Below are 57,671 nucleotides of genomic sequence, written 5' to 3'. Positions count from 1 at the left end.
GAAAGCGAGTCGGGTTGCCGCGTGGCGGCCCGGTCGCCCTGATTACCACAATGGCGGTGTTTATCTTTGATCCCGAGACTGGAGAGGCGCTGTTACAATCCTATCATCCGGGAACGAGCATCGAGCAGATACAGGAACAGACGGACTGGCCGTTGCGCCTTGCTCCTTCTTGCCGTGAAACCAAGCCACCAACGGAAGAGGAACTACGTCTGATTCGTGAATGTGATCCTCACGGCGTCTGGACTGCCTGAGGCTACGACAACGCCCCATAGTAGGTTTTCTGAAGCTTCCGAGCAAAGTTTCTGTCAGGATGGTATCCGCCGCATTGCCCGCGCTCCTCAAGCAGGAGCTTGCCCACCAGTTGCAGGCGCAGGGGCGGCCATGTGTTGTTGCTATCCGCGCCATAGCGCCAGAGATAGCGCTGCTCATATGGCGTGAAACCGGCCTGGATGCTTTTGTCATGGATGAATTGCTCCGCTTCTGGTCGCTGAAATGGTTCAAGCGTAATCTGCTCAAAGATATTGAAAAAGCTGCTGGTATCTTCCTCGCGTTTCAAATAGGTTGAGAGCGGCAGGCAGCTGGCAAGCACCAATACCAGCCCATAGGTTCTGGTGAGCGAGCGAAGGTTGCGAAAGAATGTGGCCGTAAAGTGACGCTGTTTACAGAGGGACTCAAACTCATCGATGCAGAGAACGGGAACGCGGTTAGTCGCTCGAAAGAGTTTGAGTCCCTGTTCAAGTGTAAGCAGGCCTCTTTCGCGTATCTGAGCGGAGAGTCCGAGCGCCTCAGTGGCTTCACGCGCGAAGCCGGTAATGGTGCGACAGCTTGGCGTTGCAGCGTCGAGATAGCCGATACAGAATCTGACTCCCAGTTCTAGAGGTGCACTGAGGCGTAAATAATCGATCAGCCAGGTTTTGCCGATACGACCCGGGCCGACAATGATAGTCGAGGCCTGACGGGAGACACGATGGATGAGGGTCTCTCGTGCCCGATGTCGTCCGTAGAACTCATGGATATCGGTCAAGGGCTCATTGAAGAGAAACGGCGAGGCGTGCCGTTTTCGTTTGGGGGGATGTGCTATGGTGAGCGAGATCGATGGAGCAAGTTGAAGGAGTCCCAGGTCCTGTGGGCTTCTCCCGTACAACGAGCAGAGTTTCTGCCGAAAATGCCGGTTCGGAACGGTAATTCCGCTCTCCCATCGACTGATGGTAACTCCTGTGGTGCCGAGCCGCTCGGCCAGTTCTTCCTGTGTCCAGCCCAGAGATTCGCGGGCGCTGCGGAGTAGCTGATTAGGTATAGCCTCTTCTGGTTTTTTCACCTTTTCCCCTTCCTTCTGTTTGCGTAAAGCAACACTCCTGATACCACGTAGAGAAGGTGTATCTCCTCTGGAATGCAGTTGAGAATACCTGTATTGTAGCACTGGATTTGGGGAGTGGAAATAGCTGTAAGGAGTTTCCGGGAGAATTTAATGTATTTTTTATACTGGACATGAAAAAAGGATGAGCACTGAATGGCTCATCCCTCTTGCATTGTATTGATGCATTTAGTGGGCAACAGTGTACCCTGCATCATCGAGTGCTGCTTCAACGTCTTTCATGGAAACCTGGTCAGGCTGGTAGTCAAGCCGGACGGTCTTTGTGTTGAGGTCAACATCAACCTTCTGCACGCCCGACAGGCCGCCAAGCGCTCCCTTGATTGCATGAACACAGTGATCGCAGCTCATATCGGGGACAGAAAGCACTACTTCCTGAATGTTTGCCATGTGAATGCCCTTTCTCTGTTGCATGAGCGCAAGGCCCACGGAAAAGTCGTTGTGGTTTGTCTCCCAACCCCCCTGGGTATGGGTACGACTTGTAGTATATCACGATTTGAGAAAGCAAGCAAGTGTTACAGCAAATGAAGCCCTCAACGGTTGTGCATATTCCCTCTTCCTGTATGATGAAAACAGAGCTCCGGGACAATGCGAGAAATTGGAGGCATGTTTGTCAACACCTGATCGACTCTTACAGCTTATAATGCAGTTACAGCGTGAACGCAGTATCGCGCGGGGCCGAAAACGCCTGCTGAACTATATGCGTACGTGCAGTCAGGCGAGCTATGTTGCGCTCTTCGCTCTGGAGCCCGAAGAACACCTGCTGATGCTGCTTGCCTTCAATGGTGAGGCCCCAACAGATGCCAGCGCGCGAGTTCCAGCAGGCGGCTCTTTTGAACGGCTGATTCAGCAGAACGCCACTGGTGGGGCTGTGGATCTGACGCAGCTCTTGGATGCCAACGTTGAAGAGCGTAGCTGGTGCTGGCCAGAGGGAGAGATGCGGATACAGCCTGTGCGGCTCAGTCCAACACGGAATGGTCTGATCATTTATGGCTTTCAGACGCGCAGGAAAGTCCCGTTCAGTGATGAGCAGGAGCTGGAAATGCGGCTCTGCAATACACTGCTGCCAATGTATCTGCAACAGACACGTCCAGTTCGCCCGAAAACACGACCCGGCAGTATACCACTTGAGGAGCCCGAAGAGAGGGTTGAACTGACAGAGGAGCAAAAGCAGGCAGTTGAGCGGGAACGCGAGCGCATTGCCCGCGATATTCACGATGGACCCGCCCAGAATATCACGCTGGCTTTGTTGCGCATAGAATATCTTCAACGTACCATCAAAAAAGCGGAGGATCTGCCCGAGCATCCGCTACTCCTTACAGGCGCTGAGGAACTGGAAAAAGTGCATGCGCTCTTACAGGAATGTGTTGAGGAATTACGCCATACCGTCTACTCGCCACAACCCACCTCGCTGGAACAGAAAAACATTGCGGTTGCACTTGAAAACCTGATTGGTGACTTTCGGAGCATGAACCCTGAAGTACAGGTCAGTTTTGTCTGGCAGGTTACCGGCTTACAGGATAAGATGCCTGCCGCGGTACAGGTTCCGGTCTATCGCTTTATTCAAGAGGCGCTCAACAATGTCAGCAAGCACGCGCAGGCCAGCCGGGTAACCGTTAGCATGCGCATTGCTCGGGGCTCACTCATTGTCGAGGTCCGAGATAACGGTAGAGGAATCAGCCCGGAAACGTTGCAGAAGCTGAACGAGGAACAACCGGGTGAGCGTCCCTTTGGGCTACAAACGATGCGCGAGCGGATTGAAAACGCGGGTGGGCACTTTGAGATCCTGTCACAGGTCGGGGAAGGCACCATTGTGCGCGCCCGCTTTCCTGTCCGGGGAATTGCCGCAGGAGTATCGAATCTGACAGAACGGGAGCAGGATGTGTTGCGTCTGGTGGTGGATGGGCTCTCGAACCGGGCAATTGCTGAGCGGCTTTCCATCAGCATCGATACGGTGAAATCGCATATTCACCATATTATTCAAAAGATGCAGGTGCGAGATCGGACCCAGGCGGCAGTTCTGGCGATGCGCTATGGCTGGTTATAGGAACCCTGCACCTCCTCGTCAGTGAGCAGACCATGCCGCAGGGCAAAAATGGCGACCTGGGTCCGATCTCGCAAGTGCAACTTCTGAAAGATAATCGAAAGATAATTTTTCACCGTTTTCTCTGAATACGAAAGCTTTTCCGCAATCTCCTTATTGCTCAAACCCGCGGCGACGTACCGAACAATTTCCAGCTCTTTTTCAGTGAGTAGCTCGGTTGATTGCCCTTCGGATGAGGCCTCGGCCAGTCGGCGGTATTCGTTGACGATGGCCCGGGTCATTTCTGGCTCTATTGCCAGCCCCTCAGCATGCACCTTACGGATCGTTTCGGCCACTTCCGCGGCTGAAGCGCTTTTAGGGAGATAGCCTTTTGCACCATTCTTCAGCGCCTGAAGCATATATTGATTTTGTCGGTACATTGTGAGTATGATTACCGAGATGTCGGGATATTCCTGCGTGATTTGTCGTGTCAGGGTGATTCCATCAACGACCGGCAGGTTGATATCAAGCAAGATCACCTGCGGCTGGATCTGGCGAATTTTCTGCATGGCCTCAAAGCCATCGCTGGCCTCGCCAACAATATCGATATCCTCTTCAAGGGAGAGGAGTTGACGGAGTCCCTCACGCATTAGCGTATGATCGTCTACCAGAAGCACACGAATTACAGCGTTTTGAGTGGCCGTCTCTTGCTCTGTTCTGGTAGGGGGAGCCCCTGCTGATGGTTTGGGAGCGATCTGAGAGAGTGTGGGAGACTGCTTCTGTTCACCGATTTTGGTTTGATGCATAGCGACTCCTTCCGGGTTTTCAGCAGTGAGGTTCTTGTGAGCGAATCTAGCTTTCATCAGTAGTATAGCAAGCAAGGAAAACGGGATACATCACCCGGAAGAGTGATTTTTAAAGAAGCGTACAGGGCAAGAACGATTTTTTGAAGGATGGGACGCATGATGAAAGAGCTATTTGAGGAAGAGCAGACGTTAGCAGCAATCTCAGCTGAGGTCCGCAGGCGCTTTGAGGCTCGCCACGATCTCGCGCATGGCTGGGATCATATTCAGCGTGTCTATGCACTTGCTCTCTATCTTGCGGAGCAGGAGGGAGCGAACCGCTTTGTGGTCGGACTGGCTGCCCTGATGCACGATCTTGGTCATGCGGCTGAAGAGACGGCCCTGCATCACGCAGATCTCTCGGTAGACCTGGCGCGCCAGCTTATGGAGGCGCAGCATGTGCCGACCGGGGTTCAGGAAGCGACCGCTCATGCAATTGTCGCGCATAGTTTTAGCAGGGGAGTGGAGCCCCGGACGCTGGAGGCCCGGGTTGTGCGTGATGCCGATAGACTGGATGGGCTGGGCGCGATTGGCGTTGCACGATGGGCGATCACTGGCGTGACCCGCAAGCATACAGGCTTACAGCTCTATCACCCTGAAGACCCGTTTGCTGAAAGTCACCTGCTCGATGACCATCGCTATATGCTTGACCATTTCTATCAGAAATTGCTGATGCTGCATGAGCACATGCTGACAACCACGGGAAAGGCGCTGGCAGAGCAGCGGACGCGCTTTATGCAATCCTATCTAGAACAGTTACGGCTGGAACTTGCTCTGACTCAGGGTTGAACAAGCCTGAAATTGGTAAACGAGGCATCACCGCTAGTAATTGGGGCAAGCGTTCCGGCTGCCAGGGCTACCTGGCCGCTACTATAGCGTTCATCCTGAACCGTGCCCACAGGCGTCCCATTGATGTACAGTATGAAGGTGGAGCCGGTTGCGATTGCCAGCAGCGTGTTTACGTCACCGGGACGAATCGCCGGGCTGCTGGTCGCTGCAAGCAAGTAGACATAATTCGCCCCGGCACCCGCATCGTGACGCCGGAAGAAGAATTGTCCATCGCTGGTGATTTCAAAATCATAGAATTGCTCCCGCTGCAAGCGCAACAGCAGCCCGGCATTGCTGCCAGAGTGTAACTGCACATCGACCTGTATCGCGCTATCAGTGATCGTGTGGTTGAGTAATGCGCAGGGTTGCAGATAATTAGTTTGCTGCACCACGCTATGATAGCCATTCTCGGTGAAGCGGCAGCGGGTACCATCGTTTGCCCAGTTCTGGTTTGCTACAGTGAGTGGGTCAGCAAACAGCGGAGGACTGGCGGCGATGGTTGCTGGCACATCGGTTGTCGCGGTTGCCTGCGCCTGTGGCGTCCGGTCCTGCTGCGTGGGTTGTGCGCTGACTGTTGGCTGTACGGTGTTCTGAGGCGAGTGAGAGAGGAGATAATACAATGCTGCCATCGGGACGCCGACAATCAGTAAGAAGCCGACCAGTACGATGCTGACAATGATACGATGGCGATGACGTGGTGAGCGTGGTGGAACTGTGCGTCGTACTTCTGTAGGTCTGAAGGTCTCGGTTGAAGGCGTGTTCCGAGTGTGGGTAGTAAGTGGGGGCAACTGAAATGATGAGGTGCTTGGCTTGCGAACAGTCGCCGGTGCCGCTGTTTCGGAAAGGACAAACTGCTGCTGCGTCCGAGGAGTAGGTCCTGTTGTCTGTGATGGAGGTTGTATCTCAGGGTATTCCAGTGCCTGCTGAAAGTCTGCTGCAAGTTCGAGCGCGGTCTGATAGCGTTTCCGGGGATCTTTTGCCAGTGCGCGAAGTAACACGGCATCAATTGCGGGTGAGAGTTCCGAGTTGAAGACCGAGGGTCGGGGCGGCTGCTCTTGCAGTTGTTTCCAGAAGGTGGAGAGCGGTGTTTCGCCCAGAAAGGGCAAGTGACCGGTGATCATCTGATAGAGGGTAATGCCAAGTGCATAGATATCGCTGGCTGGTGTGGCCGCCCCTTCTGCCAGCTCAGGGGCCATATATTCCGGGGTGCCAAGCAAGGTCCCTGTCTGAGTCAGTTCTCGACTTCCTTCAACCGATTTCGCCAGGCCAAAATCTGCCAGATATGCATAATGCTCGTCACGTAAGAGAATATTTGAGGGCTTGATGTCGCGGTGAATGATTCCTTCGCAGTGGGCGTAGTGGAGTGCGTCGGCGACCTGAGCTAAAAGCTGGTTAGCGTGTTCCAGTGAGAGCGGTTTTTCTCTGATCCATTCTTTCAAGGTGCCGCCAGGTGCGTAGAGAATCACAAGATAGTGCCATTCCCCCTCGGTATCGTAATCATAGGCCGGGAGGATATGGGGATGTTGCAGTTTATCAATTGCGGCTATTTCTCGCCAGAAGCGTTCCAGATAATCGGCGTTACTTCTGTGCACTACTTTGACCGCGACCTCACGTTGATGCGCCTCATCATAGGCCAGATACACTTCTGCCATGCCTCCTTTGCCAAGCAGGCGGCGTAGATGATATGGGCCTAACATCGAATGAAGCAACGAGTCAGGCATATGCTTTTGAATCCCTTCGTGACCTTCTCTAACGTCATATCATTTCACTCTCGATACGTATAGGTGCAGTATAAGTTTTTATGTGTTTTCTGTCAACCAGAACGAGTACAATCGGCTTGAAAGGGCTGTACATGCCAGTTTATTTCTTCTTCTCTTTCTCTGGCTTATGCTGCTTATCATGCTCTGGCTGTTGTTTCTGCTGATGCTTCTGTCGGGTGGGCGGCTGCTTTTTTTGTTGCTCGGTTGCAGCAGGAGGCACTGTGAGGCCTGGATAGGGGACGGCGTTCAGTGGATTGCCTGATTTCCCATCGATGCCGCCGTTTGCGGTTCCCATTGGTGTTGGATTGTGACTACCTGCTGTCGGCTGGATGCTCGAAGAATTTGGCTGTTCTTGTAACAGCGCTGGAAGCTGTAACAGAGAGAACAACGAGAGCAGAAGCAGTGGCACCGCCAGCACTCCTGCTGTAATCAGCATAGGCCGAAACTGCTTTGCATCTGGTGCTTGAAGCAAGCTATATTCGTCCGGTTCTGGATGAGGCACGGGCCGTTTGCCCTCAAGGACAGCAGCTTGATAGGCTTGTGCAAATTCACGAACGGACGAGAAACGCTCATGTGGATCTTTTGCCAGCGCACGCAGAATGACTTCATCAACAGCAGGCGGGATCTCCGCGATATGTTTGCTTGGAGGGACAGGGTCTTCTGCAATATGCTTTAAGAAGGTGGTGGATGCGGTATTCCCCTTAAAAGGAAGGCGGCCCGTCAGCATCTGATACAGGAGCACTCCAAGTGCATAGAGATCGCTCTGTGGAGTTGCCTCTTCATCGACTAGCTCTGGAGCCATATAGTCAGGTGTACCGATAAGGTAGCCACTATCGGTCAGGCGTTCCTCTTCATTGGCGGCGAGCTCGCCGATTCGGCGGATCAGGCCAAAGTCTGCCAGATAGAGATAGTGTTTGTCGCGCAGTAAAATATTTGAAGGTTTGATATCACGATGCACAAAACCCTGTGTATGTGCATAATGGAGTGCACTGGCTAACTGTTCAAGCAGCTCTCCGGCTTCAGCTAAGGAGAGCGGGCCTTGTTGTAAATACTCGCGGAGCGTTCCATCCGGAATGAAGGGGGTCACCATATAATACCAGGGACCACTTTTGCCGTGGTCAAGCACCGGGAGGATATGGTCATGATGGAGCTGTTCCATCATCTGGATTTCGCGAAGAAAACGGATGACATAGTTCTCTTGATTACAATGAACCAGTTTAATAGCGACGAGTTCTTCTGTGTATGGATCACGAGCAAGATAAATATCTGACATTCCACCTTTTGCCAGGTGACGCTGGATGTGATAGTGTTTGATTCGCTTGACCTGTTGGACCTCTCGCATAGAACTCTCGCCCTTCCTAATGAAAAATATTACAGCCCTTTTATTTACACAATACAGGGTTACCAGAAATACACGTGTCGCCAGGTTGAAATGTGTCAGGGCATGACCATAAGCATATTCGGGAGGGCGAGAGTATTGGCTATCAGGCCACAGGGAGAGAGCGCGTCAGGAGCCGCTGCCAGTTTCCATGCATGACATTGGCAATATCCTCTTCCTTATAGCCTGCGGCGCGAAGGGCGTCAGCAATCTTGATGATATCGGCAACCGTATCCAGTTCCTCTGGCGTTTCATCACGGCCAAATCCGCCATCAATATCGGTACCGATCGCGACATGTCGGGTATCACCAGCAAGCTGGCAGACATGATCGATATGCCGAACGACCTCATCAAGATGGATGGGGAACCGATTGGCACGGGACCAACCGCCTCGCAGGAACATGTTACCGGGAAGAATACCGATCACTGCATCTCGTTCGATCAGGGCGCGAATCATCTCATCGCTGATTTGCCGATCTGTGGGGGTGAAAACGCGACAGTTGCTGTGGCTGGCGAGAAGCGGTCCAGAGAAAAGGTCGAGCGCCTGCCAGAAGCTTTCCTCTGCCAGGTGCGAGATATCCAGGATCATACCAACACGCTGCATTTCCTTCAAGAGCGCCTTTCCGGCATCAGTCAGGGGGCCGGGCATACCAGTGCCGCCACTGTAACGGGTGCCTCTCCAGGCCAGCCCGAGAATGCGCACGCCGCGCTGGAACCATTCTTCAACCTCATCAGGGGTGCGAATCGGATCTGCTCCCTCCATCAAAGGAATAATGCCGAAGGGGCGCTGTGGATCGTCTGCGCTGCTGGCTTCCCAGGAGGTAAGAAACGATTGAAATTGCTCCTGCGTGAGGATCAAAGAAATACCGGGCTCTTTTGCCAGCTCATGATAATAGGTGAGCTGCTGCTGTCCGATGCGATAGGCCTCTTCAGGTGTTGTATAGACCTGTGTCAGACCGGCGGGAACTCCATCGGGAAAAATAAAGGCTGGCTCAACAAAGATCGTGCCGAAGACGACGCCGAAGCCGCCCCGACGGAGCTCGGGAAGCCCAGACATAGCGATTCCGCCTGCGCCTTCTCCCGAGGACGTGTGCCCTTCACGCTTGCGCACCTCATGCACGGAGAGACGGATGTCACGTTTCCACTCAAGGGCATTGTAAGCAATGTCTTCATGACCATCAATAATCAGCATAGAAGGTGTCTCCTCTGTTGCTTTTCCTGATATGATACAATCTTTTTTACAAATTTGGTGGATTATCAGTTGTCAGCGAAAGCAAATGGGGGAATCATGTCAGATCGAATTGTCTATTCTACCGACAGCGGAAGAGTGACGACCTGTCCACGATGCGGGCAGCCCTATAAAAAATGCCGCTGTGATGAGGGCGGCACGGCAGAGAAGAAGCCGGTTGATTCTGTAGTGCGACTGCGCCGAGAGCGCAAGGGACGCGGCGGGAAGACTGTTTCTATCATCAGCAATGTGCCTGAAAGCGAGCAGGTCAGCCTTGCACAGCAGTTGAAGAAACTCTGCGGCACGGGCGGAACCGTCAAAGAAGGAAATATTGAAATCCAGGGCGATCACCTTGAGAAGATACAGGAGAAGCTTACCGCGCTGGGCTATAAGGTCAAACGTACGGGGGGCTGAGTTGCGCACCCTCGACAGGCCGGAATCCGGGATACGAGCGGGTTCCGGCTTTTCTTTTTCTTGCGGGCTGCCGATCGATTTCCGTTTTTGATTGAGGTGTATGGAAGAACAAATAAAAGGGGTACGACTTTTGTGATCTGCTTCATATGCATCTCAAGTAAGAGAGGGAACCTGTATGAATCTGAACGAGCAGTTTGAAGAGTTTCTGGCAAGATTAGGTGTAGAAATGGAACGTCCAGAGGAGAGCTACTATAGCAGTGGCGATACAACACCGGAAGTCTCAATTTTTCAGGCCTCCCGGGATCATTATGGCGTCTTTTATCGTCTGGATATTGTCGAGCAGAAACCGGAATTGCGGGTGATGGTTCCTGTTGATCGTGGTGATATCAAGGTAGAAATCTATCTTGTGCGTCTCTCCGAGCGTATGCCCTTGAATGCGTACTTCCGGGATCTCACTGTCTATACGGGAAGTGCTGCATATGAGCGGAATCGTGAGGCAGCGCTTCAGCACATGCTCTATGCGGTTGCGGAGATGATGAAGCAATTGTTCTGGCAAGGAGACATGCAAACGTTGAGCTTTCCCGAAGAGATTGACGTATATCCTCTGCTCGTAAATGATGAAGTACAAAAGAAGAGCAGGAAAAAAAGATAGGCACGGGAGAGTACTACTGTAAACAGCGGATATGGTGCACTCCTTTCGGCTATGGTACACTGTATGTGTATTTATAGAATAAACTACAGCCCAGCTTAACTTCAGCGGCGGGCTGAAAGGAAGTTGTACCGCGATGCCTGAACATATCGAAAAGATCGGGAAAGAAGCAATTGAGCACCTGGGGTTGAAGCATGCCGCACGCGAGCAGGCATTGCCTAAGGCGCGCCAGGTGATCCGCTATTGCGCGAATAGTATTCGCGCGACTCATCGCCATGAGTCCGCTACTGCTGAACAATTGATCGCTCAGGCTGCAAGCCTGCTGGCCGAAATGAGAGAAGATCTGCGGGACCACCTTGATATCTTCTTTGCTGGTTTTGTCCAGGATGCGCAAAAGGAATACGCAGAAGCGGTTTGTTTCTCCGCACTGACACGTCATCGCTCCCTGCCAAATGCCTCTGACCTCAACATCGGCTGGGCGGCGTATCTGAACGGGTTGGCGGAGGCTGTGGGCGAACTGCGACGGTACGTGCTGGATCAGCTCCGTCGTGGCAACTTTGAAAGCTGCGAAACCTACCTCGGCTATATGGACGACATCTATTCATTGTTGATTACCGTTGATTTCCCCGACGCGATTACCTCCGGTCTGAGACGAACCACAGACGCAACCCGTGGTATCCTTGAAAAGACTCGTGGTGACCTCACAACTGCGGCCAATCAGGTGCAGTTGCAGCGCTCGATGCAGGCGTTGCAGGAGGAATTGCGTAAACACCAGCAGTCATAGTCGAGCAATTGGCTGCAATGACGTACACTGTTTTTTCATCTCTGTGAGTAGAGATACCTGCTACTTCCGGCATTTTGTTTTCTCTCATGCCGGTTGTACTATAGTAGAAAATATGTATGTATTAATGTTTTAGTTTCTCTGTTTTGTATACTAAGAGCAGTACCGAAACGTGATGCAACGGGATATCAATCTCCGGGTGGTGGCTGAAAACAAACTGGTGGAAGTGAGGGGGGGGAAATGAAGATCTGAGTATAGCCCAATCCATGCTGAGAGGGGAGCTTTTATGGCAAAGGAAAAAGAAAAAGCGAAGGAACCTGAAGTTGTAGAAAAGGCCAGGCAAACTGAAACACACGATACTGAAAGAGAAGAGAAGCAGCAGGCATCAACCCAGGTCGTGACAGCGGAAGCGGTGCGCGCCGAGGAGGTGCCGACGATCGCGATGAGCTCGCTGCAAGCAATTGACACCTTAAAGCCAGAGGTTGTTGTTCACTCGGTCGAGCCGACGAATGAAGTGGAAGCGCCCGTTCCGCTGATCGCTACGACTGGTGAGTATAAGCGCTCAATAGGGGAGTGGGTACGGGTCTGGTGGGATGGCTTACGGCCTGCATATCTGTCGCTGGCGCTCTTGCCGCTACTGGTTGGTAGTGCCCTTGCATGGACGCAGACTATTTCAAAAGATGCCATGTTTGGTCATTTCCGCCTCCTCCACTTTCTGGGAGCGCTTATCGGAGTGCTGCTGCTTCAGCTTGGCGCCAATCTGATCAATGATTACTATGATTATGTGCATGGGGTGGACACCAGTAACACGCTCGGGCCGGGTGGGTTGATTCAACAGGGCTTGATCAAGCCGGTGCGGGTGCTGATTGTCGGTCTGGTGTTGCTTGGCCTGGGAGCGGTTATCGGGGCCGTCGTCGCCTTCGCTGGTGGTCCGCTGGTCTATGGGCTCGGGCTCCTCGGTGTGCTCGGCGCGTACTTCTATAGTGCTACGACAAAATCATTATCAGCGCTCTTTCTGGGAGAGCTTGTCGCTTTCCTGATCTATGGGCCTTTGATTACGCTTGGAGCATACCTGATTCAGGGCGGAAAAGCGCCGCTCAGCGCTATCATTTATAGCCTGCCTGCTGGCTTGCTAGCCGCTGCAATCATTCTTATGAACAACATGCGTGACATCGAGGGGGATCAACAGGCCAGAAAATATACGGTGGCGACCGGTCTCGGCATCAAGCTCAGCCGCTATGTGTATCTGGTGTTGGTGTTGGCGGCCTATACCGTCGTGATTGTGCTCGGCGTGCCGCCCCGCGCGCCTCACTGGATCTTGCTTGCGCTCTGGTCGTTGCCTTCGCTCTTTGTTGCGATCAGTGGCGTGCTGCGCACAGACGTCACCACTGGCTTTCAACTTGTTTTACGCACGACACTCAAGTTAGAACGACAGTTTCTTCTCTTACTGGTGCTTGGCATGGTGATAGCTGCCTTGTTGCCGCTGGTACCGAATATACCGATGCTCCTTTTACCATAACAAACACGAGGAGAGAAAAGGTGGGATGTTGTTTTGCCAGAAACAATGTCCCATCTTTTCTTTTGTCGGTGAAACTGGCTTTTGATGTCATGTCGCTTCAAAAGTCTGCTCAAAGATCCTGAAGAAGACCACACACACTATGACCATTCGGGCCATTTACAAGGATGATACACTGTGTTACACTTCGCTTAGGACGGCAATGCGAAACAATACTGATATATTTCAGAAAAGAACTGAGAACTGACTGGCGAGAACAATGTTCGCCACTGTGTTTGAGAGTATGTTTCACAAGGAGGTGCTTTATGGCTGGCTGGGAAGAAGAACTAGCTGTACTACTGGAAGAACTGGGAGTAGAGCAGGAAGAGCCCAGGGCTCACCTCCGACCGGGGCGCAGGTCTTTACGGAGCGAGGCGAGACGCAGGGACCAGTTAGCTGACGCGTTGGGTTGGGGAGAAGGAAGTATCGCAGGTGATGAGGAATGGACTGATGATCTCTCCGCAATGCGCCGTGAGGTTGACGCTATTGTCAATCAGGTGATTCTGCTGATGCAGCGTGGCACGCTTGATCCTTCGTTGAAAGAAGATGTCATGGTTGTGTTGCGTGCTCTGCGGCGCCGTGCTTCCGGGCTACAACAGTCCATCGGTGATGAAGCCTATCTGGAATCCGCGTCCGCGATGTTGCACTTCTGCCGGCTTGTTCTGCAATTAAGTGAGTTCGCGACCGAAGATCGTCAGTAATATGTAGCCGCGATGCCCGGTTTTTTGCGCTCTCCGTGCGATTTTTCTGCGTATCCCGACTGCGGATAGGCCTGAAATACGCTGTTCCCCTTTGATTGTTTTCCCCGTTTCAAGAGAAGAACCACAGTTTCTTGACATTCTGTGATATGAGCTGACATACTATATTTTGTGCCCGGCAAGGGATGCCGGAACAATCCACTACTTATTCTCAGCATTGTTGTGAGGTGTTTTATGGGACTCAGGACTGAAGCGGAAACCAGGCCTTCTCTCAGTGATACGTTGCTAGAGACAGGGCGACCATATATCCAGAATTTGCGTACACGAGGCGAGGAACTGGCTGGTGAGCTGGCCGAGCGTGGAAACTGGCTGGCCCAGTTAGTCGCGGAGCAGGGTAACCGCCTGGTGCATGATATGGCCGAACGCGGTAAGGAAGCCCGGCGGGATCTCTCGAATCCAAGCGAGGCCTTTCTAAAGGAGCTGGCGAAACGTCGCAAGAAGGCCGCGCTCGATTTTGCCCGCTATAGCGAAAAGGTGGCCCTGGAATTGAACAAGCGCAGCGAGCAAGCCGCCCGTGATCTGCGTCGCAAAAGCGAGGAGATCAACAACGAGCTGAATCGCTACAGCCAGAAGTTGGCCCGCGATGTGCGCACTGGCAAATTCTGGGCAACGGTTGGTTTTAGCGTCGGGCTGGTTGCAGCCGGTGTAGGTGCCTTCGTAATGATCCAGAAGTGGCGGAAGGAGCGCGTCGAAGAGGGCGGGGAGCAGATCCAGCGTGAACAGAGTGGCCTGTTGCAGCAGGAGCAGGCTGAACTGAAAAATGAAGTCCAGCAGGTGCGCGAAGGGATTGAGGAGTCTGCGCAACAGCAAACGTCTGTTGAAGCTGTGCCACAGGATGAGCAGCCGAACGCGCCAGAAGAAGAAGGTCAGAGCTAGCCAATATCATCGGACCATTTGTATACCTCATTAAGGAGCGCTCCTTCTCCTGATGGGAGCGCTCTTTTCGCTAGAATAGCTGTGTTTTCGGGCCGTCAGCCTTATTGAACAGATGAGCGTTTGCGATATTGCCGGGGTTCTTTGCCCTCTTCAAAGCCTTCATTGATGATGCCCCGCTGCATAAGATAACGGAGGAACTCCAGTTGCCGCTGAAAGCCAGAGGCCTCGCCGGTTTCTGAAGAAGAAGGGTACTGTACAGGTTGTATAGAATAAGATAGAGCGTAGGGTGAGGGTGATGGCTCTTGAGTCGGGGGCAGGGATGAAGACTCGGGGGGCTGCTCTTCTGGGTCCTTCTTGCGTTGCGTTTGGGCGAAATCCGGGAAGACCTCCTCTCTACTCTGATCGACAGCGATTGACAACATGCCTGTTTGTGGTGCATGGCCTTCCTCCGCAGCGTACCGTACCGGTTCCTGTGCCAGGCCTGCATTGCCGTATGCCTGGGCGGTTGTGGTCGCTGTGGTACGCCTCCACGGCCACCAGGCAAACAGTTTTTGAAACCACCGTTTGACCTTTTGCGAGATCATGACGCTCAACCCTCTTCAATGGCGTCGAAAAACCATACCGGTTCTCGACAATCACGCACTAACCGTCCCACCGCGCAAACTCTTGCATTTGCTTGTTAGCGATGCTTTTTTCTCTCGCTTCGCTCAATCAAGCGGAATGGAAGAAAGTGAATACCTCTGAGGAATATAGAAACATAGTAGCATATCAAAGAGGCCACGTCAAACGCACTTGCAATTTCACGGGTCCCGTGCCATAATCAATAAGTCAGGCTATGTTAAGATGTGGTGGAGTATGCCATGTCGCTGAAAAGGCGCTGTTCCTGTTGCGTTTGTTCATCTGTACAGCGCAATGGGAAACGAAACAAAGAGTGTGAGAGCGTCATGGAGAGGTGATGTCACCTGTACGATAGCCTGATACGGGAGGAGACGTCATCGCTTTGTAATAACAGAAAGAAGGTGTCGGCATGCAGGAAGACATTCTTGGAACCCGACGGACAGCTGTTCCAGAAACATTTGTTACCTGTGCGAGATGTGGACAGGCAACACTTGTACGGGAAGCTCGGGTGATTGAAAGCGATGTACTGTCAGATGGAACTATATCCGAGTTCGTGTACATCTGCCCGGATTGTCAGAAAGCGATTGATGCGGGCGAAAAGGATCTCCCCATTGAGTGAGGGGGTCTGATCGTCTTGTAGAGAATAGATCTGGCAAAAGGCAAGGCGCTACAAGACAGTAGGGCTTTGGCTTTTGCCTTCTTTAGATTCAAAAGAGCATCCTGAAGCAATGAAACGTTTTACCTGCAATGGCTCTGCCATTGGGACAGGCATGTATGCTTTGCTTCGGGACGAGGCGGCTCTACCGGAAAGCCGGTCTTGACTCAGGAAAAGTGTGGCATATGCTTTCTCCACAGCGTCCTTGCATGGTTGCTGTTTCCCTTTCGGGTGGGCCTTCTGATGCGCTTCTGGTAAGGCCGCCTCTTTGTCTCGTTATGCGTATCACAGGGAACAAGGGGAAGGAATGATACAGGCAGAAATGGCCAGAGTTGTGACGGCTCTCCGGGGTCTCTGAGGTTTGGCAAAGAAAACAAATAACAACCTATCGAACTGAGCATATTGCAAACATACAAACGATAGAGGGAAACGATGCGGATGCGTTATAAACAGGTGACGTATCGTTACATTGAGGGGTCACAACATCGGCTGGAGCAGCATTACCGCCGCCTCTTGCATGATGCCCTCAGACAGGGTCAGTCGTCTTTGGTCCAGGGCTCTACTACCTGGCGACCTCTGGCCGATATTCTCGAATCACCTCAGCGCATGCTGGTAAAAGTCGAACTGGCCGGCGTGCAAGAGGATGAGATTGAGGTTACTCTGTATCAAGATGCACTTGTGGTCAGCGGGGTCAGACGAAACGCGTCTGAATATCAGGAGAGCCTCTGTTATCATGAAGCGCAGATTCGCTATGGCCCTTTCCGCCTTGAAGTCTTTATACCCTATCCTGTAGATCGTGACGCTGTAACGGCCCGCTATGAGTGCGGCTTTCTATGGGTTGATATTCCAAAACAACAGATTGAACAGAAGCCGCTACCGTCCGATATGCCAGATGAATAACGTGTACCCTGCGATAACGGTTTTGGAGTTTTGAGGATGCAAAAGAGCGATCAAGAGCGAGACTTGGAACAAAAAGAACTACAATCTGAAACTATCCCGATTCAGAATCAAGAACATGAGATCAATGCAGATGAGCCGCAGGGTGGCAGTGAACAGGTTGAAGCCTCTTCTTCTGCTGATGAGAAGAAGGAGCCCAAGAAGCGAGTGAGAAAGACTGCGCGAGCGAGCACAAAAGAGACGAAGGATGCTCAAGAGGAGCCGAAGAAAGAACGGACGACGCGCAAAGCTCGCTCGGTTGAAGAGCGTTCTTCAAAGCGTCGGCGTGAGTCTGAGCCCACGGAAGCTGATGAGGAACAGATGGTCTTCCCTGAGGTGCTGCCTGTCTTGCCGCTCAAAGATGTGGTCGTCTATCCCTTCTCTGTCCAGCCCCTGGGGGTGGGACAGGAACGCTCAATCCGTCTGATCGATGATGTGATGCGCAGTGATCGCCTGGTGGTGCTTGTTGCGCAAAAGTCCGCTGATATCGAGCAAGCGGGACCTGACGATATCTTTAGAATCGGTACGGTCTCTCGTGTTGGACGCATGTTCCGGATGCCCGATGGCACTCTGCAAATTGCTGTTCAGGGGTTGGAACGTGTTGAGATCAACGAGTTCACCCAGGAAAAGCCCTACCTGATGGCCCGGATCACGCCGCGACCGGACGTACAGGAAGAGGATACCGAGACCGAGGCGCTGAAACGGAATGTCATTAGCTACTTCCAGCGTCTGGTTGCTCTGGTGCAGAATGTGCCAGAAGGGGTTGCAGCCGCAACGCTCAATCTGGAAGAGCCGCGTCAGGTCGTCTATGTCATTGCGACCTTTGTACAGATGGATCTTGAACTACGCCAGAAGCTGCTGGAAATCGATTCCGTTCATGAGAAGCTGGCGCAGTTGAGCAGCTTCCTGACACATGAGCTGGAAATCCTGGAACTGGGCAAGAAGATTCAGACCAGTGCCCAGGAAGAAATGGGTAAGATGCAGCGCGAATACCTGCTGCGTGAACAGCTCAAGGCGATCCAGCGTGAACTGGGCGAGGAGAGCGAGGAGCAGGCCACTGTCAATGAGCTTCGGCGTAAGATTGACGAAGCCCATATGCCCGAGGAGGCTTTGAAGGAAGCCAACCGCGAACTGTCACGGCTGGAAAAGTTGCCCACGGCATCTCCAGAGTACAGTATTATTCGGACCTACCTTGAACTGCTGGTCAGCCTGCCGTGGAGCAAGGGTTCAGGTGAGAAGATTGATGTGGCCCATGCCCGCCAGGTGCTCGATGAGGATCATTACGATCTGGAGAAGATCAAGGAGCGTATTCTTGAGTATCTCGCGGTGCGTCATCTGAAGGAAGAGCGCCAGAGCGCTGAGGCCGCCCGCGAGCGTGAGCTGCAAGAGGGCGAAGAGGAAGAGCAAAAGGGGACCACGCAGCCCTTGCAGTCACAGGAAGAGAAACGGGTCATCAACCGTGAACCGATCCTGTGCTTTGTTGGCCCTCCGGGTGTTGGTAAAACCTCGCTCGGTCAGTCAATCGCGCGGGCCCTCGGTCGGAAGTTCGCTCGTATCTCGCTTGGCGGCATTCGCGATGAGGCTGAGATTCGCGGTCATCGTCGCACCTATATCGGTGCAATGCCTGGCCGGATTATTCAGACCTTGCGTCGGGTCGAAACCAATGACCCCGTGATTATGCTGGATGAGGTCGACAAGGTTGGCGCGGACTGGCGGGGCGATCCATCCTCCGCGTTGCTTGAGGTGCTTGATCCCGAGCAGAACTACAGCTTCCGTGATAACTACCTGGATCTGCCTTTTGACCTCTCGAAGGTTATGTTTATCGCGACGGCAAATGCCCTTGAGCCGATTCCTGCCCCGTTGCGCGACCGCATGGAAATCCTGGAGCTGTCGGGCTATACTGAGGAGCAGAAGGTCCACATCGCTCGTAGCTATCTGCTACCCAAGCAGTTAGAGGCGAACGGTTTGAAGCAGGGTGAAATGACCGTTGATGACGACGTCATCCGCAGGGTTGTGCGCGAGTATACCCGCGAGGCTGGTGTGCGTAATCTCGAACGCGAGATCGGGACACTGTGCCGCAAAGTAGCAAAACAGATCTCGGAAGGCCAGCCCAGTCCAATTCATGTGACGGCAGATGATGTGCCTGAGTATCTGGGACGTCGCCGCTTCTTTGAAGAGGCTGCGGAGCGCCTTGACCGGCCCGGTATCGCTACAGGGCTGGTCTGGACGCCGGTCGGCGGCGAGATCATCTTTGTTGAGGCTGCAACCATGCCCGGCAGAGAGGAGCGCCTGATTCTGACCGGTCAGCTTGGTGATGTGATGAAAGAGTCGGCGGCTGCGGCCCTGAGCTATGTTCGCTCAAACGCGGTGGAACTTGGTTTACCCCGCCACGTCTTCGAGAATCAGAACATTCATATTCATGTGCCCGCGGGTGCCATTCCGAAGGATGGTCCTTCCGCCGGTGTGACGATGGTCACGGTTCTGGTCTCGCTTGCCAGCGGGCGTCGGGTGCGCTCGGATGTCGCTATGACGGGTGAGATGACGCTGCGAGGGCGGGTGATGCCGATTGGCGGCGTGAAAGAAAAGGTGCTGGCGGCGTTCCGCTCCGGTATCCGCACTGTGATTCTGCCGCAGAAGAATGAGGCCGATCTGATGGAGGATCTGCCGAAAGAGCTGCGCGATCAGATGCACTTCGTCTTCGCTACAGATATTCGTGACGTACTTGAGGCCGCGCTTGAAGATGAGCCGGTCAGCAAGAATGGCAAAGAAGACAGCAACGCACGGCGCAAGCGCAAGAAAGATAAAGAGAAAGAAAAGGCGGGCGCTCACGCCTGATACAAGCTGCTAGCGAGGGGATCGCGTTCTTATCTGAACGTGGTCCCCTTTTTTACCACTGAAAACGGCCTGGATAGGCTTCCTCGCGGATGCTGGCATAGTCCGGGTTGCCGATAATGATATGATCCAGCAGCGTGATATCCAGCAGGTGTCCGGCCTGAATCAGTTGTTCCGTTACCTCATAATCCTCTTCTGAAGGTGTGGGATCACCACTCGGGTGATTATGGCACACAATGATATTCGGGCAATTCCGAATGATGGCATGACGAAAGATCTCCGAAACGCGCAGCATCGCGCCGTTCACCGTCCCTTTATAGCGCTTCACGTGCTCGATGACTTGCTGCTTTGCATCAAGAACCAGAATGTGAATCTCTTCATGGTCCAGATACATCATTTCCATACGGAGCAGGGTGGCGACATCAGCCGCTGAGCGAATCCGATAGCGCTGCGTTGGTTGCAGGGTACTCAGGCGTTTCCCGAGCTCCAGCGCAGCCTTCAATTGCGCTGATTTTGCAGCTCCCATACCATATTCATTGCAAAGCTCCTGAAAGGTTGCCGTGACCAGGCCGCTCAGGCCCCCATATTTCGCAAGGAGCTTCTGCGAAAGCTCAATCACGTTGTCTTGTTTGGTACCTGTGCGCAGAATAATCGCGAGGAGGTCAACGGTTGAGAGCGCCTCGGCTCCGCCTTGCTGTAAGCGTTCGCGTGGGCGGTCATCGACAGGGAGATCATGAACGGTCGCGTGATACTCAACGGGTGGTTGATCTTCAATCAGGTCAAGCATTTTTTGTTCTCCTTCGGGGAATTGTGTAGATAAGATACCATTACTCATTCACGGATTTACATACTTTTCTTTGAAAATAGGAAAAATGGATTATAAAATATTTTCTTGTGTAATAAAGATGAAAAACAGTTTATATTGGTTTGAAAAGCAATCGTCCAGTTGTCCCCGGAAAGCTGTCAACTTTCGAGAGCCAACACGATAGAATAAAAAAACAGGCAACAAGAAGCCAGAGAAAAAATCTATCCTCCTCTCTCTGGTAAAGAGATCCCCTTTCTTCTAGCCCCTTTCTCCTGTCTTGATGGCTCTTTCTTGTTCAATCCCATGAATTTGGATACAGTGATGATATATGGATGTGCTCCCTGGTGCATGTCCACTTCTGAACAGGATGTCAGTTGAGACGAAGAGGGATCAGACAATGTATGCCGAGAAGAAACAGAACGCGGAAGTGCGGACCGGAAATCTGGACCTGGAATGGTCACTTCCTTCAACGGAAGGACTGCGTATCACTCCCCCGGCAACCGGCACACTTGTGGATACTGAAGGGCGCAAACCGGTCGTAATTAAAGGAGGTGGGAAAAAGGCGAACGGGATGTTCCCCCCGCCCAAACGAAGGCGCTATATCGTTCATCTTGCCGTTGTTGCTTTTCTGGTGCTGATTCTTGGCGGCACGCTGGTAGCGGTACAATCAACCGGCTCCGAGGCGAAGAACACACCTCGGGTGTCGAGCAACAAGCCGCCGAGCTACTATTTAACTAAACATAGTGAAACCTTTAAGGTCCTGCCCGAGCAAGAAGCGACCGTTACCGCTGTGGTACAGATGTATTCAGAGCCAACAGTGATCCCTACGGGTCCTGAAACCAGTACCGGAGGAGGCGGAAACCCGGGCGGAACTATCCCACCGGTTGAAGATTCCTCGGGGAACCATTTCTACCCCGGAAACTGTACATGGTGGGCGGCACAATACTATCACAGGGTGAATAATGTCTGGATTCCCTGGTATGGAGATGCCTACGAATGGGTAGAGGGCGCAAGGGCCGCGGGCTGGCATGTCTCGACGACACCCGTTGTTGGCTCGATCATTGTTCTGATGCCGGGCGTGCAGGGAGCTGGCTCGGTCGGGCATGTGGCCTATGTTGAGGGCGTTTCTGGCAATGTCGCTCATACCAGCAATATGAACTGGGCGGCGAACGGTGGCGGCTTTGGCATCGTATCCAGCTATGATTTTACGGCTGGTGATGGCGTCTTCTTTGTCTATCAATAATGAAAAAGGAGAAGAACCAGAAATACGAGTGTATCGGTTCTTCTCCCCTGTTCCTCGCATCAGGTATGTAGTGGCGGTTTACAGGTAAACATCGGAATTTCGCCTGTATCCTGCTCCCTTTGCTGCAATTCCAGTGCCAGATGCGCGGCGGTTTCGGATGGTGTGGTCTGGGTGGCGCTGGGCCACGGCTGGAAGGCATCTGCATAGTCGGTCTGTGACTGTTTATATGTTGGAACGCGGTGAGCCGTTGTACGTTGGTAGGCTTCCGCTTTGTCTGGCTCCATGATTTGCTCTAACCAGAGTGCACCGCAAACTCCACAGATGCCATGACTGGCCTTATAGAGCTTGGGTAGTGGGAGATGAGACACGCGCTCGCCCTCGCTATCTATCAAGCGCAAACACCATGCGCACTGTCGCACCATATCTTTTTTTCCTTTCTTAGAGGATCGGCAGAGGGAACGGCTGGCCTGCTCTGGTAGATCCGAAGCATAGGGGGATCCGTAACGGTCGTTCCATATCTGGTTTTGCTCCCTCACGGTTTATCAGGTTGAAACCCCTCTTCCTCCTACTGTACAGAATACTGCTGAGCTAAAATACTCCTGCCCCGGTTGGTTTTGCGGTCGGTCTTTTGCTGGCATGCTGAAAAGGGAAAGCGGCTCACTGAGCGGTCTGAGAAGAAAACAAGAAGAACCGCTTCCACTTTGCACCCCGAAAAGAAGAACCAGGGAAAGAGCATCATAAACTTTACCCTGTCTTAAAAGCACAGCTTACACTGCATGTCGCTTTGTCGTTTGCGCCGACTGCGACATTTCACGACCCCTTTTTATCATAGCGAAGCAGGCATACAGGCTTTCTCTTCCTGGAAACCTTTGTGCCCGTCCTACTAAGGTAACGAATAAGAAGCGGAAAAGTCTCGTTAAAATTCTGTATATTGTGTAACAAATTGCGCAACTCAGGAAGATAAAGAGAGCAGATGTAGATGTAAGAAGGAATGACGTGAGTATGAGCCTGAGAGTGTTTCGCTCTCAGGCTCGTTTCGGCTTTTTATTGATTGTTTGTGGTCTCGGTTTGGAGGACGGGAACAAAGCCCTCTCCCGGCTTGTAGTCGGGTGATTGGTGTCGGAAGTAGGTGTTATAGAGTTCCGCATAGTGGCCGCCACGATGCATCAAGGCCTCATGGTTGCCCTCCTCCACGATTCGGCCACCGTTCAGCACAATAATGCGGTCGGCGTGCTTGATCGTTGAGAGGCGGTGTGCGATCAGAATCGCGGTCCGGTTCTGCAAGATCACGTCCAGCCCTTCCTGAATCTGGGCTTCGGTCAGCGGGTCGACACTTGCTGTTGCCTCATCCAGAATGATAATGGCGGGGTCTTGTAGGAGAACGCGCGCCAATGCGACAAGCTGGCGCTGGCCCATTGAGAGTGCCTTTCCGGCCTCACCAACCATTGTGTTCAGCCCGTTTGGCAACGCTTCCAGCCAGTCACCCTGGCCAATCTTATTGGCAACCTCGATAACCTCTTTCTCGGTCGCGCCCGGGCGAGCGTAGCGGATATTGTCTGCGACGGTTCCCGAGAAGAGGAAAGGAACCTGTGGCACAATGCCCAGCCGCCGTCGATAATCGCGCAGGTTAAATGTACGAATATCCTGTCCATCAATCAGGAGTTCTCCCCCCTGATACTCATAGAAGCGGGCGACAAGGCGGGCAATACTGGACTTTCCTGCCCCGGTATGCCCGACAAAGGCCACTGTTTCTCCCGCTTTGATCTTAAGCGAGAAGTCAGGAAGTACTGTCTGTCGATCGTCGTAGCTGAAGTGCAGATGCTTGAACTCAATCTCTCCACGCAGGTTATGAACCGGGACATCATCTGTCTGATGTACGCGTGGTTCAGCATCCAGCAAGGCAAAGATACGCTCGCTGGCCGAGAGCCCGAGCTGGAACTGGCTCCAGAACGAAGCAATACTGGTAACTGGTGCCCAGAGCGCTTGAATGCCCTGTGTGAAGAGGAACCAGTCTCCGGCTGAGATCGAGTTATTCAGGACGCCTTTGCCGCCAAAGTAGACGACCAGCACCGTTCCGAGGTTGGCGATCGCAACCAGTACCGGAAACACGCCATTGTAGAGGAACCCGGCCCGAACGTTGACATGATAGGACTGGCCATTGATCTTTTTGAACTCTCCATACATGTTCTGTTCCTGCCGGAAGTTTTTGGCGACGGTAATGCCGCTGATCACTTCCTGCACGGTCGAGTTCACGCGGGCAAGCGAGCGTTGAGTTCGCTGGGTGGCCTTACGGGCGATATAACGGAACCCGAGCGCCACTGCCAGAATCACCGGGATGATTGCCATTGAGATCAGCGCCAGTTGCCAGTTACGGGTGAACAGGATGCAGACGATCAGGATGAACAACAAGACCTGGCTCAGCAGGTTCACTGAGAGTGTGACCACGGTCGCAAAGCTATCCGTATCGGATGTCACGCGGCTGACGATCTTACCCGAGGCAAACTCGTCAAAGAACGACATATCCCGATCCATCACTGCGTTAAAGGCATCTGTGCGCAGTTTCAGCACGACATCCCCGATCGCTTTTGCGGTCAGCCACTGACGCAGCATGTTAAAGACCCAGGAAAGCACGCTTGATAGCAGGATCAGACCGACAATCCCGAGGGCAAGATTCCAGGCATCTTTCAATGCAGTAAGGGCATCCAATCCCTGCGAAACCAGGATCGGAAAGGCGGTATCCAGGAGCGAACGCAGGACCACCAGAACCGCGACAAAGATTACCAGCCCGAGTTTCGGTTTAAAATAGCCAATAATGCGCTTGATAAGTGTACTGTCTGAATATGTACGGTCATACGCTTCGGCGTCGAGGCCGTCCATAATAAAGCCCATAGAACCTTCGCTCCTTTCCTACTCTCCACCAACTGCGGTTGCTTTTTCGACTTGCTCTGTTGCCGGAGCTGAATCATAGTGTGAGAAGATACGGCGATATGTGTCGCAGCGCTCCATTAATTCATCATGGGTTCCCTGATCGATCAACGCGCCGTTTCGCATGACCAGCACTTTATCTGCCCAACGGATCTGTGAGAGTCGATGGGTAATCAGCAAGGTTGTGCGTCCCTGAAGTACCCGCTTGATTGCTTTTTGAATCTGATCTTCGGTGGCGCTGTCGATGGCGCTGGTCGAGTCGTCCAGAATCAGAATGCGCGGATCAGTCAATAGTGCACGCGCGATCGCTATCCGCTGACGCTGACCTCCGGAGAGCATGACACCGCGTTCGCCAACCACCGTGTTATAGCCTTCTTTGAAACTCATAATGAATTCGTGGGCCTGAGCATCTTTGGCCGCATTCTCGATCGCAGCCTGATCTGCTTTACTGCCGAAACCATAGGCGATGTTTTCAGCAATGGAGCGAGAGAACAGGAAGATATCCTGCTCGATGGTTGAGATCTGTGAGCGCAACGAGTCAAGGTTCCACTGGCGTACATCCTTGCCGTCAATCAGGACACGGCCTTGTTGAGCGTCATAAATGCGGTTTACGAGCTTGGTCAGGGTACTCTTGCCCGAACCCGTTTGGCCGACAATGGCGATGGTCTGCCCCGGTTTGGCGTGGAAGGAAACGTTCTTCAGAATAGGGGTTGTGCCATAGCCAAAGGAAACGTTTTCAAAGACGATATCGCCCTGCATCTCGCCCTGATAGCCGCCATCGTTTTCATCAAGCTCGGTTTCTTCTTTCATCAGGTCAATGATTCGCTTTGAGCCTGCCACACCGAGCTGAACCAGGTTGAAGCTCCAGGTGGACATATCGGTAACAAAGCGCAGGTTCCCGGCCAGCGCCATGAAGGAGACGAGCGTACCCAGGGTAATCTGGTGGTTCAATAGCAGGAAGAGACCATGCAGGAAACACAGCGCCAGTGCGATGCCAAACAGCAGGGTTGGCAGGTAGCGTCCCTGAATCTGACCGCTGCGCACAAAGTAATCACGGTATTTGGTGGCATTCTCGGCGAACTTCTGCTTTTCCTGTTCTTCCTGTGAGGTCGATTTGACAACCTCAATGCCCGATATAGCTTCGTTTAATACCGCATTGGTGACGCCGAACTGCTCGCGGAGCTTCCGCGAGACCGGGTTCAGTGTGCGTGAGTAGAAGTACAGCGCGATCAGGAAGCCAATTACGTATAGCACAGGAACCAGTAGTAGCTGAGGATTCAACAGACCAATATAGATGATAACCACAGCCATGCTGGAAAAAGAGTCGAAGATCACATCAAAGCCCGGCACGACCATATCCTGTAGCTGATTCATGTCGTTTGCAGCGCGGGCCATAATGTCGCCGACGCGCTGTCGGTTGTGAAAGGTCTGGCTTTTCCCGAGCAGGCTGATATAGAGCTCCTCGCGTGCGTCTCGGGCGAAGCGGCTGCCAAGCAACTGGACGACGCTGCGCGCACCAAGATCGACGCATGCGCAAAGAAGAATGGATGCAAGCATCGCAACGGCTATGAAGACAAGTTGACCTTCATTGTGCTGTAGCACTGCGTCAAAGGCACTGCCTGTAAAGACCCGCAACTGTGAGTAGAGGGTATTTGTCGCCAGGGCAAGGACAATGAATGTGATGATTAGAAATTTATAGCGAAAAAGGTGTGAAATAATCCAGCGTGTTGGACTGGATGTGTTGTAGTGATATTCGTTCGTGACGGTGAATTCGCGTTTAGCCAAGCATATACCTCCGCCATGTCAAAAACGGCCTACAAATAGACGAATTGTTCCAGGAACTGGCAAGAATCCTGTACTTTCTTCTTTCCGTGGGACGGGTCGAAATACGGAAAGTGGCTTCCCCATTGCCTTCAGGAGGAACAGCAATCGCTGTTATGATGTGTGTGAAAGAAGTGTGTCGTGTTTCCTCTACTTCACCATGCTCTGAAAACTCCCTGCAAGCTCTTCTATCAGAGCTCTTCTACACTCCCGATTCTACTAGCGGTGTTCTTTACTACAATTGAACGAGTGTTCCATATGGGAGGGTTTGAAGTGCTATTGATATACCCCGCTTATTTACTATACACTATATTCCTGACATCTGCTGTCAGGATTTTGTGTTAGTATTAATGACATCTGGAAAAATGAGCGAGGGCTATTTTAGTGACAGATCTGGTGACAGAATGACACCCTGTCCATAAAATCAAGGAGTAAGAAAAGGGGGAGAACACGTATGCGCCTCGGCTTACAATCACTATTTTACAAAAATGCCTGGCATCCGAACGATAGGTACCGGGGGAAAACCGATACCAACAGCAAGGAACGCGTGATCTATAGCGGACGACGGGATAGTAGCGCCCTTCAGGCGATTGTCTGGGATGAAGACGCGTTCCTGCTCACTCTCAGTAAAGAAACGGTGTTCTGGAAGGGAGGAGCACTGCCTATCGGACGGCTTGAGGTGACGCTTGATGCCCCTTTTCCGGTTGAAGTGAAACTGGTAGGCCGTGTGGGCGACAACCTGCATACGCCAACCTCGGATGTGCTGCTTGAACAGAAGACAATCTATGTGACAAAGCAGCGGCTTCAGCAGGTCTGGATCGAGTGCCATGTCCCTGTAGAGGCCATGTCGGGCACCTATACGGGCACAGTGAAGCTCTATACGCATACGATGTTTGAGGATGAGCGGCTTGAGGATGAGGCCCGGTTTACCCTGATTGTGAAGGATGTTGTCTTACCCGAGGCCCGGGACTATCGCTTCTATCTGGATCTCTGGCAACACAGCTCGAATATTGCCCGTCAGTATCAGGTTGATCTCTGGTCGGATGAACACTTCACGCTTCTTGAGCGCTACCTTGCGGTTCTGAGTCAGCTCGGGCAGAAGGTCGCGACGCTGATAGTCTCGGAAATTCCCTGGTCGGGGCAGGGTAGCTTCCATGACTGGGAACCCGCTGATTTTTACGAGTACAGCATGATCGGGGTGACGCGCAAACGGGATGGCTCTTTCCAGTATGATTTCTCGGCGCTTGACCGCTATGTGGCTCTTGCCGAACGCTATGGCATGGCTCAGGAACTTGAGGTCTTTGGCTTGCTGAACATCTGGCAGATGCCCGAAGATGGTTATGGGGCCATTGTCGAGGGCTACCCTGACGGTATCAGGGTGCGCTACTATGATGAGGCAAGCGGCATCTATCGCTTTATTCGAGAGTATGAGGCACTCGCGGCCTATATTCGAGCGATTGAGGCGCATTTTGTGGAACAGGGCTGGACAGAACGCGCTCGTATTCTGGCCGATGAACCGGCGGATGTGGCGGAGTTTATGAAGCGCTGGAAGAGTCTGAAGCAGCTTGCTCCCTCTTTTCGGATGAAGGTTGCAATCAACCATGTCGAGTTCTTGCAACAACAGATCCCGGATATGTATGACGCTGTACCGGCTCTGAATTATGCGGCGCTGGAATATCACCAGTTGATGGAGGCACGCGCCCAGCTTCCCGGCAAGATCCTCTATTATGTTTGTTGTTCACAGCCGCATCCCAATACGTTTATTCACTCGCCTGCCTTTGAAGCGCGGGTGACGCCGTGGCTGGTTGAGCGGCTGAAGCTGGATGGCTTCTTGCGCTGGAGCTTCACCTGCTGGACAGATCGTCCGCTGGAAGATGTCTATACGCGTGGTGGCAACTGGCCTGCCGGTGATACACATCTGGTGTATCCGGGGGCACAGGGGTGGCCAATGCTCTCGTTGCGCTATAAATGGTTGCAGCGGGGGATCAGAGATTATGAGTTGCTGCAAATGGCGAAAGAGGCCGGGCGTGAGGCTTGGGTTGAGGAACTCATCAACGGTGTGTTCCGGTTCACGGACCCGACTGAAATTAAAATGGAAGTATCGGCAACCAAATTCTACAGCGACAATCTGGAAGACTATGAGCGCCTGATACGGGAGTGGTAGTCTACCGGAGAAAGGAACAGCCATGCGAGCTGATCGCTTGCTCTCTCTCCTGATGATCTTACAGATACATGGACGTATGACTGCCCGTGAATTGGCGCAACGACTTGAGGTATCTGAGCGTACGGTCTATCGAGATATAGAGGCGCTGAGCTCGTCTGGTATTCCTGTGTATGCTGAGCGGGGACCCGGTGGAGGCTGCATTTTGCCTGAAGGATATCGAATCAATCTGACCGGCCTGACCGAAGATGAGCTACGCACGCTGTTTATCACGCCTCTGGCAGATCTGGGGATGGAAAAAGCTCGCGATGCCGCGCTGTTAAAGCTGCTGGCAGCGCTGCCCACGACCCAACGCCAGAGCGTCGAGTATACCCGTCAGCGGATGTATTTTGACCCGGTTGGCTGGTTCTACTCCACCGAGGCCTCGCCGTTTATGCCGTTGCTTCGTGAGGCTGTGTGGGGAAATCGGCGCGTGATCTTGCGGTATCGCAAACGTAATACCGATCTGGTTGATCGCCTGGTTGAGCCGCTTGGCCTCGTCTGCAAAGCCGGAATCTGGTATCTGGTCGCGCTATCCAATGGCAACAACCGGGTCTATCGTATCTCTCGGGTGCGAAATGTGGCCCTGACCGATGAACACTTTCAGCGACCTCATGACTTTGATCTTGAACACTACTGGAAAGCGTGGTGCGTGGAGTTTCAGGCGCGGCTGCATCCCTATGAGGTTTGTTTGCGGATCGCGCCGCAGTTCGTCCCGATTTTACCCTATGTCATGGGGGAGTCCATTTATCAGGTACTGGAAGAGGCAGAGCCGCCCGATTGTGAGGGCTGGCTGACGATCAAGTTGCGCTTTGAGTCGCTAGAAGTAGCCTGTGGCTTCGTGCTTGGCTTTGTCTATAATGCCAATGCGGGGACGACGGTCCCTCCCGACTTTGAGACGGTGGTTGAGGTGCTGGAACCGCAGGAGCTTCGGGAGGCGATTATTCAAATCGCTGACCGGCTGTATACCTTTTATCGCAAGCGGGAGTAAGCCGTTTGGGCTATGGGGGAAAAGCTCCGTATCGTTGCGGTTGATGTTCCATTCTGCGTGAGAACGCTTCCTGCCTATTTGACGATTGGGAGTTGAGCGTTTATAATCGGGCCGGACGGATTTTTTTGTGTATTGATGACTTTGAGTTTCTGAACTCCACGATTTGTTGCTACATCGAGGGAAAACTGATGCCAAAACTATATGGATGGGTGCGTGAGGTTGTACCTGAAAGCCCGGCTGATCGTGCCGGCATACAGCCAGGAGATTTGATTAAGACGATTAACGGCCACCTGATACGTGATCTGGTCGACTATCGTTTCTATGTTGCCGATGAAGAGCTTGTGATAGGTTTGGAGCGCCAGCAGGATCAGCACGAGATTCGTCTGACGAAGGCTGCCGACGAGAATTTAGGCGTGCTTTTTGGCGAGGAGCCGACGCCCTACATTCGTCAGTGTGCCAACAAGTGTGTGTTCTGCTTTATTAAAGGGCTGCCGGAGCGCTATGCACCGCAGCGTGGCCTGCCAAACGGAATGCGCTCTTCTCTGTATATCAAAGATGACGATTACCGCTACTCGTTCCTTTTTGGCAACTTTATTACCCTGACCAACCTGAAAGAACTTGACTGGCAGCGCCTCGATGAGCAGAAACTGACCCCGCTCTATGTCTCTGTCCATTGCACCAATCCAGAGCTCCGCCGGAAAATGGTTGATGGTCCGCGAGCTGGAGAGATTCTTGAGCATATTCAGCGACTCGGCTCAATCGGGATTTCCTGTCATACACAGCTTGTATGCTGTCCGGGAATCAATGACGGCGCGGAGCTTGATCGCAGTATCCGCGAGCTGGCAGAGCTGCGCCCGATTGTGGAATCTATCTCGGTTGTGCCTGTTGGTCTGACCAAGTTTAACAATATGATTAAGACCGGCGAGTTGCCTCCCTTGCGCCACTACACACGTGAAGAAGCAATCGCTGTTGTGGAGCAGGTAGAGGCCTATCAGCGCGAGTTCAGCGCCAGCGACCCCGAAGGCTCCCCCTTTGTCTATCTTTCCGATGAATGGTACTACCTGACCGGTCGCGAGTTCCCGCCTGCTCAGCACTATGGGCTTTATTCTCAGATCGAAAACGGTGTCGGGATGACCCGCTTCCTGCTTGAGCAGTGGGGCCGCACAAAGCGTCGTCTCCCTCATGCAATGCCAGAGCCGCGCCCGAAGCGTATTACACTGGTTACAAGCACGATGGCTGCTCCGATTATCGAGCAACTGGCCGAGGATATACGACAGATTGAAGGGGTTGAGGTTAAGGTCCTGCCGGTAATCAATAAGTTCTTTGGCGCTGAGGTCACGGTTGCGGGCCTGCTGTGCGGTCAGGATGTGCTGGATACTCTGCATGCACAGGAAGAGATCGGGGATCTGGTGCTGCTGCCGCGAGTGATGCTCGATAACGAGGGTGTACGTTTCCTTGATGATGTCACCGTTGAGGACTTTAAGGCGCAGCTTCCTGCGAAGGTCGAGTTTGTGCGGAACGCGCAGGAGACCATCGAGGCAATTCGGTTACTTGCTGGACTTCCCGGGGCTACCCGTGGACGGCAACTGGTGCGCTTGCAGTCACGTTTGTAAACGCATCAGAGGAGAAGAACAAAAAGAACAGGGCACATATAGCGGCCCTGTTCTTGCTTTTTTGGCGTTTTACCCGTTGAGATGGCCTTAGAGGCTGTTGCCACGAATGGCGCGAACCAGATGCCATATAGTGGGCATAAGAGCAGCAGCTACGAAGATCTTCAGGATATCGCCGGGAATGAAGGGAACAGTACCGGCCATTGCCGCGCTTTGCAGGCTGAGCCAGAGATTATGGCTTACGTTCAAGCTGAGCAGGGCCAGCCATGCGACGCCGAAGGCGTGAATGATGAGCGAGGCAGGAATCATTGCCAGCACCGAGGTCAGGTAGCTGCGCTCAAGTCGCTTTTCGCAGAGCAGACCGACGACAAACGCGGCGATTGGCCAGGAGATGATATAGCCTGCTGTGGGCCCGAGGAGATACACCAGACCACCGCCACGTGCGAAGACGGGCAGGCCGATAGCCCCTTCTGCCAGATACAGCAGGATTGCCAGCGCACCGCGCTTACTGCCAAGTGCAGCGCCGATTAGCATAACGACCAGCGTTTGCAATGTGAGGGGGACCGGGGTAAACGGCAGGGGGATCTGTGCTTTGGAGGATAGCGCGAGCAGCAGACTGGCCCCGATAATAAGTCCACTATCACGGACGAGTGCGAGCCGCTGTGAAGAGGGCTCTGGAAGCACATAATCTGCAAGGGTGGCTTTGCGATACATTGCCATAGGGAAAAGCTCCTTCTTACCATAGCAAGATGAAATAGCGCTCAATACATTCTCAAGCTGCATTGAGATGTATGAGCATGTGTCAATATATGCACATTATATCGCATAGCCTTTGGGTTGTGGCAACTCGGAGCATGGGGGCCCGGCGCTATTGCACGGTTGCGATCAGCTCCGGGCTATCATAAGCCGGGTTATTGACTTGCCGCGAGACGGGATGCGCCGCCATTTCATCCGAGGCGTAGGGTTTGAGCAGTGAAAGCAATGGCCCGGCCTCGTGAATGGTGGGATCAAGCCAGATATCACGCTCCTCTGGTGTCAGAATGGCGGGCATGCGGTTGTGAATCGGGTTCATAAACTCATTGGCATCGGTGGTGATAATGGTGCAGGTACGAATGATCTCTCCATCGGGGTTTTTCCAGGCATCCCAGAGCCCGGCAAACGCGAAGATATCCTGATCTTTCAACGTGATGTACATGGGGGTCTTGGTTTTGGCCTCTTTTTTCCACTCATAGAAACCATCGGCGACAATCAGGCAGCGCTTATGACCGAGCAAGCGTTTGAAGCTTGGCTTCTCTGCCAGAGTTTCGGCACGTGCATTAATCATTCGTGAGCCAATGCTGAGATCTTTTGCCCAGGAAGGTACCAGACCCCAACGTAACATGTCCAAATGCCGCTCACCATTTTGCATCACTGTCACGATGTTCTGAGTCGGGGCAATATTAAAGCGCGCGCTGTTCTGGAAGGAGGCGGGAACTGTGGCTTGAAACGCTCGCGCAATCGCATTGGCATCTCTGGTTAACGTAAAACGTCCACACATAGGGATGTGCTCCTTTCGCTTGTCTATCTGGTACGACGGTCTCATCAGTATACAGGGAAAAGGACTCTTCTTTCCTGTTCTTTATGAGATACGAAGAAGCGGTAACGAGCGGCTACGCTGCGTTTTTTTGTGGGGGGCAGTCGAAAATTCTTTTTTTTCTTTGGCAACCGACAACGGGAATTCTTTTTTTTGAGGCCCACGCTTTTTTTTATATGAGGCAAGCTGTAGAGCGGGTTCAAAGGGGTAATCGCTACGACGTTTTTTTTCTTTGGTAACCGAAGTTGTGGAACAGTAATGATGCCAGAAGGCCGCCAGATCAAACTGTTCCGGGCGCTGGAATGACTGATCTGTGGGTGCCAGCCGAAGGATAGTATGGAGCGCGATCGCGGTGATCGTCTCGCCCAATTGGCCGACAAGATGCCAGCTCTGCTCTTTCAGTACCAGCCCATAAGGAGCAATGGTTCCAAGCACAAGCGCTCCATCGGGCTCACGATAGAGAAGGCTGAGCCTGTGTTCCTGCCAGAGAGCCTGCTGTATCAGATCGAGATACTGACGCTCCTGTGTCGACTGCTGTGCTGTCGCTGTGTCCAGATGGAAATAGCGGTGTGCCTGTTCTGCCTCGGCGCGTGAGGGATGGGGCAGAGCTGCCGCCAGTTTGAGCATAGCAGAATCTCGTGCCTGTTCCAGTCCGAGGGTATCCAATGGAACCGCTTTTGCTGCCAGGAAGAGGGCTCGTATTTCTGGTGTGGTCAGGCCAGTCAGGCGCGTCTGATAGCCACCAATTAATGAGATGCCGCCACCCGGGCCACGTTCGGTATAGATGGGAACACCGGCAGTGTCGAGGGCTTCAAGGTCCCGATAAATGGTGCGCTCGGATACTTCCAGACGCTGAGCCAGCTCTTGCGCCGTCATACGGCCTTTACTCTGGAGCAGCATGAGGATCGAAAGTAGTCGATCCGCTCGCATAAAGAAGACCTCCCTTGCTGAGTGAGTCACAGGGAAGTGTACCATAGAAAAGTGGAAAATTCCAGAGAAGAGCCGAGAAGAGAGGAGCTCTTCCCGGCAGTTATTTAACGATTGAGGAAAGAAACCGCGGAACGGATCAGGACTTCCGCCGCGATGGGCAGAGCATCCTCATCAAGATTGAAGCGTGGGTGATGATGCGGGAAGGTTGTTTCCTTCTGCTCGTTGCCCATGCCAACCACGAAGTAGCAGCCGGGAACCGCGTCGAGGAAGTAGCCCATATCATCGCTCCCAGTCGTTTGAATGTTCTCGCTGCTGTCAACGTGTTCCTCTCCGACCGTTTCGATGGCTGCGCGATGCACATACTCGGTCATTTCCGGGTTATTGATGCAGGGCGGACAGCCTTCGTGGAAATGCACCTCGCAGGAGCCGCCCATAGCGCTTGCCACCCCATTGATGATCTCGGGAATGCGCTTGAGCAGGTAGGCGCGATGCTCTTTGGTGTAGGCGCGCATCGTGCCGGTCAGCGTGACCTCTTCAGGGATGATATTAAAGGCGGTGCCGCCGTTGATTGTGCCGATGGTGATCACTGCCGGGCTAAATGGAGAGGTCTCGCGGCTAATCAGCGTTTGCAGGGCCTGAATCACATAGGATGAGATCACGATAGGGTCGACGGCTCCATGCGGCATCGCGGCATGTCCACCTTTTCCTTTGATGATAATGTCCATGTGGTCGGCGCTGGCGAAAACGGTTCCTGCTCGCACGCCAACAAGGCCAATCGGGTAGTTGCTGAACAGGTGCAGGCCGATCACGCCATCGACACCCTGCATCACTCCAGCCTCAACCATTGGCTTCGCGCCCCCGATCCGCTCTTCGGCTGGCTGAAAGATAAATTTTACATCTCCCTTCAGTTCGTCCCGGTGCCTGGTCAAAATATCGGCCACAGCCAGCGCAATCGCGGTATGGCCATCATGACCACAGGCATGCATCACTCCATCATTCTGTGAGCGATACTCGACGGTATTTTGCTCGTGGATGGGGAGCGCGTCGATATCGGCACGAATTGCGATGGTGCGCGAGGTATCGCTTCGCTGCCCCCCTTGCAACAGGCCAACAACGCCGGTTTTGGCGATGCCCGTCTGAACCTCCAGCCCAAGCTTTTTGAGGCGCCCGGCAATAATGCCGGATGTTCGCACCTCTTCAAAGGAGAGTTCGGGATGCTCGTGCAGGTCACGACGCATCGCAACCATATCGGGAACGAGCTCATCGATTTCGGCCTTCAGATTCTCGATCATAGCAGCTCCTTCTATAGAGATTATGAAAGCAAGAAGTGGATAGCTGTTTCCCAGCCTGCGTTTTACCATATCCAGTGTGAAGCGCTCGTGTGGTCGAGTGAAAACGCGCACTATCAGTCGGTCACGCGGGAATCCTTTTTCCGTGCTGTAGCAAGGCGTGTTGCGCACGCGCTTTGTTACAGGTAGATGAGCTATCACTTCTTCTGTAACAGACACAATACGGCGAAAAAGCGTACGAGTGTGAACGCAAAATTCGGATAGATATTGTTTGACTGGTGTTCTATCATAGTATCATATTCATTCGGGATGTTGCCTGATCGGGCGTTGAAGGAGGTGCACAGTATGCAAGCGGAAGCATATAGAGCAGATCAGCAAGAGCGATACTGGCAGGCAGTACAGGAAAATGATGTAAGGATGAACGGAGTGTTTGTCTATGCGGTTAAGTCAACTGGCATCTATTGTCTGCCCTCCTGCCCCTCGCGCCTTCCCCGGCGGGAACATGTCGCCTTTTTTGCGGGTCCAGAGGATGCGGAACGGGAGGGATTTCGGCCCTGTCGACGCTGCCAACCAAAGCGTGAGAGCGCAGAGAGCGAGCATATTGCTCTGGTAAAGCGGCTGTGCGCCTATATTCAGGAGCATCTGGAAGAGCCGTTGACGCTTTCTGACCTGAGTGAGCAGGCCCATATGAGCCCCTTCCATTTGCAGCGGGTGTTCAAGCGAGTGATGGGGATAACTCCCTATCAATATGTGGAGGCAAGTCGGATGCGCTATCTGAAGGATCGGTTGAAAGATGGTGAGCAGGTGACGACAGCGCTCTATGAGGCCGGGTTCAGCTCACCAAGTCGCCTCTATGAGCGGAGCGCTGCTCAGATGGGAATGTCGCCCGTAGTGTACAGCAATGGGGGAAAGGGTATGACCATTTCCTATACCCTGGTCTCTTCACCCCTCGGGCGTCTGCTTGTGGCCGCGACAGAGCGTGGCATCTGCGAGGTGCGTATTGGTGAGAACGATGAAGAACTGCTTGCAGGCCTGCGTGCCGATTATGAGGCGGCCCAGATGCAGAAAGATAACGTTGTGCTCACCGAGTGGGTGACGGTACTGCTTCGACATCTGGAAGGCCAGCAGCCTGATCTTCACCTGCCTGTTGATGTGCAGGCAACTGCCTTTCAGTGGAAGGTCTGGAAAGAGCTGCTCAAGATCCCCTATGGAGAGACACGCTCGTACGGAGAGATTGCCCGGGCGCTTGGTGATCCAAAGAAAGCGCGGGCTGTGGCAAATGCCTGTGCCTCAAATCCGGTCGCGCTGGTGATCCCCTGTCATCGAGTGGTGCGCAACAATGGTGCGCCTGGTGGCTATCGTTGGGGGATCAAGCGAAAACAACAGTTGCTTGACCAGGAGCGCCATCACAAAGACGTATAGGCCAATTGGCTCGCATTCTATTCACATTGGCTGTAGGAACCACCTTCAGAATCGGGTACTCTATAGGCATATGTGTTCTAGTTCTGGTACACCGTTCCTGTATGGTATTTACCCGTAGCATTTTTCCCTTTGTCTTTATATTGAAGGTGATCTATGGAGATGCTTTTTGTCCTGTCGTTCTTTCTTCTGCTTGCCCTCGCTGCCCGGATATGGGGTGCTGATAGTCGAGACGGTCTCTGTAGCCCTGAATGGGAGAGAAGGCGCTACTGGCGGGGGTTTGCTGGTAGTTGATAGATCAGGTAGAGTGGAAGTAGATCAATGAGGTAGGTGAAGAAAGTCTGATGAAGAAAGAACCTGGAAATCTGACACTGGCTGGTAATGCGAATAGTACGCTTGAGGTGAGTTCCCGGCTTCAGGAAGCTAGCACGGTGCAAGCAAAACAGGAGCGGCTCCTGATTGGGCTGTCGTTGCTGACGCTCTTTGTGATCTGGGGCTCCACGTATCTTGGAATGCGGATTGCCATCGAGACCTTTCCTCCCTTCTTGATGGCTGGAATTCGCTTTGTGGCTGCGGGCGCGATTCTCTATCTGATCTTGCGGGTACGTGGAGCGCCTGCGCCGACGCTGAAACAATGGGGGGGAGCGGCTATTATTGGTTTCTTCTTGCTTGTTGGAAGTAACGGCCTGGTCTCCTATGCGCAACAATGGGTGGCATCCGGCATATCGGCCATTGCGCTGGCAGCGGTGCCTCTGTACACGGCGCTGATGATGGGCGTATTGGGGCGCTGGCCCACACGCCTGGAGTGGGTGGGGCTCGCGATCGGCTTCTGTGGCGTCGTCCTGCTGAACTTGCAGAAGGGGATCTGGGTGAATCCACAGGGAGCGATTGCCTTGCTGCTAGCTCCTCTTAGTTGGTCACTTGGCTCAGTGCTCTCTACGCGTATCACACTGGCCTCGGGGCTGATGGCAAGCGCGATGCAGATGTTGCTTGGTGGCCTTGAGCAACTGGTGGTGGGCGTTTCGCTTGGCGAGCGCCTGACAAGCTGGCCGACATGGCGTTCGTTGACTGCATTGATCTATTTGATCCTATTCGGGTCACTTGTCGCGTATTGTGCGTATGGCTATCTGTTGCGGAAAGTCCGCCCTGCGCTGGCGACAAGCTATGCATATGTGAACCCCGTTGTCGCCCTGATACTCGGTGTGGGGCTCGCGAACGAGTCGTTTACTCTGATGAGCGCCGGAGCAATGGTCGTGATTCTGCTCGGGGTGGCGCTGGTATCGCTCCGCAAGAAACGAGAAACATAATAAAGTGGCCGGGTGCAAGCTTGCTACCCGGCTTTCTGATCTTATTTGCCCTTGTTGAAGCGGAAGTGGGCAATATCGCCATCTTGAATGACGTAGTCGCGTCCCTCCAGGCGTTGCACGCCTTTTTTGGCGGCAGCGGCAAAGGAGCCACATGCCATAAAGTCGTCAAAGCTGGTAACCTCGGCGCGGATAAAGCCTTTTTCAATATCGGTGTGAATCTTCCCGGCTGCTTCAGGAGCCTTCGCGCCTCTGGTGACGGTCCAGGCGCGCACCTCATCCTCTCCAGCGGTCAGGAAGGTAATCAGGTTCAACAGGCGATAGCCAACCTGAATGACGCGATCAGCACCCAGTTGTGGGAGCCCGAGCGCCTCAAGATACTCGTTGGCCTCCTCCTGCGGCAGCTCATTCAGCTCGGCCTCCAGCTTGGCTGAGACAGCAACAACCTCAGCACCTTCCTCTCTGGCTCGTTGCGCGATCTGGGCAAAGCCTTTGGCCTCGCCCTGGAGTGCATCGATCTGTACATTTTCTCCTGCGCGGATCTTTTCCAACAGCTCGTTCGCGGTTGCCAGCATGTCCTCGCTGGTGTTCAGCACATACATACGGGGCTTCATCGTGAGCAAGAAGAGCTCATTCAGGACAGCCTGATCTTGCTGGCTGAACTCAAGGGTGCGTGCAAGCTGCATGTCTTCCAGGGTCTCCTTGAGGCGCTGCAACAATTCGAGTTCCTGAAGATACTTCTTATCGCCCGATTTGGCGGCTTTTTTCGTGCGCTCAATGCGACGCTCGACGGTGCTCAGATCGGTGAGGGCCAGTTCAGCATTCAGCGAATCGAGGTCGCGGTTCGGATCGATCGTGTTATAGATATGGGGGACGTTCTCATTCGCAAAGGTGCGCAGCACAATTGCAAGTGCATCTGCATTGCGGATATGTCCCAGGAATTCGGGGCTCAGGCCTTCTTGTTTGTCTTTCCCGGCGGCTCCTGCCTGTCCCATACCAGCAACATCGACAAACTCGACGGTCGTATATGTCTTCTTCTTTGGCTGAAAGATTTCTGCCAGAGCGTCAACGCGTGGATCAGGTACCGGGACCACTGCAAGGTTTGCCTGAACTGTTGTTGTGGCGTAGCCGCTGATCGGGGCGTTCGATTTGGTTAACGCATTGAAGAGCGTTGTTTTTCCGCTTTGCGGCAAGCCGATGATACCGATTGTAAGAGCCATAAGTGTCCCTTCTTTAGAATATCTGAAACCATGAAAACGAGTATGCTATATCGGGAGGTTTTTCGTAACGCCCCCTATTGTACTATCTTTGCCCTGATTGTGGTACATCTTCGGGAAAGCGGCTCATGTAGCAAGGGAAGCGGGAGAGGCGCTAGCCTGACCTCTCCTCCTGCACCTTATTCGTTTTCGACCTCGACCCGCGTGCCTGTCTGGGCGGCTTTCAGCGCAGCTTCAATCACAGACTGGACATGGAAGCCCTGAACGAAGTCGGGATCATAGGGCTCATGGTTGACCGTCTTGCGGATAAACTGGGCCATACTATCGATATAAAAGCGCATCTCGCCAACCGGAATATCAGCACCCGGCACAATCGCCCCCGGATAATTCTGGAAGGTGGGAATAGCCAACCAGCCGCGCTCATCAGAGGGCATACGCTTTTCGGCAAGATACAGATAGTTCGGGTTGGTCACGGACCAGCGCAGGCTGCCCTCACTGCCATAGATCTCAATGGAGATATCATTGATGGAGCCGGTGATCAGGCGACCGGACTCGATGGTTCCGATGCCGCCATCTGGCAACTCTGCTTGAATGATAATATGGTCATCGGTGTCAATCGGGGTGCGTTCAGCACTTCCTTTTGCCACCGGACGCTCTTTAATAAAGGTGCGAGCCTGTGCTGTCAGGCGCGCGGGCTTGCCTATCAGCCAGAGAACAAGGTCTGCAATGTGAGGAACCAGATCGTTGCTGACGCCGCCACCGCTGGTCTTCATGCTGCCCTTCCAGCGCAGCGGCTTCTCCGGGTCGATATAGCTCGGGCGATAATAGACCGCGCGGAACGCGTAGATATCGCCAATGCGCCCCGCCTCAATAACCTTCTTCGCATACGCCATTGCGGGGCTGTGGCGCAAGTTGAAGCAGATCTGGCCGTTTCGGTTGCGCTTGCGAGCCTCTGCAACAATCTCACGAGCCTCGGCCAGATTATTGGCTAGTGGCTTATCTGCATAGATGGCTTTATCGGTTTGCAGTGCCGCTAGAAGCATCTCGCGGTGAAGGTGATGGGGCGGTGCGATGATGACAGCGTTAATATCGTCGCTGTTAAGTAGCTCCCGATAATCGGTTGTGTAGCGCTGAAATCCATATTGTTCAACAGCCGCCTTGCCGCTTTTCTCGCTGGTGGTGGCAACGGCGACCAGATCAACCGGAGGGAGCTCAGGATAGTAGAGGCCAGCGCTACGAATGGCTGCCGTGTGCAGTTTGCCAATACCATACCCGATCAGACCGATACGGAAGCGATCGTATTCAGGCATATTCTCTCTTCTTCCTCTCTCTCTAGTGTATCGAGCAGACAGTTTTCTTTCTATTGTATCCTCTTTCCTTTATGAGAGAAAGCAGAACGCAAGATCCCTCAACCCGGGGAGGGAAGAGGGATCTTGCTGAAGGCCCGTGCGGTTCGTGTTAGTCTAGCAGATACTGAAACAGGAGTAACGCAAGCGTACTCAGTGTGACGACAAAAAGAATAAGAATGATGAAGAGAAGCAATCGTACTGTATATCTATGCTTTGTTGAGAGAAATGACATCTCTTCCTCTTTGAGAAGTTCCGTAGAGATTTTCTGCTATTGACTATGCATATTGAGAAAAGGCATCTATCCACAACACTCAACCTCCTACATAGAAAGTATGGAATTTTTTGGCGTGAAATACTGTGAAATACATCACAGGAAATGAGTGAAATTGCTTACATAGTGTAAGATTATGCTTCCTGCCTGCGATGCGCGTGTGTGGACGGAATCATTCACACGTTTTTGCCTTGACGAGAGGTAGGTCAGCAACTACAATATTTTTGTAGCGACGAGTTCCCCATAGTGAATGGAGGTCATACTACTTATGCCACTTTACGAGTATTATTGTTCTGATTGCCGTTCAAAGTTTGAGCTTCTGGTAAGCCATAAGCATGCTGATGATGTGGTCTGCACCAAATGCCATAGCGAAAACGTTCGCCGAATGCTTTCCCTTTTTGCGGCTCGTGCGGGAAACAGCGAGGGTGATTTTGACGATTACGCGCCTTCGATGGGCAGTTGTGCCTGTGGCGATGGAGGCTGTGGCTGCCACTAGTCCCGAAAGAAGGATATTGAAGCGTCTGGCACGTTGATGAACGGGCGCGAGGAGCCTGAATGTGCTGACGCTTGTACAGGGATGGATATCTTCCTATGTTCAATAAGACAAGTTATCGTCGAGGTATTATCGAAGGCGTTATTCTGTATACGCTTGGTCGGCTTGGATCATTAATCAGCCCCGTGGTATTTCCCGGGTGGCTTTTTTTGATCCTGCCGTTGATATTCCTTGTGCTACAATATGTGATTGCTCCTGTCTGGGCAACGCGGCGAATCGCCTCGACAAAGCGTGAGCGCTTGAGTAAGCGTTTCTGGCTGCTTGGTCCACGAATGGCGCTTATCTGTTTTGGAATTGACCTTGTGCTCTCTTTATGCGTGGGCTTGCCGACAGGCCCCTTTGGGGTGCAGCTTGGCCCCGGGATTATGCGGCTGATGAGTCATGGCAAAGAGGCGCTTACATGGCTTGATTTCGCGGGGACTGAAGTGCGCTCGTTGGTCACGCTCCTGGCTTTTTATGTCATGGCGGTGGTCTGCTCACGTCTGGCAATGGGCGGCTTCCTGCGCTTTACGATGCCAGCAGGGGGGAACCGGGTTACGCTCTAGGTCTCCCCTTTTCTCTCTCTTTTTCTCCTGTCAGGACCGTATCGTTTGTAAAAACGGTTAGATGCTCTCCTGTGTCGTTCAAAGGTAGCAGGCAAGTTTTCCCTGTACACCGGGACTTCTTGCTTACAACTGGACCATTTGTTACAATGTCGAACAGAGAGTGTCTTCCTGATTATTTTCCTCTGGCAAGGCGAAACGGAAGGGACGGTAGCAACCCGTGTCAAAAGTATATGCGATTACCAATCAAAAAGGTGGCGTCGGCAAGACGACCACTGCAATCAATCTGGCTGCGTATCTGGCCGCCGCGGGACGCCGCGTTTTGCTAGTTGATATAGATCCACAGGCAAACACTTCGAGTGGAATTGGCGTTTCAAAGAAACGACGGAAACATACTATTTATGACTTGCTGATCCAGCAAGATGAGAAACTGTCTATCTTTGATGTCATCGTGCCCGGTTCGCGTCGTGAATTGGTCGTTGCTCCCTGCACGGTTGATCTGGCGGCTGCTGAGATCGAACTGGTGGGAGCTATTGCGCGTGAAAGCCGCCTTCGCCAGGTCTTAGAGCCCATTCGTGAGCGTTGCGACTATATCATTATCGATTGTCCTCCGTCGCTTGGCCTGTTGACGATTAATGCTCTGGTTGCTGCTGATGGCATTTTGATCCCCATTCAGTGTGAGTATCTCGCGCTTGAGGGGTTGACGCAGTTATTGAATACCGTGAACATTGTCAAAAGTAAGTTGAATCCATCGTTGTATATTGCGGGTGTGGTGCTGACAATGTTTGATCCGCGCACCCGGTTGGCTGGTGAGATTGTGCGCGAGGTTCGTAATTATTTCCCGAAAGAGGCTTTTCAAACGATTATTAACCGCAGTGTGCGCTTGAGCGAAGCCCCAAGCTTCGGTCAGCCCATTCTTGATTATGATCCTACGTCGCCCGGCGCTCTGGCCTATCGCGCACTCGCTGAGGAGGTTATGGCTCGTGGCTAAGCAGAAATTCGGCCTGGGGCGCGGCCTGGATGCGCTCATCTCCGGCGCATCTGAAGTGATATCGGCACAGCAGCAATCTGGACAGGCCGCTTCGGATGCACTCCCTCTTCTCCCCATTGAGAGTATTATTCCCAATCCCCAACAGCCGCGTCGGACATTGCGTGATGATGACCCGCGACTGTTAGAGTTAAGCTCTTCTATTAAAGAGCATGGACTGCTGCAACCCATCGTCGTGAAGCGCCTTGAGCAGGCAGACTCAGAGGCAGCTCCCCCTGCATGGTTCTCGGCCGCTGAGGAGCAGCCGCAGAGTGAGCCAGAGCAACCGGCGCCCCAATATCAGATTATTGCCGGTGAAAGACGCTGGCGAGCGGCTCGTCTGGCTGGATTAAAGCAAGTTCCGGTGGTGATTAAAGAGGTCACGCCACAGCAGATGCTGGAATTAGGGCTGATCGAGAATATTCAGCGGTCCGATCTGAACCCGATTGAGGAGGCTCTGGCCTATCAGACCTTGATTCAGGAGTATGGCCTGACACAGGAGAAGGTCGCGCGCCAGGTGGGAAAGGATCGCTCAACTATCGCGAACTCCCTGCGGCTGTTGCAGTTGCCTGAAAAGATCCGCGAGGCGCTTGTTACGATGCCCGATACCTTCACTGAAGGGCATGCCCGGGCCCTGCTTGGCCTTGCCAACGAAGAAGATCAGCTTGCGGTCATGAATCAGGTGATCTCGCTCCGCATGAGTGTACGCCAGACCGAGGAACTGGTTGCCAGAATGAAGCAGGTACAGGAGGTCGCTTCAGAGGTCAAGCCCGCTTCCCTATCAGAGCAGCGAGCTGCGGAGCTTGAAACCTGGGAAGAGCAGTTTCGCAATGCTCTGATGGTCAAGGTTGAGCTGAAGTGCAATCAAAAAGGCAAGGGGACACTGGTCCTACATTTTAATGATCAGGATGAGCTGGAGCGCCTGTACAATCGGATCCTCAATCGAGGACAGGAGTAAGCGCGAACACGTTGTTCTGTTGAGGGAAGTGTGAGGTGTATGGAGTGGGTGAGAGACCATTTGAACTGGTTCGTGGCAAACTGGTATCCGCGCGCATTGAAGTGCTGGCTCAGTTAGCGAAATTCTCGCGTGAAGAACAAGCGTTGCGTCCTGCAAGGGGGAAGTGGACACCCTTGCAGGTTGCCAACCATCTCTATATCTGTGATGGGCTGATTCTAACCCAGATGCGGCGTGTGCAAAGTGAAGAGAACCCGCTGCTCCCTGCAATAGAGGAAGATGCTTCTACCTTCTACGAACCCCCTGATATTCCTTTAACCCCCGAAGTTGTGTTGAACGGGATGGCGGCCCGTCGTGAGGAACTCTATCATTACCTTTCTACATTGCCTGCGGAGGTCTGGCGGCGCCCATTTCGCCACCCCGAATGGGGGCAATGTGCCTTCTATCAGTTGATCGATTTTCTGATTGACCACGATCAACTGCATGCACACCAATTGGTCGCGATGAAAGCTGCTCGCCAGTAGGAGGGCGGCCTTGCTTCCCTTCTCGAAATCTTTGTAAAAAGTGAATTTGAGATAGAGGTTTATGAAGATTTTGGTAGATTTCCTGTTGTCAAAAGCGATCACTCCACGCTATTATATGTGAGAGAAAGAAAGTTGAGGGTCCAGGAGCGTAATCGGTCAGGCAAACCGGTTTCTCTGCAATGCATGGACCCCGGAAAATGAAGGTTTATCGTATGCAAGAAGGACAGAAAACACCGCATACCGGCGTGGCTCGCTTTATGGCTGCATGCCGTCGTGAACAGCCGGATATGACCCCTGTATGGTTTATGCGTCAGGCCGGGCGCTGTCTGGCTGAATATCGCGAGATGCGACGCAAATATGACATTCTCTATATGGCGAAAAATCCAGAACTGGCCACTGAAGTCACGTTGATGCCAATCAAAACCTTAGGTGTGGATGCGGCTGTGCTCTATGCTGATATCATGTTGCCGCTTGAAGGAATGGGAATCTCCCTGGAAATCCAGCCAGAAGTGGGCCCGATTATTCATAATCCGGTGCGCTCGCTCAAGGATGTGGAGGCGTTGCGGGTTATCAAAGCGGAGGAGAGTGTTCCTTATGTGCTGGATGCACTGCGCCTGGTACGCCGTGAGCTTGATGGTAAACAGGCGGTCATCGGTTTCTCTGGAGCTCCGTTCACCCTGGCCTGTTATATGATCGAGGGAAAGCCCTCTCGCGATTATGGGCTTGCCAAGTCGTTGATGTATGGGCAGCCGGAAATCTGGGACGCCTTGATGAACAAGCTCAGCGATGTGGTTGCCGATTATCTCGTCGCTCAGGTGCGAGCAGGTGCCCAGGTCGTTCAGCTCTTCGATAGCTGGGTAGGAGCGGTCAGCCCGAGTGTGTATCGACGCGCTATCCTGCCGTATACCCGTCGTATCTTTGAGACTGTTAAGGCTCAGACCGATGTGCCCACGATCCATTTCGGCACTGGTACAGCGGCCCTGCTGGAAGCGATGACGGAGGCAGGAGGCGATGTCATCAGCGTTGATTGGCGGGTTGACCTGGATGATGCATGGAAACGCATTGGTTATGATCATGGCATTCAGGGGAACCTTGATCCAACCCTGCTGCTTGCTGATTGGTCTGCTGTTGAGGCAGGCGTCAAAGATATTCTGCGGCGTGCAGAGAACCGCCCTGGCCATATCTTTAACCTCGGTCACGGAGTGCTGGCCCAAACTGAGCCGGACCGCCTGCGCCGCCTGGTTGATACTGTCCATGAAATGAGCAGACGATAAAAGACGCTCTTGTTGAATTGAAGAAGGTTGTATATGAAACAGATAGGCGTTCTGTTGATGACCTATGGCTCGCCCGAGCGCTATGACGATGTTCCGGCATTTATGAAGAATGTGTATGGCGGGCGTGAGCCTTCTCCTGAACTGGTCGCCGAGTTTCGGCGGCGTTATGAACTGATTGGTGGTTCTCCGCTGGTTCGGATTACGCGTGAGCAGGCTGCTGCTTTGCAGGAAGAACTGAACAGCCAGAGTACAGACGGCACCCGCTATCATGTCGGGGTTGGTATGCGCTTCTCTCCGCCGTTTATTACCGATGCTGTCCCTGAGGTAGCGGCGGATGTACAGACTCTGGTCGGGTTGGTGATGTCGCCACAATTCTCGCCAATTATCATGAATGGCTATGTACGGACACTGGAAGACGCAGTAGCCGATCTGGAGCGTTCAGATCTTTCGCTGAAGATTGCTCGTGACTGGCACCTGCAACCATACTTTATTGAGGCGACGGCCCGCCGTGTGAAGCAGGCGCTTGAACAGTTCCCGGCAGAGATTCGCGAGAAAGTACCCGTGCTGCTCTCCGCCCATAGCATGCCGAAGCGCGTTGTTGAGAACGAGCCCGACTATATCAACGCCTTAAAGGAGACTGCCGCAGCGGTGGCGCAAAAAGCTGGTCTGGCTAATGATCGCTGGATGTTCTGCTATCAGAGTGCCGGACACACCCCTGAAGAGTGGCTCAAGCCAGACTTCGCTGACCTGATGCCTGAACTCAAGCAGGCAGGTCACACGCATGTCTTGATCGCCCCGGTACAGTTTCTGGCCGACCATCTGGAAATTCTCTACGATATTGAGGTTGGAGCCCGCGAACAGGCTGAAGAACATGGGCTGGTCTTTGCACGGACCGAATCGCTGAACACAGATCCGCTCTTTATTAAGGCCCTGGCCGCAGTGGTACAGGAGACGCTGACCGCGAACAGCTAGAACAAGATATTTGATGCCGCTCTCATTGCAGAGCGGCTTTTTATTGTGCGGTGATTTCAAAGGTGACGGTGATCGGTTGCTCTCCCGGAATAGCGATGCGGGTATGTAAGAGCCAGGGACCACTCATCGAGAAGCGAAAGTGGGCAAGGTACTGATTGTTGTTCTGGCTTTGAGCTTCAAGCGGCGTTGTGCCCATATCCATTGCTTGCATTGTTGCTTCGAGCGTGATGCGCGCGTTGGTGATTGGCTGCTGCTCGCGTAGCACTTGCAGGGCAAGTGTGGCTTCTCGGGATGGCGTGGGCGGATTTGGATCAACCTGTAAGCGGATCAGGTATGGGCCACTGTGCGCCTCTTGAACTGCCGGTGAGGGAGCAGTGGTATGAGGCGTTTCCATGTTCGAGACCCAGGCCCCAAACCCGCTCATCACGGCGAGAAAGAGCACGCCTGCCAGCAGGATCAGGAGTTTTCGTTTTCGCTGCATATAGTTTTTCTCTTCTGGTTCTGATTGATTTCTGCTTTTCAGAGTATCTCAATGGAAGGGGAGGACGCAAGAGGCCGGCGTTGTACGCCAAAAACGAAAGGTGGGTCACGCTTTCTCACCCTCGCACAAAGAGAACCATTCTTGCCATTTCGCGGTCAAAGCACACAATGAAAGGGCAAGTGTTCTACTATCTTCTGTGGCGAGGGCGAAGCGCGACCCACCCGGTTAATGATTCTGCTATTTCTCTGTAAAAATACGTTCGGCTCTCTCTACAAATCTATTATAGCGTATTTCGACAAATTTTGAAAGGGTGAGGGAGCCAAAAAAGGAGAAAGCAGCGAAATAAGGTGAATACCCGATGACAGGTAATGTGACTATGCTATAGTATGAAAAACTGTCCTATCAACTGTTATTGCCAGGTCAAAGAACGATGCTTGGGATGGCACCAGTTAGCTAGAAAATGTGATAGGAGAAGGCATTATATGCATGACATCGCGCCAGAGGTGGTCTCAATAGCGGAAGCTTGCCTCGGTGGTCTGCAAGGTCGTTCAGCATTACTGATCGGGCCGAAGGAACGTCGCTGTCCGTTTATTGCACTGTTGCAAAGATCTCGCATGAAATCAATCTATCAGGAAGACACGCCGGTTCGTGTCCCTTTGTTGTTGCCTCAGGTTGAGCTTGTGATCAGCACTCCCTCGATGGCTGAGAGAGAAGCGGACAACTGGTTAAGCGCTGCCAGCATTGCAAAAGGTTGTGAGGGTCGGCATTCGCCATTGTTGATTTTCGATTTAGCGGCCTCTTCCTCGGTTGAAGAACTGGTGGGTTTGTTGCCACCGGTGTGCCTGTATACGCCTGATGATCTGCGTCAAATTCTGAGTAGAAGGCGGGAGATGAAAGCGTCTTGAATTTGTGGTACACTCGGGATAATTCTTGCAATCTAAGGTAGACACCTTAAGGTATTGGGATGGCATGACCATCTCTCTATGTTATAGATCGAGATAGAGGACGCAATGGAAGTAATCAAAATCTCTCCTCGTGGCTATTGTTATGGTGTAGTAGATGCCCTGACGATCGCGCGTAAGGCCGCTAAGGATACGACACTTCCCAGACCTATCTATATTATTGGTCAAATTATTCATAATCGCCACGCTATTGAAGAGCTCTCGGAGATGGGAGTGATAACGCTCGATGGTCCAAACCGTCTGGCAATTCTGGAACAGGTGCAGGAAGGCACCGTTATTTTTACCGCTCATGGTGTCTCTCCCCAGGTGAAGCAGCGAGCTCAGGAGCGCGGCTTACATTGTATCGATGCGACCTGCCCGGATGTAACGGTGACGCATAATCTGGTGAAAAAGCTGGTAGCCCGAGGTTTCTATATTTTATATATCGGCAAAAAAGGTCATCCAGAGCCTGAAGGCGTCATGGGAGAGATTCCCGGCCATATCAGTCTGATTGAGACAGAAGCCGATGTTGATGCGCTGCAACTTACACCCGAGCAGGCGCAGAAGATCGCGGTTTCTACCCAGACCACGCTCTCATTATGGGATACACAGCGGGTGATTCGCTATATCAAGGACAAGTATCCACAGGCCGAGGTGCATGTTGATATCTGCAATGCCACGCAGAAGCGACAGGAAGCCGTTGCGGAGCAGGCAAAAGGCGCTGAATTGACGATTGTCGTTGGCGATCCACGCAGCAACAATACCAATCGGCTGGTTCAGGTGTCACAGGAGCTTGCCGGAGTGCCAGCCGTGCGTATTGAGGATCTCTCACAACTGGATGTCAGCCTGTTGAAAGGCAAGAAGCGAGTCGCGGTTACTGCCGGAGCATCAACGCCAAGTCAGTTGACGCGTGAGGTTATCCGTTTTCTGGAACAGTATCCAGCGGAAGAGGCCTGAAAAAAAGCGGAGAGTGTTTCACGTGAAACACTCTCCATTCTTTTGTGCGTTTCTCGGGAAAGCGGTTGGATGACGATAAAATAAGGGCGATCCGCTTTTTGAGTTGCCCTTTCTTGCATAGCCGAAAAATAAACGTTCACTGACAAAGGGCACTGATCGAGAATACTTATTGACGGCACGCCTCGATGATCTGCATGGCCTGTTCACGGGCGCCGAGCTCGGTGAGTGTGACAAGCTGCTGAAAGATGGCGTGGCTGAGCAGGTTGCTGCGCTCTTCATATTCGTCTGCCTGCAACGAGATCTTGTTCTGTTCAAGCTTGCGCTGCTTCAGGGCGAAGAAAGCCAGGCGAAGAAGCTCAAAATTGCGAATCTGCTCCCCTGACTTGAGCTGACTGCTATCCGGTAAATGTGAGATACTGAGCGGAGCCAGATCTTCTTCTGTGATATTGGGTTGAGTTGTCGTTCCGGGCTGTTGGGTCATGCCTGTTCCCCCCTTTTCCTGATAAACTGAGTACGCCACTACCGTCGTTACTCTAGACTCTACCATGAGAAATCCAGCATTACAAGAGTATGCCTGAGTATCAGCAGCAGATAAGAGGAAAGAGACCGTCTGCGCCGGCTTCGAGAATCATTATTCGCGTCGTATCAGTCTGTTTCTAAGGCCATGCGGAGAGAGACCCCGCTTTTTCTCACTCTGGACAACAGCCGGGGTAGTACTTTTGGAATATTTGCTTCGGATCAGGCGGAGATATTATTCCGGGATGCCCGGACCGAGCAAGGTATGGCGTAACAGTGTCAGATGGATGATCGGTCCCAGGCCACCGGGAACCGGAGTCAGGAACGAGGCGACCTCCCGAACGTGCTCCGCATCGACATCGCCAACAATGCGACCCTCAACCGGATTGATGCCTGCATCAAAAACGATAGCGCCCGGCTTGAGCATCTCGGCGGTCAGAAAATGCGGGCGCCCGACGCTCACCACCACGATATCAGCGCTTCTGGTGATGCGGGCAAGGTCTTTGGTCCGCGAGTGGCAGATGGTCACGGTGGCGTCCTGCCCGAGCAGGGCAAGTGCTATCGGTTTTCCCCCAATATTGCTTCGCCCGATAATTACTGCATGCTTTCCTTGAACCGGGATCCGCGCGTCTCGGATGACCTGTAAAAGCGCATCAGCAGTTGAAGGGACAAAGTTTGGAAATCCGAGTAGCAGGTTGCCAGCATTGCGGGGCCCCAGACCATCAACATCTTTTTCAACAGGGAAGACGTCAGTAATGGCTTGCTGGCGGATATGCTCGGGGAGTGGGAGGAGCAGGAGCACACCGTTGATCGTGGGATCGCGCATGAGTGTAATCAGGTATTGACGTAGCTCGGCTTCGGTGGTCGCGAAAGGGAGAGCAAGCGTCAGGCTGTTCATGCCAATGTGGTAACAGGCATGCTCAAGCTGCTGACGGTAGACCTCCGCCGCATCGGCTTGTCCTACAATCACCTGGGCCAGACGAGCGGCACGCCTGTGCTGCTGTTGAAAACGCTGTGCCTCGTGACGCAGTTCAGTGAACAGATGATGGGCTAATGGCCTGCTATCATAGATTGTGGCTTCCATAAGGCAGACCTCCTTTCCTGGTGCAGCTTCTTAATCATTATATAGAGAAGCTCGGAGAGGTATCGAGTCTCCCGATAGCGTTTTTTTATGATAGGAGAGGTGAAATAGGCTTTCTCTATCGTAAGGTGTTCTTCTTGTGAAAATGTGCCAGATATCACCAGAATGTACCCTCTTGGGGGAGGAGAGTGGCAATCATGAGAGAAATGAGTTACAATGCCTCCAAAAGAAGACAGGACAATGAAGCCTCAAGACTGACTCTTTTGTGAATGAACAATTCCTCTCTTTCCAGTTCTTATGACGGGCCTCTTTGTTCTGATGCTGGAAGTAAAAGAAAGGGAACTCATGGCTTCCGAGTGTTCTTTTGATATAGTATCACAGTTTGATGAACAGGAGCTGGTGAATGCTCTGGATCAAGCGCAGCGAGAAATAAAGACGCGCTATGACCTGAAGGATACCGATACCCAGATTGAGCATAACAAGGATACCGTGACAATTGTGACGGCTAATGCACTGGCTCTGAAGAGTGTTCGCGATATTATTGAGTCAAAAGCCGTGCGGCGTGGGCTCTCGCTCAAGATCTTCAAGTTTGGGAAAGAAGAACAGGCCGCCGGTGGTCGCGTGCGCCAGACCGCGCAATTGCAGCAGGGGATCACACAGGATCAGGCGAAGGAACTGAGCAAGTTCATCCGGGAGAAATTCCCGAAGGTCAAGCCGCAGATTCAGGGACAGGCTGTGCGCGTAAGCAGCAAGAGTCGCGATGAGTTGCAGGCGGTGATCACGATGCTCAAAGAGAAGGATTATCCGATCGCGTTGCAGTTTACCAATTATCGCGGGTAACGCTCTACGGGTAAGGTCTGTAGATAGGAAAAGAACGCGAACAGCATAGACGTTCTTTTTGTGGGTGGAAGGGATGGGGTGGGGGGCATCTCTGGTTGTGTTTAAACTACTACAATAGCGTATATTCCGGTTTTTTCTAAGTCGCAGGTACTTTAGTACCAAAACGAGTGTCCAGGAGGGGGAATTGTAGTACCCTGATTTTTGATTAGACCAAGCCTGCTAATACACCTGAGTGTAGAAATCCTTTTGTTTTGTGCGTACAAGCGCTCTTAAATAGAGAAAGAGACTATATGCCTGGGAACCGAGAAGTTTATAGCGCAGCAATAAATGCAGCCGACCGCCATCGTTGGGATAGTCAGTGGATGGAGGCGTTGCGGGAGTACCAACGAGCGCTTGCGGAGTTCCCAGAGGATGCGACCGCACGTAGTGGGCTAGGGTTCTGCTACATGCAGCTAAAGCAGTGGCAGCAGGCGCTCAACGAATATGAATATATCCTCAGGCGCGACCCGAGCAACATCATTGCGTTAAGCAAAACCGCGGAACTATACGGGATTCTAAACAGGCGTGAGGATGCATATCAAGCATATTTACATCTAGCAGATCTTTATTCTCAAGCCGGACAAGGTGCGCGTGCTGAAGCAGCCTGGCTCAAAGCAGTGCAGTTGTCCCCTGGCAATCCTGAGCCTCATGAACGACTCGCCAGCTACTACTTTGAAAAGAAAGATATCGCTGCAATGATGCAGCAGCGTCTGGCAGCGGCACAGGGATATTTATATCGAAATGAGCTAGAACTGGCACGCCAGCAGTGTGAAGAGGTTTTACGCGCTGATAATTCAAACGTCCAGGCTCGCCAGTTGCTCGCACAGATCCAACAGGGATCGGGGCCGCCTTTGGGGACAGCCTGGCCTGACTCCGTATCGAGTGCAGGGCCCCCGGCTCACATGCCTCAAACGACGAACAGCCCTTTCTCTCAAACAACGAATTCAGATCATTCTGTAGCCAATACCGTTTCATCGGGTAATACAAGCGGAGGTAATACTGGCATCATGGGTAACATGGGTAGCGCGGGCAACTATGGCGGAGTGAATAATATGGCCTCTTCCGCCGCTCTTACCGGCTCCGGTGGGATGCCTCGCAGGCGCATTACTGCCAGTCAGGTCACAGAGGCGTTGAAACAGGCCCAGATCTTTCAAGATCAGGGACGATACAATGAGGCCATTGATCTCTGTGAACAAATTTTAGAAAGTGGCTTTGACCGTCCTGATGCCCGCTACTTTCTAGGATGGCTCTATCAGGAGCAGCAGCGCTGGGATGATGCTATTCGGCAGTTCCAGATGTTGCTGAATGATCCTGATTATGCTCTTTCTTGCTATTATGCTTTAGGCCAGTGCTATCGAGCACGTGGCGATCTTCGTACTGCGACGGTTCATTTTGATGAAGCTGTTGACCGGGTTAATCTGGACGCGCTTACCGTTGAAGAGGCTGACCAACTGGTTCAGCTCTGTCAGGAAGCCGCGGAGGCTCATCGCTTGCTCGGTGAACAGGAACAGGCACTGACCGTTTATAACGCTCTTCTTGGTTTCCTGCGTAGCCGTGGTTGGAACGACAAAGTTGCTCAGGTAGAGTTTATGTTGCAACAGGCGCAAAATGCACCTGCGCCTGCTCGCCCTGTTACCCCCCCTGTCACTCAGAATGGCTCACCGATGCAGGGGCCGCCATCACAGATGCCGCCACAACAGCCGATGGCCGACGCGGCAACGATGATGTTTAATGCTCCTCCACAGGCCCCTATGCCGCCGCAGCAGCCACAGCAGCCACAACAGCCAGCGGCAAACCAGGCGAATAATAACGTGGGCGAACTTCCAGATTGGTTGACCGGCATCCTGAATGAAGGCGAACAACCACAGATGGCGGCTCCACAACAGCCACCAATGTCACCGCCGCAGGCTTCAGTGGCCGAACAGCCAACAATGATGCAGCCGAGTATTGGCGATCAAATGGCGCCTCAACAGTCAGTTCCTTCACAGCCGTTGCAGGCTCCACAGCCTGAACAGCAGGCAGCTCCTTCCTGGCTAACAGAGGATATTCCGCCTGCCGCGCCAAACTCAACGCGGGTGCTGCCACAAGATCAGTTTGGTGGCGATATCTTTGGCCAGCCGATGCAGCAGCCGACGCCGCCTCCGGGGCAACAGCCAGCCGTACAGCAGCCGACACCACCTCCGGGGCAGCAACCAACGGTCCAGCCGATGCAGCAACCGGCAGCACCGCAGTCGATGCAGCAGCCGACGCCGCCTCCGGGCCAGCAGCCGGCAATGCAATCAATACCGCAACAACCAACTATGCCGCAGCAGCCGGCACCTGCACAGCCAGCGGCGCAACAGTCGAGCTTCTTGTTTGAGCAGCCGACACCGCCGCCAGGCCAGCAACCGGCAATGCAGCAACCGGTGGCACCGCAGCCGCAGCAACCGACACCGCCTCCAGGTCAGCAGCCGGCTGTCCAGCCGATGCAGCAACCGGTGGCACCGCAGCCGCAACAGCCGACACCGCCGCCGGGCCAACAGCCGGTGATGCCGCAAGGCTTCCCGTTTGAGCAGCAGCCGCAACAGCCGACGCCGGGCCAACAGCCGGTGATGCCGCAAAGCTTCCCGCTTGAGCAGCAGCCGCAACAGCCGACGCCGCCGCCGGGACAACAGCCAGCGGTCCAACCAATGCAGCAGCCAGTGGTAGCACAGCAGCCAGTTATGCCTGCTCCAGCAGAGAAATCACCGGTTGTCTCGCAGCCGTTACAGGCCGCGCCAACTCCTGCCGACCAGGTTAGCTTGTTGCTGCCGAACACGCCGCAGGAGCCACAGCTAAGCACACTGGCGGGCATGATTGCGGGGACTGCGTCACCTCAGCCGGAGACAAAGCCTGCTGAAGATCTGTTGAGTCAGCTCGCTGGCAGCACAAATACGGTTCAGGTTGAGGATGCCATTACGGCAAGTACCTATAATCTGCCGGAGAATGTGCGGGGGCGGGTTGCCCAGTCGATGCGCGACATTCAAAACTATGTCAATCATGGCCTGCTGACACCTGCAATGGAAGAGTGTCTGCGCGTGATCGAGATGGCGCCACAATATCTGGATGTCCATCAGGTACTGTGTGAGATCTATGTGCGACAGGGTAAAATCGAGCAGGCCATTACCAAGTATGCCATTCTTGTTGATACCTATATTGTGAACGGGCGTACCGAGGATGCGATTGCTACCTATCGGCGTATCTTGCAGCTTGAGCCAAATAACCTGACCTATCGCATGCGTCTGATCAATCTTTTGTCGTCGCATGGGAATAAAGAGGATCTCTTGCGTGAGCGAACGCTGGCAGCGGAAGCGTATCTGCGCCTGGGCTATATGGATCGTGCGCTGACCGAACTGGAGCAGGCGCTACAGGAGAGCCCGACCAGTGTTCCTACCCGCCTGAACTATGCACTGGCTTTGCAAAAGCTCGGACGCAGTCAGCAGGCGATGGCTGAGTATCAGCGCGTCTTGCAGGTTGATCCTCGCAACATCACCGCGTTGGTCAGGCTACATATCATGCAGATTACGGCCCTCGGTACTGCACGCTCGAACTCGTTGGAACTGCTTTCTCGCATTCGCTGGCAACTGCGTGGTGAAGGCCAGAAGAACGCGAACGCGGTTGTCCGTGAGTATCTACAGGCAGTTGATATCTATCCGAATAATGCGGATGTTCACTATTCGCTCGGACAGATTTACCAGCAGTGTGGCCTGTTTGATAAAGCGGTCGATTCGTACAGCCTATCGCTGCGTGATAGCTCGGTGGAAGTGCTGGCACGGGTTGCATCCGCGCATTGTCTCTTGCAGCAAGGGAAGCCCGAACCTGCAATTCAGCATCTCGAACAGGCTCTTCAGGCCGCCCGGCGCTCGCCCGTGGCAATTGATCCGGCTACCTGGGCCGCCCGTCCCCGTGAGGAGGGTGAGGAGCATAAAGCGCCAGAGGTCGAGATCTCGAAGTTACTGGCGGATGCCTATGCTCGTACAGGTCGTATGGAGCAGCGCGATGCCCTGTTACGCCAGTTGAAGCAGACTCGTGCCGCTCAGGATGAGGTTGCCTCGACACTGGCGGAAATCTCGGCGCGTCAGAGCGACCCTGAGACAACGCTGCGTGAGTATCTGGAGCTGGTGAACCATTATCGGAGCAGCCGACAGGGAGACAACGCGATCAAGGTGCTGAACGAGATGGTGCGGCTTGCTCCTCAGGATCCTCGTGCTCATGAGGAACTGGCCGAGATCTATATCAACCGTGGTCTACTCGAAGAGGGCATTGCAGAGCTACGCCTGCTGGCCGATATCTACTTACGTCGGAATCGCTCGAGTGATGCCGCGCTGGTGCTTCAGCGTATCGCCAGTATCTATGATGAGATGGGCGACAATGATGAGGCTCTGGCGAACTACTGCCGGGCCGCCGAGCTTGACCCAACCTCAATGGATCTGATGCGCGAGGTGGTTGGTTTCTGTTATCGTGTTGGCCGATCTCATGAGGCCGCCAGATATCAGGAAGCGATTGCGCGCCACTACTACGAAACCCATCAGGTGAAAGAGGCGGTCGCCGCGCTACAGCAGTTAATCACTATCGATCGAACGAACTACGATGCCTATGATATGCTCGGTCAGACCTATCAGTCTGTTGGTGAGTATGAACAGGCAAGCAGGGTATATCGTAACCTGGCAAAGGTGAATCCAGGGAGCACAGTAGCGCGTGAACGCCTGGCGACATTGCAGGAGTTGCGTTCAAGTTCCCGCTAAGGTTTGTTCTTGGAGAGGGGCAATAATTTGCCTCTCTCTTTTTTTATTTTGACCGGGCTCCTCGCGGTTCTGCTTCCAGGAAGGGCTTGACGAATCATGTTAGGGTGTGCTAATATCCGAGTAGATTGGTAAGATTTAAAGGGGAAAATGAAGGCCAGATATATTCCATTTTCCCTCCTTCTCGCTGTTTTTCACGTCAGGGAATGTGTTCGGGAACTCATGGGTACCGAAACACATTCCTTTCTTTTTGGGACCAGGCGTCATCTGGCGAGAATGCTTCTTATATGCAAGCGAGTAAGAAGAAGTATTTGGTCCTATCAGTATAATATCCTCAAATGCGTAATAGTACCCATTCTTTCATGTGCATATGCTTTACCTCCCCTCGCCTCTGCTAAGCCTCCTCTAGCGAGGCGAGGTTTTTTTTGCCGGAGGGAAAAAAAGAGCGCAAGAGGAATCCCTTCAGAGGGGAGGCCTGCTCTTGCGCTTTTACTCTTTTGAGGGTTGAATGACCGAAGAGTTTATTTGCCTGGTTTTTCGCGGGCTTTTTCCGCGTGAGCCACGGTACGGGCGGCAGCGGCTTTACGGTATGCCATCTCATCGCGTTTTGTCTTGATCTCAAGCAGGGCGCGATAGGTCTGATAGACGACCGGACGGTAGGCGAGGTCATGCGTGTCCATAAAGCGGATGGGATAGCCGCCAAACCCGCGCTTGAACTGATAGACGCCCCAGAGCTCCTGACCTTCTTCGAGGATATCAGGAATACCCCGGAAGTTGTAGTACCAGCAACCATGTTGTTTAGCCCACTGGATGCCAGTCCATTGCAACAGGTGGTTTGGCATGCGCTCACGATGCTCGTTGCCCGATGCTCCGTACATATACCAGCTCCAGCGCCCGAAACACAGAACAATGATCGCAGCAATGGGCTTGCCTTCATATTCGGCTATAAAAAGCTGACCCATGTCCTGTGAGCGGAAGGTTTCGAGTACGTTGCGGTAAAACTCTTTGCTATTAATATGGAAGCGATCGCGCTCGCTTGTTACCTGATAGAGACGGAAGAAGGCATCAAAATCAGCGTCGCTGGTTCCGGGACGGACGGTGACGCCTTTCCGGCCTGCCAGCCGAATATTGTAGCGCCACTTCTCTTTCATCTGAGAAAGCAGCGTTTTCTCGTCTGGCTGGATATCCAGCACCCATTCGTGACGGATATGGACATAGTGCGGGTTTGCATGAAAGCCAAAGCGGCGCAAGGCCGAGGACCATTTCAGGTTGCGATCAGCAACGCTTGGCTCCACTTTTAGCATAAAAGCGCCCCGCTTATGCGCCTCTGCCTTCACGAAATTGAGGAGGACGGTCATTGCGGGAGAATGAGGGTCCTCAATAATCGGTCCGCGTGGTGCGTAAAAGTAGGTCTGCTTGATAATTGGTGCCTGAGAGACCAGGATCAGCATTGCGGCGCATAGCTTGCCGTCGTTGTCTACAACGCCGACACGAAGTGTTTCCTGCACGCCGTCAAGCTGAGTGGCGTAGTCTCCCCACTCATAGGATTGTGTAATATTGCAGCAGACTGATGAGGTGACGAAATCGTTCCACTGCTGACGGTCAGTAATAATACGGGCTTCCATTTCCAATCCTTTTATTCTGTGTCCTGTTTTACGCCGATTTTTCCGCCTTCTTTTGCTGTTCTACGGGCGGTTTCTTCTTGCTACCGGTTATCTGTTTCTCGGCGGGATTCTGCGCTGATTTGGCCCCATTCT

At 53.1% G+C, this 57,671-nt stretch carries 51 protein-coding genes (2 of these 51 only partly in view); 29 read left to right on the top strand and 22 right to left on the bottom strand.

What is annotated here, in order from left to right:
- Positions 1-251, top strand: partial view of a CoA-transferase subunit beta gene (locus tag KTH_RS21465; RefSeq protein ID WP_170142898.1) — the final stretch only. It extends 541 nt beyond the left edge of the window; 251 of the gene's 792 nt are visible here — the last part of the coding sequence; its start codon lies off the left edge, out of view; it ends in the stop codon at positions 249-251.
- Positions 252-253: 2 nt separating this feature from the next.
- Here KTH_RS21465 and KTH_RS21460 read toward each other — a convergent pair whose 3' ends face one another.
- Both KTH_RS21460 and KTH_RS21455 read right to left on the bottom strand, forming a co-directional pair.
- Positions 254-1,318 carry a helix-turn-helix domain-containing protein gene (locus KTH_RS21460; protein WP_137686134.1) on the bottom strand — a complete coding sequence of 355 codons (1,065 nt, stop codon included), beginning with the start codon at positions 1,316-1,318 and terminating at the stop codon, positions 254-256.
- A gap of 225 nt (positions 1,319-1,543) precedes the next feature.
- Positions 1,544-1,762, bottom strand: a complete 219-nt coding sequence (locus KTH_RS21455; protein ID WP_246046329.1) for a heavy-metal-associated domain-containing protein — start codon at positions 1,760-1,762, stop codon at positions 1,544-1,546.
- A gap of 220 nt (positions 1,763-1,982) precedes the next feature.
- Here KTH_RS21455 and KTH_RS21450 point away from each other — a divergent pair, with 220 nt between their 5' ends.
- Entirely contained in the window at positions 1,983-3,419 is a 1,437-nt protein-coding gene (locus tag KTH_RS21450; RefSeq protein ID WP_497621022.1) for a helix-turn-helix transcriptional regulator, read from the top strand.
- Here the strand turns inward: KTH_RS21450 and KTH_RS21445 are convergent.
- Positions 3,404-4,201 (bottom strand): response regulator transcription factor, encoded by a 798-nt coding sequence (locus tag KTH_RS21445; RefSeq protein ID WP_170142900.1) that lies wholly within the window; start codon positions 4,199-4,201, stop codon positions 3,404-3,406. The two genes, KTH_RS21450 and KTH_RS21445, sit on opposite strands and share 16 nt — an antisense overlap.
- Before the next feature lie 156 nt (positions 4,202-4,357).
- Here KTH_RS21445 and KTH_RS21440 point away from each other — a divergent pair, with 156 nt between their 5' ends.
- Entirely contained in the window at positions 4,358-5,026 is a 669-nt protein-coding gene (locus KTH_RS21440; RefSeq protein WP_170142901.1) for an HD domain-containing protein, read from the top strand.
- On the opposite strand, the gene KTH_RS21435 is transcribed toward KTH_RS21440, so the two are convergent.
- From KTH_RS21435 to KTH_RS21425, 3 genes are all read right to left on the bottom strand, one after another.
- The gene (locus KTH_RS21435) at positions 5,017-6,786 is read right to left on the bottom strand and encodes a serine/threonine protein kinase (RefSeq protein ID WP_111325408.1); all 1,770 of its coding nucleotides are present in this window, start codon (positions 6,784-6,786) and stop codon (positions 5,017-5,019) included. The two genes, KTH_RS21440 and KTH_RS21435, sit on opposite strands and share 10 nt — an antisense overlap.
- Positions 6,787-6,925: 139 nt before the next feature.
- The gene (locus KTH_RS21430) at positions 6,926-8,167 is read right to left on the bottom strand and encodes a serine/threonine protein kinase (protein ID WP_111325409.1); all 1,242 of its coding nucleotides are present in this window, start codon (positions 8,165-8,167) and stop codon (positions 6,926-6,928) included.
- A gap of 142 nt (positions 8,168-8,309) precedes the next feature.
- Positions 8,310-9,395, bottom strand: coding sequence for a dipeptidase (locus KTH_RS21425; RefSeq protein WP_111325410.1), 1,086 nt, complete (start codon positions 9,393-9,395; stop codon positions 8,310-8,312).
- A gap of 96 nt (positions 9,396-9,491) precedes the next feature.
- On the opposite strand from KTH_RS21425, the gene KTH_RS21420 reads away from it, so the two are divergent.
- The 6 genes from KTH_RS21420 (at position 9,492) to KTH_RS21395 (ending at position 14,464) form a co-directional block, all read left to right on the top strand.
- Entirely contained in the window at positions 9,492-9,845 is a 354-nt protein-coding gene (locus KTH_RS21420) for an SUI1 family translation initiation factor (RefSeq protein WP_111325411.1), read from the top strand.
- A 175-nt stretch (positions 9,846-10,020) separates the two neighbouring features.
- On the top strand, positions 10,021-10,497 hold the full coding sequence (locus tag KTH_RS21415) for a hypothetical protein (protein ID WP_111325412.1): 477 nt from the start codon (positions 10,021-10,023) through the stop codon (positions 10,495-10,497).
- A gap of 133 nt (positions 10,498-10,630) precedes the next feature.
- Complete coding sequence (locus tag KTH_RS21410; RefSeq protein ID WP_111325413.1) at positions 10,631-11,278, top strand: translin family protein; 648 nt, start codon at positions 10,631-10,633, stop codon at positions 11,276-11,278.
- Positions 11,279-11,561: 283 nt separating this feature from the next.
- On the top strand, positions 11,562-12,794 hold the full coding sequence (menA, locus tag KTH_RS21405; RefSeq protein WP_497621018.1) for a 1,4-dihydroxy-2-naphthoate octaprenyltransferase: 1,233 nt from the start codon (positions 11,562-11,564) through the stop codon (positions 12,792-12,794).
- Positions 12,795-13,096: 302 nt separating this feature from the next.
- Entirely contained in the window at positions 13,097-13,531 is a 435-nt protein-coding gene (locus KTH_RS21400; RefSeq protein ID WP_497621016.1) for a hypothetical protein, read from the top strand.
- 231 nt (positions 13,532-13,762) lie between these two features.
- A complete protein-coding gene (locus KTH_RS21395) occupies positions 13,763-14,464 on the top strand; it encodes a hypothetical protein (protein ID WP_497621014.1) in 702 nt (233 codons plus the stop codon).
- 101 nt (positions 14,465-14,565) lie between these two features.
- On the opposite strand, the gene KTH_RS21390 is transcribed toward KTH_RS21395, so the two are convergent.
- Positions 14,566-15,048, bottom strand: a complete 483-nt coding sequence (locus KTH_RS21390) for a hypothetical protein (protein WP_497621012.1) — start codon at positions 15,046-15,048, stop codon at positions 14,566-14,568.
- 443 nt (positions 15,049-15,491) lie between these two features.
- On the opposite strand from KTH_RS21390, the gene KTH_RS21385 reads away from it, so the two are divergent.
- From KTH_RS21385 to lon, 3 genes are all read left to right on the top strand, one after another.
- Positions 15,492-15,701, top strand: coding sequence for a hypothetical protein (locus KTH_RS21385; RefSeq protein WP_497621010.1), 210 nt, complete (start codon positions 15,492-15,494; stop codon positions 15,699-15,701).
- A 474-nt stretch (positions 15,702-16,175) separates the two neighbouring features.
- A complete protein-coding gene (locus KTH_RS21380) occupies positions 16,176-16,637 on the top strand; it encodes an Hsp20/alpha crystallin family protein (protein WP_497621008.1) in 462 nt (153 codons plus the stop codon).
- A 357-nt stretch (positions 16,638-16,994) separates the two neighbouring features.
- Positions 16,995-19,508 (top strand): endopeptidase La, encoded by a 2,514-nt coding sequence (lon, locus tag KTH_RS21375; protein WP_497623268.1) that lies wholly within the window; start codon positions 16,995-16,997, stop codon positions 19,506-19,508.
- Between the two features lie 52 nt (positions 19,509-19,560).
- On the opposite strand, the gene radC is transcribed toward lon, so the two are convergent.
- Complete coding sequence (gene radC / locus KTH_RS21370) at positions 19,561-20,292, bottom strand: RadC family protein (RefSeq protein WP_497621006.1); 732 nt, start codon at positions 20,290-20,292, stop codon at positions 19,561-19,563.
- A gap of 415 nt (positions 20,293-20,707) precedes the next feature.
- Between radC and KTH_RS21365 the strand changes: the two genes are divergently transcribed.
- The gene (locus KTH_RS21365; protein WP_497621004.1) at positions 20,708-21,553 is read left to right on the top strand and encodes a CHAP domain-containing protein; all 846 of its coding nucleotides are present in this window, start codon (positions 20,708-20,710) and stop codon (positions 21,551-21,553) included.
- A 59-nt stretch (positions 21,554-21,612) separates the two neighbouring features.
- On the opposite strand, the gene KTH_RS21360 is transcribed toward KTH_RS21365, so the two are convergent.
- From KTH_RS21360 to KTH_RS21350, 3 genes are all read right to left on the bottom strand, one after another.
- Positions 21,613-21,975: a hypothetical protein gene (locus KTH_RS21360; RefSeq protein ID WP_497621002.1), complete on the bottom strand. Its 363-nt coding sequence runs from the start codon at positions 21,973-21,975 to the stop codon at positions 21,613-21,615.
- A 622-nt stretch (positions 21,976-22,597) separates the two neighbouring features.
- Positions 22,598-24,442 carry an ABC transporter ATP-binding protein gene (locus KTH_RS21355; RefSeq protein WP_497621000.1) on the bottom strand — a complete coding sequence of 615 codons (1,845 nt, stop codon included), beginning with the start codon at positions 24,440-24,442 and terminating at the stop codon, positions 22,598-22,600.
- An 18-nt stretch (positions 24,443-24,460) separates the two neighbouring features.
- A complete protein-coding gene (locus KTH_RS21350; RefSeq protein ID WP_111324089.1) occupies positions 24,461-26,263 on the bottom strand; it encodes an ABC transporter ATP-binding protein in 1,803 nt (600 codons plus the stop codon).
- 490 nt (positions 26,264-26,753) lie between these two features.
- On the opposite strand from KTH_RS21350, the gene KTH_RS21345 reads away from it, so the two are divergent.
- From KTH_RS21345 to KTH_RS21335, 3 genes are all read left to right on the top strand, one after another.
- Positions 26,754-28,463 carry a DUF4091 domain-containing protein gene (locus KTH_RS21345; RefSeq protein WP_111324090.1) on the top strand — a complete coding sequence of 570 codons (1,710 nt, stop codon included), beginning with the start codon at positions 26,754-26,756 and terminating at the stop codon, positions 28,461-28,463.
- Positions 28,464-28,485: 22 nt separating this feature from the next.
- Positions 28,486-29,490, top strand: a complete 1,005-nt coding sequence (locus KTH_RS21340) for a helix-turn-helix transcriptional regulator (protein WP_111324091.1) — start codon at positions 28,486-28,488, stop codon at positions 29,488-29,490.
- 188 nt (positions 29,491-29,678) lie between these two features.
- Positions 29,679-31,103 carry a DUF512 domain-containing protein gene (locus KTH_RS21335; protein ID WP_111324092.1) on the top strand — a complete coding sequence of 475 codons (1,425 nt, stop codon included), beginning with the start codon at positions 29,679-29,681 and terminating at the stop codon, positions 31,101-31,103.
- Between the two features lie 87 nt (positions 31,104-31,190).
- Here KTH_RS21335 and KTH_RS21330 read toward each other — a convergent pair whose 3' ends face one another.
- The 4 genes from KTH_RS21330 to KTH_RS21315 form a co-directional block, all read right to left on the bottom strand.
- The gene (locus tag KTH_RS21330) at positions 31,191-31,820 is read right to left on the bottom strand and encodes a biotin transporter BioY (protein ID WP_211326244.1); all 630 of its coding nucleotides are present in this window, start codon (positions 31,818-31,820) and stop codon (positions 31,191-31,193) included.
- A gap of 148 nt (positions 31,821-31,968) precedes the next feature.
- Positions 31,969-32,637 carry an SOS response-associated peptidase gene (locus tag KTH_RS21325; RefSeq protein ID WP_497620997.1) on the bottom strand — a complete coding sequence of 223 codons (669 nt, stop codon included), beginning with the start codon at positions 32,635-32,637 and terminating at the stop codon, positions 31,969-31,971.
- A gap of 81 nt (positions 32,638-32,718) precedes the next feature.
- Positions 32,719-33,603 carry a helix-turn-helix transcriptional regulator gene (locus tag KTH_RS21320; RefSeq protein ID WP_497620995.1) on the bottom strand — a complete coding sequence of 295 codons (885 nt, stop codon included), beginning with the start codon at positions 33,601-33,603 and terminating at the stop codon, positions 32,719-32,721.
- Between the two features lie 104 nt (positions 33,604-33,707).
- Entirely contained in the window at positions 33,708-34,895 is a 1,188-nt protein-coding gene (locus KTH_RS21315; RefSeq protein ID WP_111324095.1) for a M20 metallopeptidase family protein, read from the bottom strand.
- A 342-nt stretch (positions 34,896-35,237) separates the two neighbouring features.
- Here KTH_RS21315 and ada point away from each other — a divergent pair, with 342 nt between their 5' ends.
- Positions 35,238-36,314, top strand: a complete 1,077-nt coding sequence (ada, locus tag KTH_RS21310) for a bifunctional DNA-binding transcriptional regulator/O6-methylguanine-DNA methyltransferase Ada (RefSeq protein ID WP_497620993.1) — start codon at positions 35,238-35,240, stop codon at positions 36,312-36,314.
- Positions 36,315-36,655: 341 nt separating this feature from the next.
- Positions 36,656-37,618, top strand: coding sequence for a drug/metabolite exporter YedA (gene yedA / locus KTH_RS21305; RefSeq protein WP_497620991.1), 963 nt, complete (start codon positions 36,656-36,658; stop codon positions 37,616-37,618).
- Between the two features lie 41 nt (positions 37,619-37,659).
- On the opposite strand, the gene ychF is transcribed toward yedA, so the two are convergent.
- Both ychF and KTH_RS21295 read right to left on the bottom strand, forming a co-directional pair.
- Positions 37,660-38,835, bottom strand: a complete 1,176-nt coding sequence (gene ychF / locus KTH_RS21300; protein WP_111324098.1) for a redox-regulated ATPase YchF — start codon at positions 38,833-38,835, stop codon at positions 37,660-37,662.
- Positions 38,836-39,011: 176 nt separating this feature from the next.
- On the bottom strand, positions 39,012-40,142 hold the full coding sequence (locus tag KTH_RS21295; protein WP_497620989.1) for a Gfo/Idh/MocA family protein: 1,131 nt from the start codon (positions 40,140-40,142) through the stop codon (positions 39,012-39,014).
- 578 nt (positions 40,143-40,720) lie between these two features.
- On the opposite strand from KTH_RS21295, the gene KTH_RS21290 reads away from it, so the two are divergent.
- The 7 genes from KTH_RS21290 (at position 40,721) to hemH (ending at position 46,299) form a co-directional block, all read left to right on the top strand.
- Positions 40,721-40,948 (top strand): FmdB family zinc ribbon protein, encoded by a 228-nt coding sequence (locus KTH_RS21290; protein WP_111324100.1) that lies wholly within the window; start codon positions 40,721-40,723, stop codon positions 40,946-40,948.
- A 95-nt stretch (positions 40,949-41,043) separates the two neighbouring features.
- The gene (locus KTH_RS21285) at positions 41,044-41,550 is read left to right on the top strand and encodes a hypothetical protein (RefSeq protein ID WP_111324101.1); all 507 of its coding nucleotides are present in this window, start codon (positions 41,044-41,046) and stop codon (positions 41,548-41,550) included.
- A gap of 217 nt (positions 41,551-41,767) precedes the next feature.
- A complete protein-coding gene (locus KTH_RS21280; RefSeq protein WP_111324102.1) occupies positions 41,768-42,538 on the top strand; it encodes a ParA family protein in 771 nt (256 codons plus the stop codon).
- On the top strand, positions 42,531-43,532 hold the full coding sequence (locus KTH_RS21275; protein WP_497620986.1) for a ParB/RepB/Spo0J family partition protein: 1,002 nt from the start codon (positions 42,531-42,533) through the stop codon (positions 43,530-43,532). The genes KTH_RS21280 and KTH_RS21275 overlap by 8 nt, the downstream gene beginning before the upstream one ends.
- A 44-nt stretch (positions 43,533-43,576) precedes the next feature.
- Complete coding sequence (locus KTH_RS21270; RefSeq protein WP_497620984.1) at positions 43,577-44,053, top strand: DinB family protein; 477 nt, start codon at positions 43,577-43,579, stop codon at positions 44,051-44,053.
- A 212-nt stretch (positions 44,054-44,265) separates the two neighbouring features.
- A complete protein-coding gene (gene hemE, locus KTH_RS21265) occupies positions 44,266-45,327 on the top strand; it encodes a uroporphyrinogen decarboxylase (protein ID WP_111324217.1) in 1,062 nt (353 codons plus the stop codon).
- A gap of 33 nt (positions 45,328-45,360) precedes the next feature.
- On the top strand, positions 45,361-46,299 hold the full coding sequence (hemH, locus tag KTH_RS21260) for a ferrochelatase (protein ID WP_246046326.1): 939 nt from the start codon (positions 45,361-45,363) through the stop codon (positions 46,297-46,299).
- A 40-nt stretch (positions 46,300-46,339) separates the two neighbouring features.
- Here hemH and KTH_RS21255 read toward each other — a convergent pair whose 3' ends face one another.
- The gene (locus KTH_RS21255; RefSeq protein ID WP_497620981.1) at positions 46,340-46,780 is read right to left on the bottom strand and encodes a FixH family protein; all 441 of its coding nucleotides are present in this window, start codon (positions 46,778-46,780) and stop codon (positions 46,340-46,342) included.
- Between the two features lie 482 nt (positions 46,781-47,262).
- Between KTH_RS21255 and KTH_RS21250 the strand changes: the two genes are divergently transcribed.
- A complete protein-coding gene (locus KTH_RS21250; RefSeq protein WP_111324107.1) occupies positions 47,263-47,685 on the top strand; it encodes a glutamyl-tRNA reductase in 423 nt (140 codons plus the stop codon).
- A 105-nt stretch (positions 47,686-47,790) separates the two neighbouring features.
- On the top strand, positions 47,791-48,678 hold the full coding sequence (locus KTH_RS21245) for a 4-hydroxy-3-methylbut-2-enyl diphosphate reductase (RefSeq protein WP_497620979.1): 888 nt from the start codon (positions 47,791-47,793) through the stop codon (positions 48,676-48,678).
- 166 nt (positions 48,679-48,844) lie between these two features.
- Here the strand turns inward: KTH_RS21245 and KTH_RS21240 are convergent, their stop codons facing one another.
- Positions 48,845-49,159, bottom strand: coding sequence for a hypothetical protein (locus KTH_RS21240; RefSeq protein ID WP_497620977.1), 315 nt, complete (start codon positions 49,157-49,159; stop codon positions 48,845-48,847).
- A gap of 270 nt (positions 49,160-49,429) precedes the next feature.
- Positions 49,430-50,278, bottom strand: coding sequence for a bifunctional 5,10-methylenetetrahydrofolate dehydrogenase/5,10-methenyltetrahydrofolate cyclohydrolase (locus KTH_RS21235; RefSeq protein WP_497620975.1), 849 nt, complete (start codon positions 50,276-50,278; stop codon positions 49,430-49,432).
- A gap of 342 nt (positions 50,279-50,620) precedes the next feature.
- On the opposite strand from KTH_RS21235, the gene KTH_RS21230 reads away from it, so the two are divergent.
- Both KTH_RS21230 and KTH_RS21225 read left to right on the top strand, forming a co-directional pair.
- A complete protein-coding gene (locus KTH_RS21230) occupies positions 50,621-51,115 on the top strand; it encodes a YajQ family cyclic di-GMP-binding protein (RefSeq protein WP_111324111.1) in 495 nt (164 codons plus the stop codon).
- Between the two features lie 290 nt (positions 51,116-51,405).
- A complete protein-coding gene (locus KTH_RS21225) occupies positions 51,406-55,917 on the top strand; it encodes a tetratricopeptide repeat protein (protein ID WP_497620973.1) in 4,512 nt (1,503 codons plus the stop codon).
- Between the two features lie 518 nt (positions 55,918-56,435).
- On the opposite strand, the gene KTH_RS21220 is transcribed toward KTH_RS21225, so the two are convergent.
- Complete coding sequence (locus KTH_RS21220; RefSeq protein WP_497620971.1) at positions 56,436-57,539, bottom strand: lipid II:glycine glycyltransferase FemX; 1,104 nt, start codon at positions 57,537-57,539, stop codon at positions 56,436-56,438.
- 28 nt (positions 57,540-57,567) lie between these two features.
- Positions 57,568-57,671 carry the 3' end of a lipid II:glycine glycyltransferase FemX gene (locus KTH_RS21215; RefSeq protein WP_497620969.1) on the bottom strand. 1,141 nt of this gene lie beyond the right edge of the window, so 104 of the gene's 1,245 nt are visible here — the last part of the coding sequence; its start codon lies beyond the right edge, outside the window; the stop codon is at positions 57,568-57,570.

This window comes from Thermosporothrix sp. COM3 (assembly GCF_059696735.1).
Note: the sequence above shows the minus strand (reverse complement) of the source record. Positions and strands in the feature narration are given on the sequence as shown.

What these genes read in the sequence shown, in the direction of transcription:
- radC (WP_497621006.1), bottom strand. Translation starts at nt 20,292, where the DNA reads ATGCTTGACCTGATTGAAGATCAACCACCCGTTGAGTATCACGCGACC.
- KTH_RS21295 (WP_497620989.1), bottom strand. Translation starts at nt 40,142, where the DNA reads ATGCCTGAATACGATCGCTTCCGTATCGGTCTGATCGGGTATGGTATT.
- KTH_RS21355 (WP_497621000.1), bottom strand. Translation starts at nt 24,442, where the DNA reads ATGGGCTTTATTATGGACGGCCTCGACGCCGAAGCGTATGACCGTACA.
- KTH_RS21435 (WP_111325408.1), bottom strand. Translation starts at nt 6,786, where the DNA reads ATGCCTGACTCGTTGCTTCATTCGATGTTAGGCCCATATCATCTACGC.
- menA (WP_497621018.1), top strand. Translation starts at nt 11,562, where the DNA reads ATGGCAAAGGAAAAAGAAAAAGCGAAGGAACCTGAAGTTGTAGAAAAG.
- KTH_RS21315 (WP_111324095.1), bottom strand. Translation starts at nt 34,895, where the DNA reads ATGATCGAGAATCTGAAGGCCGAAATCGATGAGCTCGTTCCCGATATG.
- KTH_RS21385 (WP_497621010.1), top strand. Translation starts at nt 15,492, where the DNA reads ATGCAGGAAGACATTCTTGGAACCCGACGGACAGCTGTTCCAGAAACA.
- KTH_RS21395 (WP_497621014.1), top strand. Translation starts at nt 13,763, where the DNA reads ATGGGACTCAGGACTGAAGCGGAAACCAGGCCTTCTCTCAGTGATACG.
- KTH_RS21425 (WP_111325410.1), bottom strand. Translation starts at nt 9,395, where the DNA reads ATGCTGATTATTGATGGTCATGAAGACATTGCTTACAATGCCCTTGAG.
- KTH_RS21330 (WP_211326244.1), bottom strand. Translation starts at nt 31,820, where the DNA reads ATGGCAATGTATCGCAAAGCCACCCTTGCAGATTATGTGCTTCCAGAG.
- ychF (WP_111324098.1), bottom strand. Translation starts at nt 38,835, where the DNA reads ATGGCTCTTACAATCGGTATCATCGGCTTGCCGCAAAGCGGAAAAACA.
- KTH_RS21220 (WP_497620971.1), bottom strand. Translation starts at nt 57,539, where the DNA reads ATGGAAGCCCGTATTATTACTGACCGTCAGCAGTGGAACGATTTCGTC.
- lon (WP_497623268.1), top strand. Translation starts at nt 16,995, where the DNA reads ATGGTCTTCCCTGAGGTGCTGCCTGTCTTGCCGCTCAAAGATGTGGTC.
- KTH_RS21455 (WP_246046329.1), bottom strand. Translation starts at nt 1,762, where the DNA reads ATGGCAAACATTCAGGAAGTAGTGCTTTCTGTCCCCGATATGAGCTGC.
- hemH (WP_246046326.1), top strand. Translation starts at nt 45,361, where the DNA reads ATGAAACAGATAGGCGTTCTGTTGATGACCTATGGCTCGCCCGAGCGC.
- KTH_RS21235 (WP_497620975.1), bottom strand. Translation starts at nt 50,278, where the DNA reads ATGGAAGCCACAATCTATGATAGCAGGCCATTAGCCCATCATCTGTTC.
- KTH_RS21415 (WP_111325412.1), top strand. Translation starts at nt 10,021, where the DNA reads ATGAATCTGAACGAGCAGTTTGAAGAGTTTCTGGCAAGATTAGGTGTA.
- KTH_RS21250 (WP_111324107.1), top strand. Translation starts at nt 47,263, where the DNA reads ATGCATGACATCGCGCCAGAGGTGGTCTCAATAGCGGAAGCTTGCCTC.
- KTH_RS21365 (WP_497621004.1), top strand. Translation starts at nt 20,708, where the DNA reads ATGTATGCCGAGAAGAAACAGAACGCGGAAGTGCGGACCGGAAATCTG.
- KTH_RS21390 (WP_497621012.1), bottom strand. Translation starts at nt 15,048, where the DNA reads ATGATCTCGCAAAAGGTCAAACGGTGGTTTCAAAAACTGTTTGCCTGG.
- KTH_RS21400 (WP_497621016.1), top strand. Translation starts at nt 13,097, where the DNA reads ATGGCTGGCTGGGAAGAAGAACTAGCTGTACTACTGGAAGAACTGGGA.
- KTH_RS21225 (WP_497620973.1), top strand. Translation starts at nt 51,406, where the DNA reads ATGCCTGGGAACCGAGAAGTTTATAGCGCAGCAATAAATGCAGCCGAC.
- KTH_RS21440 (WP_170142901.1), top strand. Translation starts at nt 4,358, where the DNA reads ATGATGAAAGAGCTATTTGAGGAAGAGCAGACGTTAGCAGCAATCTCA.
- KTH_RS21380 (WP_497621008.1), top strand. Translation starts at nt 16,176, where the DNA reads ATGCGTTATAAACAGGTGACGTATCGTTACATTGAGGGGTCACAACAT.
- KTH_RS21325 (WP_497620997.1), bottom strand. Translation starts at nt 32,637, where the DNA reads ATGTGTGGACGTTTTACGTTAACCAGAGATGCCAATGCGATTGCGCGA.
- hemE (WP_111324217.1), top strand. Translation starts at nt 44,266, where the DNA reads ATGCAAGAAGGACAGAAAACACCGCATACCGGCGTGGCTCGCTTTATG.
- ada (WP_497620993.1), top strand. Translation starts at nt 35,238, where the DNA reads ATGCAAGCGGAAGCATATAGAGCAGATCAGCAAGAGCGATACTGGCAG.
- KTH_RS21240 (WP_497620977.1), bottom strand. Translation starts at nt 49,159, where the DNA reads ATGACCCAACAGCCCGGAACGACAACTCAACCCAATATCACAGAAGAA.
- KTH_RS21290 (WP_111324100.1), top strand. Translation starts at nt 40,721, where the DNA reads ATGCCACTTTACGAGTATTATTGTTCTGATTGCCGTTCAAAGTTTGAG.
- KTH_RS21245 (WP_497620979.1), top strand. Translation starts at nt 47,791, where the DNA reads ATGGAAGTAATCAAAATCTCTCCTCGTGGCTATTGTTATGGTGTAGTA.
- KTH_RS21420 (WP_111325411.1), top strand. Translation starts at nt 9,492, where the DNA reads ATGTCAGATCGAATTGTCTATTCTACCGACAGCGGAAGAGTGACGACC.
- KTH_RS21410 (WP_111325413.1), top strand. Translation starts at nt 10,631, where the DNA reads ATGCCTGAACATATCGAAAAGATCGGGAAAGAAGCAATTGAGCACCTG.
- KTH_RS21430 (WP_111325409.1), bottom strand. Translation starts at nt 8,167, where the DNA reads ATGCGAGAGGTCCAACAGGTCAAGCGAATCAAACACTATCACATCCAG.
- KTH_RS21320 (WP_497620995.1), bottom strand. Translation starts at nt 33,603, where the DNA reads ATGCGAGCGGATCGACTACTTTCGATCCTCATGCTGCTCCAGAGTAAA.
- KTH_RS21340 (WP_111324091.1), top strand. Translation starts at nt 28,486, where the DNA reads ATGCGAGCTGATCGCTTGCTCTCTCTCCTGATGATCTTACAGATACAT.
- KTH_RS21360 (WP_497621002.1), bottom strand. Translation starts at nt 21,975, where the DNA reads ATGGTGCGACAGTGCGCATGGTGTTTGCGCTTGATAGATAGCGAGGGC.
- KTH_RS21335 (WP_111324092.1), top strand. Translation starts at nt 29,679, where the DNA reads ATGCCAAAACTATATGGATGGGTGCGTGAGGTTGTACCTGAAAGCCCG.
- KTH_RS21445 (WP_170142900.1), bottom strand. Translation starts at nt 4,201, where the DNA reads ATGCATCAAACCAAAATCGGTGAACAGAAGCAGTCTCCCACACTCTCT.
- KTH_RS21345 (WP_111324090.1), top strand. Translation starts at nt 26,754, where the DNA reads ATGCGCCTCGGCTTACAATCACTATTTTACAAAAATGCCTGGCATCCG.
- KTH_RS21255 (WP_497620981.1), bottom strand. Translation starts at nt 46,780, where the DNA reads ATGCAGCGAAAACGAAAACTCCTGATCCTGCTGGCAGGCGTGCTCTTT.
- KTH_RS21230 (WP_111324111.1), top strand. Translation starts at nt 50,621, where the DNA reads ATGGCTTCCGAGTGTTCTTTTGATATAGTATCACAGTTTGATGAACAG.
- KTH_RS21285 (WP_111324101.1), top strand. Translation starts at nt 41,044, where the DNA reads ATGTTCAATAAGACAAGTTATCGTCGAGGTATTATCGAAGGCGTTATT.
- yedA (WP_497620991.1), top strand. Translation starts at nt 36,656, where the DNA reads ATGAAGAAAGAACCTGGAAATCTGACACTGGCTGGTAATGCGAATAGT.